47 protein-coding genes (2 of these 47 running past the window's edge) are annotated in these 57671 nt (G+C 34.4%); 6 read left to right on the plus strand and 41 right to left on the minus strand.

Annotated features, from left to right (window positions below; genetic code table 11):
• From AEQSU_RS11310 to AEQSU_RS11365, 12 genes are all read right to left on the minus strand, one after another.
• Positions 1 to 1087, minus strand: partial view of a DUF349 domain-containing protein gene (locus tag AEQSU_RS11310; protein ID WP_014783000.1) — the 5' portion only. The gene continues 1046 nt to the left of window position 1, outside the view; the window shows 1087 of its 2133 coding nt (coding positions 1-1087); the start codon lies at positions 1085 to 1087; the stop codon falls past the left edge of the window.
• 102 nt (positions 1088 to 1189) lie between these two features.
• Positions 1190 to 1921: a shikimate dehydrogenase family protein gene (locus AEQSU_RS11315; RefSeq protein WP_014783001.1), complete on the minus strand. Its 732-nt coding sequence runs from the start codon at positions 1919 to 1921 to the stop codon at positions 1190 to 1192.
• Complete coding sequence (locus AEQSU_RS11320) at positions 1914 to 2936, minus strand: DUF368 domain-containing protein (RefSeq protein ID WP_014783002.1); 1023 nt, start codon at positions 2934 to 2936, stop codon at positions 1914 to 1916. The genes AEQSU_RS11315 and AEQSU_RS11320 overlap by 8 nt, the downstream gene beginning before the upstream one ends.
• A gap of 71 nt (positions 2937 to 3007) precedes the next feature.
• Entirely contained in the window at positions 3008 to 4000 is a 993-nt protein-coding gene (locus AEQSU_RS11325; protein ID WP_014783003.1) for a DUF368 domain-containing protein, read from the minus strand.
• A gap of 35 nt (positions 4001 to 4035) precedes the next feature.
• A complete protein-coding gene (locus AEQSU_RS11330; protein WP_014783004.1) occupies positions 4036 to 5436 on the minus strand; it encodes a tetratricopeptide repeat protein in 1401 nt (466 codons plus the stop codon).
• Positions 5437 to 5577: 141 nt separating this feature from the next.
• Positions 5578 to 6762: an aspartate aminotransferase family protein gene (locus AEQSU_RS11335; protein ID WP_014783005.1), complete on the minus strand. Its 1185-nt coding sequence runs from the start codon at positions 6760 to 6762 to the stop codon at positions 5578 to 5580.
• Positions 6762 to 8513: an OstA-like protein gene (locus AEQSU_RS11340; RefSeq protein WP_014783006.1), complete on the minus strand. Its 1752-nt coding sequence runs from the start codon at positions 8511 to 8513 to the stop codon at positions 6762 to 6764. Before AEQSU_RS11340 ends, AEQSU_RS11335 begins: the two co-directional genes overlap by 1 nt.
• 118 nt (positions 8514 to 8631) lie before the next feature.
• Positions 8632 to 9906 (minus strand): adenylosuccinate synthase, encoded by a 1275-nt coding sequence (locus AEQSU_RS11345; RefSeq protein ID WP_014783007.1) that lies wholly within the window; start codon positions 9904 to 9906, stop codon positions 8632 to 8634.
• Positions 9907 to 9912: 6 nt separating this feature from the next.
• Entirely contained in the window at positions 9913 to 10383 is a 471-nt protein-coding gene (locus AEQSU_RS11350; RefSeq protein WP_014783008.1) for a Fur family transcriptional regulator, read from the minus strand.
• Between the two features lie 137 nt (positions 10384 to 10520).
• Positions 10521 to 12725, minus strand: coding sequence for a RelA/SpoT family protein (locus tag AEQSU_RS11355; RefSeq protein WP_014783009.1), 2205 nt, complete (start codon positions 12723 to 12725; stop codon positions 10521 to 10523).
• A 362-nt stretch (positions 12726 to 13087) separates the two neighbouring features.
• Entirely contained in the window at positions 13088 to 14038 is a 951-nt protein-coding gene (locus tag AEQSU_RS16210; RefSeq protein WP_014783010.1) for a T9SS type A sorting domain-containing protein, read from the minus strand.
• Between the two features lie 498 nt (positions 14039 to 14536).
• A complete protein-coding gene (locus tag AEQSU_RS11365; protein ID WP_014783011.1) occupies positions 14537 to 16363 on the minus strand; it encodes a WG repeat-containing protein in 1827 nt (608 codons plus the stop codon).
• Between the two features lie 418 nt (positions 16364 to 16781).
• Between AEQSU_RS11365 and AEQSU_RS11370 the strand changes: the two genes are divergently transcribed.
• Complete coding sequence (locus AEQSU_RS11370) at positions 16782 to 17753, plus strand: IS110 family RNA-guided transposase (RefSeq protein WP_014783012.1); 972 nt, start codon at positions 16782 to 16784, stop codon at positions 17751 to 17753.
• An 83-nt stretch (positions 17754 to 17836) separates the two neighbouring features.
• Here AEQSU_RS11370 and AEQSU_RS11375 read toward each other — a convergent pair whose 3' ends face one another.
• The 4 genes from AEQSU_RS11375 to AEQSU_RS16215 form a co-directional block, all read right to left on the minus strand.
• On the minus strand, positions 17837 to 18367 hold the full coding sequence (locus AEQSU_RS11375; RefSeq protein WP_014783013.1) for a hypothetical protein: 531 nt from the start codon (positions 18365 to 18367) through the stop codon (positions 17837 to 17839).
• Positions 18368 to 19036: 669 nt separating this feature from the next.
• Complete coding sequence (locus AEQSU_RS11385) at positions 19037 to 19654, minus strand: porin family protein (protein ID WP_014782280.1); 618 nt, start codon at positions 19652 to 19654, stop codon at positions 19037 to 19039.
• A gap of 166 nt (positions 19655 to 19820) precedes the next feature.
• The gene (locus AEQSU_RS11390) at positions 19821 to 20444 is read right to left on the minus strand and encodes a hypothetical protein (RefSeq protein WP_014783014.1); all 624 of its coding nucleotides are present in this window, start codon (positions 20442 to 20444) and stop codon (positions 19821 to 19823) included.
• Between the two features lie 310 nt (positions 20445 to 20754).
• A complete protein-coding gene (locus tag AEQSU_RS16215; protein WP_014783015.1) occupies positions 20755 to 21639 on the minus strand; it encodes a peroxiredoxin family protein in 885 nt (294 codons plus the stop codon).
• 103 nt (positions 21640 to 21742) lie between these two features.
• Between AEQSU_RS16215 and AEQSU_RS11400 the strand changes: the two genes are divergently transcribed.
• Complete coding sequence (locus AEQSU_RS11400; protein ID WP_042491946.1) at positions 21743 to 22210, plus strand: hypothetical protein; 468 nt, start codon at positions 21743 to 21745, stop codon at positions 22208 to 22210.
• Positions 22211 to 22588: 378 nt separating this feature from the next.
• Here the strand turns inward: AEQSU_RS11400 and AEQSU_RS11405 are convergent, their stop codons facing one another.
• The 14 genes from AEQSU_RS11405 to AEQSU_RS11485 all read right to left on the minus strand — a co-directional run bounded on the left by AEQSU_RS11405 (position 22589) and on the right by AEQSU_RS11485 (position 41072).
• Positions 22589 to 23839, minus strand: coding sequence for a TlpA family protein disulfide reductase (locus AEQSU_RS11405; protein ID WP_014783016.1), 1251 nt, complete (start codon positions 23837 to 23839; stop codon positions 22589 to 22591).
• A gap of 230 nt (positions 23840 to 24069) precedes the next feature.
• Positions 24070 to 25194, minus strand: coding sequence for a hypothetical protein (locus tag AEQSU_RS11410; RefSeq protein WP_014783017.1), 1125 nt, complete (start codon positions 25192 to 25194; stop codon positions 24070 to 24072).
• A gap of 170 nt (positions 25195 to 25364) precedes the next feature.
• Positions 25365 to 26117 carry a hypothetical protein gene (locus AEQSU_RS11415; RefSeq protein ID WP_014783018.1) on the minus strand — a complete coding sequence of 251 codons (753 nt, stop codon included), beginning with the start codon at positions 26115 to 26117 and terminating at the stop codon, positions 25365 to 25367.
• Positions 26117 to 27097: a DNA cytosine methyltransferase gene (locus AEQSU_RS11420; RefSeq protein WP_014783019.1), complete on the minus strand. Its 981-nt coding sequence runs from the start codon at positions 27095 to 27097 to the stop codon at positions 26117 to 26119. Before AEQSU_RS11420 ends, AEQSU_RS11415 begins: the two co-directional genes overlap by 1 nt.
• Before the next feature lie 823 nt (positions 27098 to 27920).
• Complete coding sequence (locus tag AEQSU_RS11430; protein ID WP_014783020.1) at positions 27921 to 29018, minus strand: restriction endonuclease subunit S; 1098 nt, start codon at positions 29016 to 29018, stop codon at positions 27921 to 27923.
• Positions 29019 to 29038: 20 nt separating this feature from the next.
• On the minus strand, positions 29039 to 31066 hold the full coding sequence (locus tag AEQSU_RS11435) for an HsdM family class I SAM-dependent methyltransferase (protein WP_014783021.1): 2028 nt from the start codon (positions 31064 to 31066) through the stop codon (positions 29039 to 29041).
• Positions 31066 to 31260, minus strand: a complete 195-nt coding sequence (locus tag AEQSU_RS11440) for a helix-turn-helix domain-containing protein (protein ID WP_014783022.1) — start codon at positions 31258 to 31260, stop codon at positions 31066 to 31068. The genes AEQSU_RS11435 and AEQSU_RS11440 overlap by 1 nt, the downstream gene beginning before the upstream one ends.
• A 328-nt stretch (positions 31261 to 31588) precedes the next feature.
• Complete coding sequence (locus AEQSU_RS11450) at positions 31589 to 32212, minus strand: hypothetical protein (RefSeq protein ID WP_014783014.1); 624 nt, start codon at positions 32210 to 32212, stop codon at positions 31589 to 31591.
• A gap of 220 nt (positions 32213 to 32432) precedes the next feature.
• Positions 32433 to 33281 (minus strand): carboxypeptidase-like regulatory domain-containing protein, encoded by an 849-nt coding sequence (locus tag AEQSU_RS11460; RefSeq protein ID WP_014783023.1) that lies wholly within the window; start codon positions 33279 to 33281, stop codon positions 32433 to 32435.
• Positions 33282 to 33560: 279 nt separating this feature from the next.
• Positions 33561 to 34670, minus strand: coding sequence for a hypothetical protein (locus AEQSU_RS11465; protein ID WP_014783024.1), 1110 nt, complete (start codon positions 34668 to 34670; stop codon positions 33561 to 33563).
• A 146-nt stretch (positions 34671 to 34816) separates the two neighbouring features.
• On the minus strand, positions 34817 to 36526 hold the full coding sequence (locus AEQSU_RS11470; protein ID WP_014783025.1) for an AIPR family protein: 1710 nt from the start codon (positions 36524 to 36526) through the stop codon (positions 34817 to 34819).
• Between the two features lie 179 nt (positions 36527 to 36705).
• Positions 36706 to 37329: a hypothetical protein gene (locus tag AEQSU_RS11475; RefSeq protein ID WP_014783014.1), complete on the minus strand. Its 624-nt coding sequence runs from the start codon at positions 37327 to 37329 to the stop codon at positions 36706 to 36708.
• Between the two features lie 1178 nt (positions 37330 to 38507).
• Positions 38508 to 39473, minus strand: coding sequence for a T9SS type A sorting domain-containing protein (locus AEQSU_RS11480; RefSeq protein ID WP_014783026.1), 966 nt, complete (start codon positions 39471 to 39473; stop codon positions 38508 to 38510).
• Between the two features lie 474 nt (positions 39474 to 39947).
• Positions 39948 to 41072 carry a hypothetical protein gene (locus AEQSU_RS11485; protein ID WP_014783017.1) on the minus strand — a complete coding sequence of 375 codons (1125 nt, stop codon included), beginning with the start codon at positions 41070 to 41072 and terminating at the stop codon, positions 39948 to 39950.
• A 218-nt stretch (positions 41073 to 41290) separates the two neighbouring features.
• Between AEQSU_RS11485 and AEQSU_RS11490 the strand changes: the two genes are divergently transcribed.
• Positions 41291 to 42049 carry a tyrosine-type recombinase/integrase gene (locus AEQSU_RS11490; protein ID WP_425358410.1) on the plus strand — a complete coding sequence of 253 codons (759 nt, stop codon included), beginning with the start codon at positions 41291 to 41293 and terminating at the stop codon, positions 42047 to 42049.
• Between the two features lie 3 nt (positions 42050 to 42052).
• On the opposite strand, the gene AEQSU_RS11495 is transcribed toward AEQSU_RS11490, so the two are convergent.
• From AEQSU_RS11495 to recG, 11 genes are all read right to left on the minus strand, one after another.
• Positions 42053 to 42418 carry a hypothetical protein gene (locus AEQSU_RS11495; RefSeq protein ID WP_014783028.1) on the minus strand — a complete coding sequence of 122 codons (366 nt, stop codon included), beginning with the start codon at positions 42416 to 42418 and terminating at the stop codon, positions 42053 to 42055.
• Positions 42419 to 42715: 297 nt separating this feature from the next.
• Complete coding sequence (locus tag AEQSU_RS11500; RefSeq protein ID WP_014783029.1) at positions 42716 to 43204, minus strand: hypothetical protein; 489 nt, start codon at positions 43202 to 43204, stop codon at positions 42716 to 42718.
• A 188-nt stretch (positions 43205 to 43392) separates the two neighbouring features.
• On the minus strand, positions 43393 to 43851 hold the full coding sequence (locus AEQSU_RS11505) for a tRNA (cytidine(34)-2'-O)-methyltransferase (RefSeq protein WP_014783030.1): 459 nt from the start codon (positions 43849 to 43851) through the stop codon (positions 43393 to 43395).
• Positions 43852 to 43871: 20 nt separating this feature from the next.
• The gene (locus AEQSU_RS11510) at positions 43872 to 44240 is read right to left on the minus strand and encodes a hypothetical protein (RefSeq protein WP_014783031.1); all 369 of its coding nucleotides are present in this window, start codon (positions 44238 to 44240) and stop codon (positions 43872 to 43874) included.
• A gap of 321 nt (positions 44241 to 44561) precedes the next feature.
• The gene (locus AEQSU_RS16490; protein ID WP_014783032.1) at positions 44562 to 45368 is read right to left on the minus strand and encodes a peptidylprolyl isomerase; all 807 of its coding nucleotides are present in this window, start codon (positions 45366 to 45368) and stop codon (positions 44562 to 44564) included.
• A gap of 360 nt (positions 45369 to 45728) precedes the next feature.
• Positions 45729 to 45836, minus strand: coding sequence for a T9SS type A sorting domain-containing protein (locus tag AEQSU_RS17085; RefSeq protein ID WP_157429277.1), 108 nt, complete (start codon positions 45834 to 45836; stop codon positions 45729 to 45731).
• Positions 45837 to 45858: 22 nt separating this feature from the next.
• Positions 45859 to 48384, minus strand: a complete 2526-nt coding sequence (locus AEQSU_RS11525) for a M4 family metallopeptidase (RefSeq protein ID WP_014783033.1) — start codon at positions 48382 to 48384, stop codon at positions 45859 to 45861.
• Between the two features lie 23 nt (positions 48385 to 48407).
• On the minus strand, positions 48408 to 49382 hold the full coding sequence (locus AEQSU_RS11530) for a T9SS type A sorting domain-containing protein (RefSeq protein ID WP_014783034.1): 975 nt from the start codon (positions 49380 to 49382) through the stop codon (positions 48408 to 48410).
• 170 nt (positions 49383 to 49552) lie between these two features.
• Positions 49553 to 51136 (minus strand): M28 family peptidase, encoded by a 1584-nt coding sequence (locus tag AEQSU_RS11535; protein WP_169313461.1) that lies wholly within the window; start codon positions 51134 to 51136, stop codon positions 49553 to 49555.
• 541 nt (positions 51137 to 51677) lie between these two features.
• Positions 51678 to 53816 (minus strand): helix-turn-helix domain-containing protein, encoded by a 2139-nt coding sequence (locus tag AEQSU_RS11540; RefSeq protein WP_014783036.1) that lies wholly within the window; start codon positions 53814 to 53816, stop codon positions 51678 to 51680.
• Positions 53817 to 54029: 213 nt separating this feature from the next.
• Positions 54030 to 56135: an ATP-dependent DNA helicase RecG gene (gene recG, locus AEQSU_RS11545; RefSeq protein WP_042491961.1), complete on the minus strand. Its 2106-nt coding sequence runs from the start codon at positions 56133 to 56135 to the stop codon at positions 54030 to 54032.
• A gap of 64 nt (positions 56136 to 56199) precedes the next feature.
• Between recG and AEQSU_RS11550 the strand changes: the two genes are divergently transcribed.
• The 3 genes in view from AEQSU_RS11550 to AEQSU_RS11560 are tightly spaced (each overlapping or abutting the next) and all read left to right on the plus strand, a layout consistent with a single transcriptional unit that may run on beyond the window.
• Complete coding sequence (locus AEQSU_RS11550) at positions 56200 to 56382, plus strand: hypothetical protein (RefSeq protein WP_014783038.1); 183 nt, start codon at positions 56200 to 56202, stop codon at positions 56380 to 56382.
• The gene (locus tag AEQSU_RS11555; RefSeq protein WP_014783039.1) at positions 56379 to 56858 is read left to right on the plus strand and encodes a nucleotidyl transferase AbiEii/AbiGii toxin family protein; all 480 of its coding nucleotides are present in this window, start codon (positions 56379 to 56381) and stop codon (positions 56856 to 56858) included. The genes AEQSU_RS11550 and AEQSU_RS11555 overlap by 4 nt, the downstream gene beginning before the upstream one ends.
• On the plus strand, positions 56858 to 57671 hold the start of the coding sequence (locus tag AEQSU_RS11560; protein ID WP_014783040.1) for a M1 family metallopeptidase. It continues 1247 nt past the right edge of the window; the window shows 814 of its 2061 coding nt (coding positions 1-814); it begins with the start codon at positions 56858 to 56860; its stop codon lies beyond the right edge, outside the window. Before AEQSU_RS11555 ends, AEQSU_RS11560 begins: the two co-directional genes overlap by 1 nt.

Consider the following 57671-nt stretch of genomic DNA (forward strand, 5'->3'; position numbering starts at 1 on the left):
CGCGATATTCCTGCGCCACGGGTCCAATTTCTTCTTTCCACATTTTGTGGAGCATTTGAAGTTCACGGAAAGCCTTATTAACATTTTCTTCTTGTCCAAGCTCTTCAGCGCGCGTAATAAGTTTCAGTTTTGCGTCTAGGTTGTGTTTAAAATCTAAGTCGCGGAACTCACGGTTTAGATGAAGAAAATCGTAGAAATTCTCAACATGATGATGATAGGTATTCCAAACGGTGTTGTATTTGTCCCTTGGAATTGCCCCAGCAACATGCCATTTTTCCTGAATATCTTTAAAATGTTTGTAGGTTGTATTTATATTTTCTTCGGCGCTCAAAAGACTTTTTAATTCTTCTATAAGTTCCCAGCGCTTGTCCATATTGGCCTGAAGATCTTTTTTAAGATTTTTATAATGGCCGTTACGCTTTTCTTTATAGTCGAAATAAAGCGTATTAAATTCTTTTCTTAAGGGTGTAGTGTAGTGGAAGTCAATTATATTTCCGCCCTCGGCAAGAAATTCTTCTTTTTTCTGCTCTAATTCTTCATTGAATTGATTGTTGAATTCTGAACGAATTTCCTCAACATCGTGCTTTAATTCCTGAATTTTTTTGGTTTTCAGTAATTTATCAAGCTCGGCAATCAATTCTTTTTTGGAAAGTGTGCTGTAATCTTTTTGCTCTGTTTCTTCATTTTCTTCCTCTTCGTCATCTTCAGATGAAGCCACTTCTTCTTCCTCGTCTTCATCCTCAGAATCTTGGTCTTCAGCCGATGCTTCTTCTTTGTGAGTCGTAGTCGAGGCTTCATTTGCAGACTCTTCAGTATTAGAATCTTCAGGGTTTGCTTCAGAAATAATTTCGCTTAATTGAGTGGCTTCAACTTCTTCTTTAACAGTAGTTTCGGCTTCAGAAGTTTCTTCGGTTTTGTTTTCTTCAGAATTGTTTTCTGGAATATTTGCTACCGTTTCCGTTCCTTCAACTTTGTTTTCAGCATCAACTTTCGTTTCTACTAAGGTTTCGGTAGTTGGAATTTCTTTTGAATTTTCTTCCGTGTTTGGAGTTTGAAGTTCTTCTTTCGGCAATTTTTCGTCAGACATTTGTTTCAATGTTAAGGTTCGTTTTTCTTGGAGGGTCAAGATACTAACAACTGCGCAACTGGCAAAGCACAGGGCGTTTTTTTGAGGTTTTTTTTGTAAATTTTATGAATTCCAAATTTCCCAAGCTTTCTCAGCTTGCAATTCTAGCATTTTCAGTCCGTTGCTTGTTTTTGCACCTTGAAGCTTTCCGCGTTTTAAAAATTCAGTTTCCGCTGGATTATAAATCAAATCGAAAAGTAAATGGTTTTTTGTTAGAAATTGATAGGGAATGGGCGGACAATCTGTAATATTTGGAAAAGTTCCCAAAGGCGTGCAGTTAATTATTAATAAATGATTGTCGAGAATTGATTTGTTTAAATCTTCATAATTCAAAGTGTTCATTACTTTGCTTCTACTTACAAATTTGAAACTAAATCCAAGCTTTTCAAGCGCGTAAGCCACAGCTTTTGAAGCTCCACCAGTTCCTAAAATTAAAGCTGTTTTCTGTTGAAGCGGTAAAAGAGCTTCCAACGATTTTTGAAAACCAAAATGATCTGTGTTGTAACCTTTTAACTTGTTGTCTTTTAAAATTTTAATAGTGTTTACAGCGCCAATTTTTTCGGCTTCTTTGTCTAAACTATGCAAATATGAAATCACTTCCTGCTTATAAGGAATAGTGACGTTCAGTCCTTTTAAATCAGGCGTTTCTGAAATAATCTTTGGAAAAAATTCTATGGAAGAAATATCAAAATTTTCGTATGAATGTGGAAGATCTTCGCTTTCAAATTTTTCAGAAAAGAACGTTTTCGAAAATGAATAGCTTATGTTTTTTCCTGCTAATCCAAATTTAGACATGTTGTTTCTTTTTGTAGTTGTCGTACCAATCTAGGCTTAAAACAATTAGCGCTCCAATAATCATAAAAATGATTGCTAGAAGAACTTCTTGATTAAATTCAGAAGGAAAATATCTGGTATAACCGCTAATTATTTCTCTGCCGTTAGCATCAAGTTTGATATTGTCCAAACTGTCTAAAACATAAATTTCATCCTTCCAAGGCCAAACTACGCCCAGTGAACCTGCAATAAATCCAATAATAACAGCGTAAGTGGCTTTTTTGTATCTTTTTAAAACGTAACCCAAAAGGTGTGAAAGTGAAACAAGACCGACCAAAGAACCTAATGAAAATACGACCAGAACTTTTAGAAGTTGAATTCTTTCTGGATCATAAATCCAACCGAAATCCAGCTGAATAATATTCGCAAACGTATCGAAAAGGGCGTTTACGGCATCTACCAAGAGCAACACATAATTCCCCAATAATATTAAGATGAAAGAGCCAGAAAGTCCGGGCAGCGTCATTCCTGAAACACTTATAATTCCGCAGAAAAACACGAAGAATAGGTTGCTGTTTTCCTTGGCAGGTTCCAGAAAACTTATCGCCACACCACCAATAACGCCACATAAAAGATATGCCGCATATTTTCGATTCCAATCTCCAAAATCTTTTGCTATAAAGTAAATGGAACCGATAATCATTCCGAAGAAAGCACTCCAAACATAAAGTTCGTAATGAACTATTAAATAGTCAAGAAGCTTGGAAATGCTGAAATAGCTGATAACCATTCCCAAAATAAGCAAGCTCAGAAATTGACCGTTTGTATAGCGGTATAAACTTTTAAAACGTCCGCCAATTAAAAGTTTAAATGCTTTTTTATTAATTTTTTGAAGCGAATAAATAAACTCCTCATAAAAACCTGCTACGAAAGCCACAACACCACCTGAAATGCCCGGAACTTTATTTGCTGCGCCCATCCCTAGTCCTTTTAAGACCAACCAAGTTTTATCGGAGAAGGAGCGGTTTTCGTACATTTTAATTATTCAGTATTCAGTGTTCAGTATTCTGTGTTCAGTATTGTTTGTTCAGTAGGATAAAATCAGTATTAAGATTGCTTAATGTCACTGCTTACTGCGACTTTCTTCACAGCAACCATTTCCAAGAGGAAAATAGTTAAAAAGCCAATTATTGCGAATAGAACCGCGTATAAAATTTGTGGACTACCATCATAATTTTGAGGAAGTATGCTTCTTTCAATGAAAGGAATATTTTCTCCCGCATGATTCATTCTGTATTGTAAAACTTCTTTCCATGGCCATATTTTGTTGAGAGCGCCAATCATAAAACCTGTGAGCACGGCAAGGATTAAATTTTTGTGATGTTTGAACATCCAATTCAATACTCTTGAAAACATTTTCAGCCCTAAAATTGCCCCGACTCCAAATATTAAAAGTTTACCGAACGCGCTAAAAAAGAGTGAGCTGTTTAGGGTCGTGATTCCTTCACTTAATTGGGTTACAATCCCAATAACCGCTGTGTAAGCGCCCAAGAGCAAAAGGATAAATGCGCCAGAGATTCCTGGAAGTATCATCGCGATTATAGCTATAAAACCAGCTAAAAACAGAAACCAAGTGCTTTCAGGAGAACCTATTGGGGCTGCAATTGTTATTAAGTAAGATAGGATGGAAGCTATAATAAGTGCTCCGATTACGGCAAATCTCCAATTGGTTATTTGTTTGCCAACGTAAACAATACTGGCAATTACCAACCCAAAGAAAAAGGACCAAACCATAATTGGGTAAGCCTCCAAAAGCCAAGTAATCAGTTTTGCGAGTGAAATAATACTTATGAAAACTCCTGAAAAAAGTGCCAGTAAAAAAGATAGGTTATAATGTTTCCAAGCCTTTAAAAAACCTTCCTTTTTCCAAATTTTGAAAAATTCAAGATCCACATTGTGAATGGTTTCTATAAGTTCCTCATAGATGCCTGAAATAAAAGCGATTGTTCCTCCGGAAACACCTGGAACTACGTCTGCAGCGCCCATTGCGAGCCCCTTTGCGGTTACTGTTAAATATTGGAGAAAAGTTCTTTGAGGCATAGATTTATTTTGCTAGAACCTCAAAAATACACAAATTATAGAGAAGGATTTTTGTGTTGTTTAATTATTTCAACAACCTTTTTCATTTGATAAACAATCGGAAATAATTCCTCTATAATCATCAAAAATTCAGGTTCAGATTTCAGCGCGTTCTTTAGGTGGAATGCACCATTGTCGTTTTCTTTCAGCGAATAATAGAGTCCCGAGAGACGATATTCCACTTCGGCGTTTTCTGGATAAAATTCCAACGCTTGATTAAAGTTGTTTACAGCTGCTTCATATTCGCCCAAATTGATTAAAATATCTCCGCGAGTTAACCACGATTCTATTTCGTAATTACCTAATTCCAAGGCTTTTCTATAACCAACTTCGGCTTCCTCAAAAAGGTTTAATTTATTATTGATTTTAGCGTATCGCTTCCAGTAAGACACATTTTCAGCATCAATATTTATAGCTTTTTCTATATAATAAAGTGCTTTTTGGTGTTGTTTACTTTTAATGTAAAAATCGGTAATTGCAATCCAACCTTTGTCTAGCAAGGAATCTTCTTCCACACATTTGGTGTAAAATTGAAGCGCCATTTCTGCATTGCCAAGTTTTTCATAGCATTTCCCCATTCGCAGTAAGGCGTATGAAGTTGGATCGTCCAGCCCTAAAGTAAGTGAGTAGCTTTCAATGGCTTCTGTGGGTTGATTTAATTTCTCTAAAACTCTTCCTTTTTCAAGATATGCACCAATAAAACGGTCGTCGCTAATTATGGCAAAATCAAAAGCTGCTAGTGCTTTTTTGTAATCTTTTAGCTCGTAATACTGCTTGCCAACTTGATGCCAAGCGACTTCGCAATACGGGTTTTTGTTGAGAAAATCATTTAGATAATCTATCGCTGCTTCATATTCATCAAGATATTCGAAGCAGTAAATAATATTATACAACGCGGAATAATCTTCTTCATCTTCTTCCAAACACTTCATAAAACAGTCTTTGGCATTTATATAATCTTCCAAGAAAAGATATTCCATTCCTAGCAATGATAGTACATCAGCTTCATCATCAGTAATTTCTAAAGCTTGTTCTAGTAGAAGGATTGCTTCCTTGTGCTTATCGCGTCGTGAAAAAATATTTGCTTTTTGAATGTAGATTTCTTCGTTGCTCTGTTCTAAAAGATACAGTTCGTCCAAAAGTTCGTCGGCGACGTCCAGTTGGTTTTCAAAAATGTACATTTCTATTTGGAAAAGCTTCAGGTTCGTAGATGTAGGATGTTGTTCCAAACCTAATTTGGTAGCTTTCTTGGCTAGTGCAATTTTACCATTTTCTAGGTAATGATGCACTATTTCTTCAAATTCGTCTGAATCGAAAAAGAGAACGTTGTTGGTTTTCAACATAGATTCGAATCTTTCCAGCGAGAAGTTATTTTGCTCGTTTGAACTTAATTGCATACGCACGGTTTAACGGTTTCTTCTATTTTAAAGATACTAATGTAAAAACAAGTTCAATAGTTATGCCGCCTTTCTTGTTAACGGACTTATCAACATAAAGGTAGGCTGTAAAGAGTTAAAAACAAAGGTTTTGAAGTGATTTTATTGCTTTTGAATGCTATTTAAAACATCTGTCAGTATTTTGCAACCTTCTTCAATTTCGTCATTACTAATGGTTAATGGCGGTGTAATACGAATAGCGCGACCTTCAAAAAGAAGCCAAAAAAGTATCAATCCTCGGTCTTTACAGGCGAGAATTACTTCGGAAGTAATCTCTGGATTTTCCATCATTGCAGCCAGCATCAAGCCTCTGCCGCGAACTTCTTTTATTAATGGATGCCTTAGAAGTCTTCTGAAAAGTTTTTCCTTTTGAAGTGTTTGTGCAATAATGTCAGTCTCTGTTAATTCCTGAAGCGTTGCCAAAGCCGCTGCTGCAATCACTGGATTTCCACCGAAAGTAGTGATATGTCCCAGTTTTGGATTATCCTGAAGCAAGGCCATAACTTCGTGTGAAGCTGTGAAAGCACCAATTGGCAGACCGCCGCCCATTCCTTTGCCCACTACTAAAATATCTGGAAGGATTCCGAAATGTTCAAAGGCGAAAAGTTTTCCAGTACGCCCAAAACCTGGCTGAATTTCATCTAAAATTAAAAGCGTTCCAGTTTCATCGCAGCGCTGACGCACTTTTTTTAAATAATCATTTTCAGGCTGAATAAAGCCTGCGCCACCTTGAATGGTTTCCAAAATAATCGCAGCCGTTTCTGAAGTTATTTTTTGAAGATCTTCTTCACTATTAAAGTTTAAAGGGAAACAATCAGGAACCAAAGGCTTGAAGGCATTTTTTCTTTCTTCGTTACCCATAACGCTCATGGAACCCATTGTGTTTCCGTGGTAAGCGTGGTTTGCGTAGAGAATTCTGCTGCGTCCCGTTGCGCGACGAGCCAATTTTAAAGCGCCTTCAATGGCTTCTGTACCACTGTTTACGAGATAAGTTGTGTTTAAGTTCTTCGGAAGATTTTCAGCAATTAATTTTGCAAGTGCTACAGGTTGATCCTGAATATATTCGCCATAAACCATGACGTGTAAATACTTTTCCGCTTGATTTTTTATAGCTGAAACCACTCGCGGATGGCAATGCCCAAGTGTGCAAGCAGAAACTCCTGCAACAAAATCGAGATGTTTTTTTCCTGAAGTGTCGTAAATATAGCTTCCGCTGGCGTGTGAAATTTCTAAAGCCAATGGGTGCGGCGTTGTTTGTGCTTGATATTTGAAGAAATCCTCAGTCATTAGTTTCCAGTTTGAATGGAATCATTCATTTTCTGCTGAATGGAATCCTGCTTCGCCTCACTCTCCAAAGTTTCCGGTTTTGGGTCGTCCGGTCGGTTTTGTAAATCTTTCGGACTTAGTTTGGATTCCTTCGGTAGCTGAACTTTATCTTCAGGAATATCTTCAAAAAATTCGCCTTCGTCTTTTGGCAGAGGAATTCCTGTTATTTTTGGAAGTACTGGCGCGGGTTTTCCTTTAAATAAATCTTCAACTGAATACAATCGTTCCTCACCACGCCATTGAAATCCTGGAAGAATCCGTGCGTTTTCAGGTAACATTGAAGGAGGATATACTTTTCCATCAGCCTTTTTTATAAAACGAATTCCTGTGATTTGCTGTTCTTCCAAATACATTTGGATGGAACTGGAAACTGTATTGTTTATGCCGACCAACTCATCCTTATCATTTCGAGAATAATAAATTACTTGGGCGTTTTTATTGATGTTTACGGTGTCCAATTCATTATTGGTGAAAAGTCCAATGAGCCGTTCGCCCTTTACTTGGTTGAAACCTATACTATCTTTTTGGACCAAAAAAGCGTTGTTGAAAACCTTTAAAGTATCGAGTTTGTCTGTGATTGTGTCTGAAAGAAGATGAATGGTATCGCCAATCATTTGGCTTTCACCGCTCCAAAGTACAGGATTTCGTATGAGTTTTGTGATGCCTCGTTTTTGATTTATATATATTGAGTCACATTTTCCGCTTGTTGGTTCATCACCCACTTTTCCTGGTTTGAAGAGTCTTGCTCGATAAAATCCTTTTACAATTCTGTTTTCCGGTTTTCCGGTTACTCTGAGCGTATCGGCGTGAACGTAAATAGAATCGCCATCGCGAACGGTAATGGCAACGGCTCGTTTCGTAATAAAAACAGAATCTTTTGCACGGTAAACTTCAGCATAATGACCACGAATTACACTTTTATTAATAGTGTCCAAAACCCGAATATTGTTGGTGGCAGAGGCGAAGCTTTTGTTTCTATCAAAATAAATACTGTCGCCGTAAAGCGTTCGATTTTCGTAATCTACTTTTGAATTTTTCACGAAATAACCAGTATCGCCACGCGTATCGTAATAGCCTCGTTCGCAGTAAACCGTGCTGGTTTCGCTTACAATAGTTGAAGGGCCATAAAGATATGCCGCGCCAGTATCTGAATAAAAATCTAGTTGGTTGCTGTTGACAGTATATTTTGGATTGACGATTTTTACGTCTGAAAGAAACTGATATTTTTTACTTTCGACGAAATATCTGCCCGAACGACTGGTCAAAACACTCGCCGTGTCGCGAACGGTGCCGCCAGTTCTGTAATAAGCTTGCTGTTTTATTCTGTCGAAGTAGAGGGTGTCTGTTTGAAGCGTGGTTTTTGGTTCAGTTAAAACTACGTCGCCACTGGCAAAGGCGAATTGAGTGTTACCATTATATTCAGCGTATTTGCTGTTCATAGTCATGGTATCGCCTTGAGAAATCTTCACCATACCGTAAGCCTTGACAAAGTTACTTTTCAAGTAAACAAAAGCTTGGTCGCACCACATTTCCACACCTTCGTGAACAATGTAAACCTGCCCTGTATCGTCTTTAGTATAAATTGCTGCATCGGGAAATTCGGGACGCAATTCAAGATAACCAGATTGAATATCAACCTTTTGTTTTTCCTGTGCGGAAAGATTTATTCCGAAGAAAAGAAAAAGTAGAATATATGCTGATATTGCTTTCAAATGCTAAATTAACTTTTATTAATCTTCAAGATGTTTTCAAATAGCTACGAGTTCTTTTCCATTGGAGAACCAGCGAAAATCTGGCATGACCCTAATCCAAATTCCTATTGTCTAATCCCTATTTTCTGTGAATAGTCTGCTTTCTATCTGGTCCTACAGAAACAATTTTGATTGGCACATCAAGTTCTTTTTCAAGATACTCAATGTAATCATTCAGTGCTTGTGGCAGTTGAGAAGCTTCGCTCATTTTGGTTAAATCTGCTTTCCAGCCTTTCATTTCGGTGTAGATTGGTGTTACGTTTTCAGCTTCAATGTTGTAAGGAAAATGTTGAATTGTATCACCCTTGTAATTGTAAGCGGTGCAAATTTTTAGCTTTTCAAAACCGCTCAAAACATCGGCTTTCATCATAATAAGTTGTGTAACTCCGTTTACTTGAACGGCATAGCGCAAAGCTACTAAATCCAACCAACCGCAACGTCTTGGACGACCTGTAACGGCGCCAAATTCGTTACCTATTCTCGCCATGTTTTCGCCTACTTCATCAAAAAGTTCGGTAGGGAAGGGGCCACTTCCAACTCGGGTTGTGTATGCTTTGAAAATTCCGAAGACATCTTTAACCTTGTTTGGCGGAACACCTAAACCTGTGCAAGCTCCTGCTGCTGTTGTGTTTGACGATGTTACAAAAGGATAAGTTCCAAAATCAATATCTAGTAAGGAACCTTGTGCGCCTTCAGCTAAAATGGTTTTTCCTTCCTTTTGAGCTTGGTGCAAATATTCTTCGCTATCAATAAAAGTTAGGGTTTTCAATGTTTCAACTGCTGCGAAAAATTCAGCTTCAAGATCTGCTAAATCATATTGAACATCTACATTATAAAAAGATATCATCGCTTCGTGCTTGTCTGCCAAAGCCCGATATTTATCTTGCCAATTTTCCAGTTCTAAATCGCCGATACGAATTCCGTTACGACCAGTCTTGTCCATATACGTTGGTCCAATCCCTTTTAGAGTAGAACCAATTTTCGCTTTTCCTTTAGAAGCTTCTGAGGCTGCATCCAGCAAACGGTGCGTTGGTAAAATAACGTGTGCTTTTCTGGAAACGATTAGATTTTTCTTGAAATCAATATTGAATTTTTCCAAGGCTTCCAATTCTTTTACGAAGACAACTGGGTCAATAACAACGCCGTTTCCGATGACATTCACAGAATTTTTGTGAAAAATCCCAGATGGTATGGTACGCAAAACGTGTTTTATTCCGTCAAATTCCAAAGTGTGACCAGCGTTTGGCCCGCCTTGAAAACGTGCAATTATATCATAGTTTTTTGTAAGGACGTCAACGATTTTTCCTTTGCCTTCGTCGCCCCATTGTAGTCCAAGTAGTAAGTCTACTGCCATAATTTGTTAGGAATTGTCCGCATCAGATTTTGCGGAGGTTTTTTTATTTCCGTAGAAATAAAGTGAATGATTGGTTATTTCAATATCGAAAACTTCTTCGATTGTTTTTTTTATGCTTTGAATTCGCGGATCGCAAAACTCAATCACTTCACCGTCTGCAAGGATTACGTGATCGTGGTTGCGGTCAAAATATGACTTTTCGTAATGCGCTTGGTTTTGGCCAAATTGATGTTTGCGCACTAAGCCACATTCCAAGAGTAGTTCAATAGTATTGTAGAGCGTTGCACGGCTAACGCGATAGTTTTTATTCTTCATATTTATGTACAACGATTCAATATCAAAATGATCGTCGTGGTCATAAATTTCTTGAAGAATAGCAAAGCGTTCCGGCGTTTTACGGTGTCCTTTTTCCTCAAGAAAACCGGTAAAAACGTTCTTTACAATTGCCTGATTATTTAAATCTGTTTTTGAACTCATAATAAGTTTGCAAAGTTACTCAAATTTTGGAGGTGGCATTGGGGAAAGTCTACAAAATGAACCTTTCCAGATTAGCATTGAAACAAAAGGTCTTAAACTTTGGCGCTTACATCATCTGTCCTCAGTCATCCGTCTATTTAAACCCGTGTTACCTTATCAATTCCATTAATTTTCTTAATATTCTCCATCAAATTGGTTAAGATGGCTTTGTTTTTAACTACCACAACTATTTTTCCAGTGAAAACCCCGTCATTACTATCAAAGTGAACGCTTTTCATATCTATATGAAGGTTGCTGGAGATTACTTTGGTCACTTCATTTACCAAGCCGATGGTGTCTATTCCGCTAATGGTTAAATCTGCCTTAAACTCTCGTTGTGTACTGTCAATCCATTTTGCGGGCATAATCCGATAGCTGTAATTTGCTTGAAGTTGTACGGCATTCGGGCAGTTTGATTTATGAACTTTTATACCTTCAGTTACGGTTACAAAGCCGAAAACATCGTCGCCCGGAATAGGATTGCAGCAGTTCGCCATTTTGTAATCCAGCTTGTCTTCGTTTTTACCGAAAACGAGTTGGTCAAATTTTTCAGTTATTTCTTCTTTGTGAACATCTTCCGGTTTATCTGGTTTTCTAATTCTGTTTTTGAAGAAGCTAATAAAGGCATTGCTTCGCGAAGAGGCGAATTCCTTGAGTTTTTGGTTATCTATAATTCCTGCGCCAACGCGATAATACAAATCTAAACTCGTTTTTACTTTGAAGAAAACAACCAATTGATTGATGGTGTTTTCGTCTAAGTTTAATTTTAATGATTTTAATTTTCGCTGCAGAATTTCTTTTCCTTCTTCCGCAAGTTGTTTCTTTTCGTCTTTTAATGACGATTTAATTTTGGAGCGAGCGCGTCCTGTTGTTGCGTAATTAAGCCAGTTTGCTGTAGGTTTAGCGTTTTCTGAAGTAATTATTTCTACTTGATCTCCACTTTTTATCTCGTGGCTCAATGGAACAAGTTTTCCGTTTACTTTAGTTCCACGAGTGTGCATCCCGATTTCGGTATGAACGTGAAAGGCGAAATCTAAAGCCGTTGCGCCTTTTGGGAGTGAATATAAATCTCCTTTTGGAGTGAAAACGAAGATTTCCTTGGCGTAAAGATTCAGTTTGAATTCTTCCACAAAATCTACAGCACTTATTTCTGAATTTTCCAGCGTGTCTTGTAGTTTGTCCAACCAATTTTCGAGTCCGCCGTCGTCTTTTTCTTTGTTTTTGTATTTGTAATGAGCAGCGAAACCTTTTTCAGCAATTTCGTTCATCCGTTCGCTACGGATTTGTACTTCCACCCAGCGTCCTTTCGGTCCCATAACTGTAATGTGCAAGGCTTCGTAACCTGTGGATTTTGGTGAAGAAATCCAGTCGCGTAACCTGATTGGGTTTGGACGAAAATGATCTGTTACAATGGAATAAATTTTCCAAGCGAAGAATTTTTCGTTTTCTGGTGGGCTTTTATAAATAATCCGAACGGCGAATTTGTCATAAACTTCCTCAAAGCCTACGTTTTGCGCCAACATTTTTCTTCGGATGGAAAAAATAGATTTTGGTCGACCTTTTATTTCGTATTGCAATTCTTCAGAGTCTAAGGAATCTTTTATAACTTTTGTGAAAGCGTCTATATAAGCATCTTGTTCTTCTTTACTTTCTTTAATTCGGCTTAAAATATCTGCGTAAACTTCTGGTTCGGTAAATTTTAAACCTAAATCCTCAAGTTCAGATTTTATGTTGTAAAGCCCAATGCGGTGGGCGAGGGGAGCGTAAATATAAAGCGTTTCCGAAGCTATTTTCCGCTGTTTGTCTGGCGGCATGCTGTCCATGGTTTGCATGTTGTGAAGACGATCTGCAATTTTTATGATGATAACGCGAATGTCTTCATTTAGCGTAAGCAGCATTTTCCGAAAGTTTTCGGCTTGCATAGAAACATCTTCAGACATGGAAATGTGTGCAATCTTTGTAAGGCCGTCCACAATGCGCATTACGGCGGTGCCGAACATGCGTTCAATATCATCTAAAGAATAGGTTGTGTCTTCCACAACATCGTGCAAAAGTGCGGCGGCGATGCTGGTGGCGTCTAAACCGATTTCGGCAGCGACAATTTTTGCAACCGCAATTGGGTGAAAAATATAGGCCTCGCCACTTTTGCGGCGCTGGTCTTTATGAGCATCCACGGCAAGGTCAAAAGCGCTGCGAATCAGTTTTTTATCTTCTTTAGAAAGAGTTCTGTAACTAATCTTTAGCAACTGTTTGTACTGCTTAGCGAGCTCCTTTTTTTCTTCTTCTATCGCGGCTTCTGTCATAAACCTAAAAGTACTTATAAGTAATTTAATTGGCAAGAAAAATAAGTGTGGAGGCTTAGGTTCGGATTGGTGTATTTTGTAAAAAACAAATTGGCTTAGTAGATTTATTCGCCAAGAAAGCTATGGGTTATGTTTTCTAAAGAAGTTGCTTGATTTTTAAAATCATTCTTAATCTTGAATCGAGTTTTTCTAATGGATTAAATTGTTCAATTACCATTCTCTTTAATTATTTCAATTTATCGATTTTCATCTTTATCAATAGAGATTTCATTCTCGCTTTATTCTTCAAATCGTATGTCTCCGCATTATTGGTAGTTTCAAACTTGTAAAACTAAATATTATAAAGTATTGGTCAGTATTTATTACTTTTTAATGATTTTGTAAGTCTTAGTGTTATCTAAAACAAGGATATAAATTCCAGAAGCCAAATTAGAAATATTTAGCGTAGTATCTCCTAAGGTATTTATATCATATTCCATTAATGTTTTTCCCGCTACAGAAACAATTTTAATTAATTGAGGTCTCCATGCTTCGTTCCATTTAATAGTAATGTTACCATTGGTTGGATTAGGATATAGAGTGGTATTTGAGTAATTATTATTTTCAACCCCTACTACATCTTCAAACTGCCAAATATTTAAAGTTAAATCGTATCCTGTAGGGTCATATACATCTAGCTCGTCGCGGATAAATGGAAAAAAATCATTCTCACCTAGAAAAGCCTCCGTTATTTCAGCAAAGTATTCTTTTTCATTTGTGGCGGCATAGGCTTCTCTATAATAGTAAACTCCATTGCCAGCGTTATAGAGAACAGAATTATACAAACCATTTTGCTTTGCACTTTGGAATGCTTGAATAATGGGCGCATACGAAAAGCCTAAAACCCTATCGTGATAAGCATGTGCAAATTCGTGCATTACCATAAAAGGTTGGTTTAATGCACTCCAATTTATGAAATTATTGATGTTGGAAATTTCAATAGACTTCCATTTTTCAATATTATATCCATTGTCAATTAGCCATTGTAAATAAGGATGATAGGCAGATGCGCCGTTTGTGGTGTTCCAATCCACGAATATTTTTACTAATTTTAATTCATCTACAATGTCTTTTTTTAATTCAAGGTTAATAATCTCAGTTAATTTTGAGGTTAACAGCACAATAGCTTCATTTGTTTTTTGCGGATGGTTATTTAATGCGTCCTGCTCTATATAAACCTCAAAACCTTCAATACTCCGATACTCATACCCGTTAATTTGTGCAAAAATTAAACTAGGAATGATCAGTTGTAAAAAAAATAATATTTTTTTCATTTTATATTTTTTATGATACCACGATTTTCACGAATTTGTAAAAGATCGTGGTTTTATATTAAAAGTGATTTTTTACGTAACGGTTAGTATTAGAAACGTAGCGCGTTAAAAGACGTTACTTTTCGGTTAAATACTGAGCCAAATTTTTATATTTTTCTAATTATTTTTTCTTTTCCCGATTAGCCCACCGAAGGAATACAACCACCAAAATATAAAATAAAAACGCAGTGGTAAATTTAAAAATTTGGCGACCTTGAAAAAATGCCCGAACCTTCGTGTTAGCAACAACTCGCACTATGTTTTATATACATGAAAAGTAGCGCTGAAAATAAGCGATAACTTTTCGGATGAAACACAAGCCGAATTTCTAAATTTTACTAATTATTTTATTTTTGGGAATTTATCAAATTTAAAAATTTGGCGACTTCCCAAAAATGCCCGAACCTTTGTGTTAGCAATGACTTGCGCTATTTTTTATATATTTTTGGCAAATGTTATTTACAATTCTTTTCCGTATTTGGCTCCATATTCCTTAAGATCTTCTTTTATTAGTTCAAATTTACTAATAGCTGAGCTCATAAACTGCCCAGTATATTCATTATTGTTTAATAAACATTCGATAAAATCAAGTATTGTCTCTTTTTTTCCTTTAATAATATCATAGTCATTCCAATGATATTCAGTTCCTTCATAATATATCATTGCATCGATTAAATCCCAATATCTATTTGCTAATAAAACTTTAAGAATGTCTCTATTTGGCTGTACTCCATCACAATATGAGGTTTTTGGTTCTATACGACCTCTTAAAACTTCACGATTTTCTTTAAAAAATTTGAGAAGGATTTCAGAAGTCGTTTCTCTATCAGAATCTTTATCTTCGCCATAGTAATTCAGAATATTTTCAATTAAATATTTACTTGAAAACTCTGAATAACCTATCCATTTTTTAAATAATGAAGGTAATTCTTCTTCGTTTGTGGTTTTATATCCAGCATCTTTTTCTAAAGAAATTGGGTTTATGTTTTTATCAATGAAATATCTTTTACCTTTAAATTGGACTACTGAATATTTATCAGACCTAAAAGAATATGCTTTTTCAAAAAATATAGGACTTAGATATTCACCAGATCTATTAATATAAGATTCTTTACCACCAACTTCAACGACTGCATTAAAATCATTCGAATTAAATTTTTGCGCTTCGTCGAATTTTAAATCTGTTATAATATTTCCTTTTTTATCAACATAACCAAATTTAGTTTTTTTATAATCTTCACGTTTTGCAATGACCCCTAATTCATCATCTTCTATATAGTTCGCTACAATTTTATAGTCATTTATAAACCACTCATAATTCCCTTTTAAATCTATAAGACCATAATTTTTGCCACTACTATGATGTTCCCTTTTAATTGAAGCTATTCCATCTTTTGTGAATTCCCCTATAGTAATATCTTTTAAGCCTAATTTTTGAAAATTTAAAATTTCGTTTCCATTTTTATCTAAAACTCCTTTTACTTTTAAATAGGCATAAACTTGCTCTACCACATTCTTGTCAAATATAAGGTCTCCGTAGGCTGTATATCCATTATGATAACCCTTTATCATTTTACCTCCTTTGTAATCATAAACAACTTCTCCCTTTGTATTGATTGCAATTGGAAAAGAAGCTTTTGTTGTTGCTCCAGGTAAGGAATATAGTTTGTAAAAAACCACAATATCGTTATCAAATTTTCTTGGAGAACTTTTGGCTAAATCATATTCAGATTGATAAATTATTTTACCATCAGTATTAATGATAATAAATTCAAAATGGTCTGTTCCTATAAAAGCAAATCCATTATTAAATTCCGGTAAGATTACATGCTTAGATGTTGTTTTATATATAACAGAATTTTGACTGTTTAAATATGCGGTCAAACCATCTTGATATTTTATTCGTCTTATAGTTTCAGAATTACTCAATAACTCTACTTTTTCACCATTTAACTGTAAATGGACGGGATCTTTAATTATTATTGGTTTTCTAGCTTCTATTATTGATTCGAAATATGAATTAACTTTGTTTTTTGATGATTGATTTGCATTGGAGTTCAAAAATTCTATTTTCAAAGATTCAGCATCTTTTGTTTTTCCAAGACAATTTAAAATTTTCATTTTCAAAAAAGCGTCATCAGAATTGAGATTGGAACTTAGGTTTAATACATCCAATGCTTTTTCAAATTCGAAGCCTCTATAGAGATTATAGGCTTTAGTTGATTGAGCATTTAAGTTCAAACCAAATAAAATTAAAATTATATTTAATAGTACAGTTTTTTTCATGAGTTATGTTTAATGTTCGTTAAGGCACATAGTTTACAAAGTTAAAGGGACATGCTTTACACTAGATTCTGACTTAGTCTAATTGATACTTGTTTATCTCTGATTTTATTTTCATTAAAGTAGCCTAAAAATACATCTCTGGAAAATTTCCAAGAATTTTCCAGATGAGCACAGACCCAGCAATGGTTTATACACGGCTTAAGTTTGATGTTTATTAAAAACACTAAATTAAGGCATATTAATCAGAAAGAACAAAAGAGCGGAATAAGGTTATTATATACGCAGAAGCATAGACTTCGTCAACATTGAAAATCCCCGCTCTTTTCTACACAGATTTCGTACAGTTCTATGAGGCTTCAGACCTCGATTTTAAGTCGTTGAAACTCGCGTAGGGTGTCCTTTCAAAAAACATTTTCTTATGAATAAAGATATAAAATATTTTGGGATCGACATCAGCCACTTGGTTTTCGATGTTACGGACTCCGAGGGCAATTACAATCAATTTAAAAACAATCCATCTGGCTTTAAGAAGTTTGCCAAACTCTTAGACCAAGAGAGCCATTGTGTGATGGAAGCTACGGGCTATTATCATTATCAGCTGGCATATTTTTTACTTGAATCCGGTATTAAAGTATCGGTAGAAAATCCATTGGCGGTAAAACGTTTTATACAGATGAAGCTGACCAAGAACAAGACCGACAAGAGCGACTCTAAACTTATATGTGACTATGCAGAGCAGGTAGCATTAAAACTCTGGCAAGGCAACTCCAAGCATCAAATTGAATGTCTGCAAATGACCAGACTCCTTGCTGTATATACAAAACAGAGCACGATGCTAAAAAATAAATTGCACGGGGAGAGTGTTTTAGGCAACCCTAGCAAAGCTGTTGTGAGTTCTTTAAAACGAAGTTTAAAACACGTTAAAAAAGAGCTGGAAGCCATAGAGACAAAATTATTGCTATTGGTAAAACAAGTGCATCAAGATGTTTTAACTCGTATAAAAAGCATCCCTGGGATCGGTGACAAAACAGCTATAATGTTAGTGGTTTTAACTGATGGATTTGATCGTTTTACAAGTGGAAGTGAATTATGCAGTTATGCAGGTCTGACCCCAATAATTCGGCAAAGCGGTAGCAGTTTAAAAGGACGTCCCCGCATCAGTAAGATTGGCAATCAAAAGCTCCGTAACCTATTATTTATGTGCAGTTTTAATGCCTGTAAATACAACAAGGCCTGTAGGGAGATTTATGAGCGCATAGTGGCCAAGGGAAAGAGTAAAAAATTAGCACTGATCGCAGTCTGTAATAAGCTGCTAAAACAAGCTTTTGCAATCGCAAAATCCGGATTAATATATGATGATACTTACAGAAGTACTTTAGTGAAAAATTAATGCATTTTTACTTGTTTTTTACCACAGTACTTTGTTGTGCAACGTTTTTATTCTATAATCAATTTTTTTTTAATCGAACACCATTAAAGGTCTTTTCCTCTTTTTCCACCTCTTTTTTCTATACTATCTGCTAAAGCTTCAAGCTCAATAATATCATAATCTTCAGCTAAATTCTCGTCATTAATTATTAAATATATAAAATCTAAAAGGGTTTCTTTTTTGCTATTAATAATTTCATATTTATTAAAGTCAACTGAATATTCTTTATCTATTGCTAATTGTTGTAAATATCCATATAGTCCACTTGATACAGAACGTTTAAGTAATTGTTCTCTTTCACGCAAACCTTCAATTCCGTCATCTACACAGATTAGTATATTACTATGTTTATTTAAATAATCTGACACTATTTTCTTTCTATTTGGGTCGTTTAAATCGGTTCCAATTTTTTTTAAAATTCCTCTATCAAACTCATCAGTTGGCGCAGTATTGCCCCAAGTTCTGTAACCAAGCATACAAATTTGTGAAGCTAATTCTTCATTGTCAGAGTTTTGAGCATTAATTGTATTAATTCCAATAAAAAACAGGATGACTATAAGGTTTATTATTTTCATATTGTTATTTTTAAATGTTTGCCAACGTTAAGCGGATATGATCCGTACCGTCTCAAGACCTTTTATAAAGATACTATAATTCGGAAAATTGGAATAGCTTTAAATGATATGCCGAAAAAAGGTATGGGTTATATCCGCCTGTTGTGTTTAGGTTTTTTGGGCCCACCCATGGATCTTTTGGCAACAACAAAACCGGAGTTTTGGCGACCCGGCATACAGCTGCTGCGCAAGAGTGCCTGGGCGATTTTTTGATATGCGGTTTATCCTTTGGATAAACAGCCGTCTCAAAAAGTAATTTTAAGCCCGCAATGCGCTAAAAATCAGGGCACAAAAGGCAGCGAACCCTTGACATCGTGATTTTTTTTCGCTACCTTGACCAAGTCTTCTTACGTTGACAACGTTTGGAAATGCCAATTTCCACGATGCAATCGACAAGACTTGGACGCACAAGTGCGTTTTCTGTCCAGATTTTCCCCGCTAAAAAACCAATTTAAAATTCGGCCAGAACAATAGGTCGGTAAAATTAAATGCAACGTTTGGTATAACCGCAGTTACGGCTAAATATACGAGGTTTTTCGGTTAAGCACGGAAGTTAGCAATTACGCGTGGATTCGGACGCAGTCGAATCCGCCGTAATTGCGGTTATACAGTGTTGCAAACAGTTTTTCCTCACAGTTTATAACTAAGGCCGAATTGTAAAACAGAACTTTTATTATTATCACGTTCAGTAATTCCATAATTATATCGAAGTCCAATTCGATAATTTTCTGCGAAGGTAAATCCTGCTCCAACATTCAGCGCAACTTCAAATTTATCATAATCATCATTTCCAAAATTGAAATCATCATTATTATCAGTTACATCTTGATTGATTACATATCCGAATTGTGGTCCCAATTCTAAATCGAAACTATCACTGAAATAATAATCAGCCATAATTGGAAGTAAAATCAAATTCTGCTTAATATCTGCTTTAAATCTATTGCCGAAAACAGGGTCATTAGGGTCACCCATATTTATGTTTTCTGAAAATTCAATTTCTGCATTTTGTGTTGAAAACAGCAATTCAGGTTTTATTCTAAAATTGTCAGTTAATTTAAAACTTAAAAATCCTCCAAGATGAAATCCAATTTTGGCATTTGTTTCTGCAGGAATGTTGTCATCAATAATTAGGTTGGAATAATTTAGACCTGCTTTTAATCCAAATTCGATTGGTTCATTTTGAGCTAAAACACTAAAGTTTATTAGCAGAGTAGTTATTCCGATTATCAATGTAGTCTTTTTCATTTCTGATTTTGTTTTAAATTGTTTGCAACGGTTTTGTATATGAGCTGTGGCGTGTTTTGGCACGAACCTCTCCAAATATAAACTAACTTTGGGAAATCCGCAGGATTTTCCAAGTGAGGACAGACCAAGCCATAGCTTATATACGGTGTTGTAAAACGTTTTTTCCTCACTCAATTTCCATATAGATTAAAAAGAATTGTGGTATTTTATATTTCTCATACCAATTTTCAATGTCTATTCCACCTTGCGAAACTTCACAATAACCTAAATTTCCTTTACTTGGGTCTCTATTTGGTGGCGTTATCAATGCGATTTGAAAAGGTTTATGCAGTTCAAATTCAAGACCGTCTGTTGTAATATTAATTTTTCTTAAACTAAAGTCGCCATCTTTAAACTCGCTTTTTGTGTCGAAGATTTTTTTGTTCAGAAATCTTGGGAAAAAGAAACCTATTTTTTCATAATTCAGAATATTTTGCGTGATTAAACTAAATTGAAAGGTTGTGTCTATTTTAGGTAATCTTTCTTTTTCTGTGTTTAAAACTACCAACTCATTAAATAATTTTCCGTTTTGGTATTCTTTAATGATTAATTTATAGTTTTTTCCGTTCAGGGATTTTTTGTCATTCTCGTTTAGTGAGAATTTTAATTTTTCAATCCCTTGAAAATAATTCATTTGTAGGTCATTATTTTCTTTTGGAAAATCATAATCGGCTTTCAGTTCAAATTTTTCTTGAGCTTGTGATATTAATGAGCCGAAAATCAAGGTCAATACTAAAATCAGTCTTTTCATTTTATTGTTATTTTGTTAATATTTTAAAGACGAAAAAAATTTTGTTGTGGTGCTAAATTTTTTTCTAAATGTTTTACAACGTTTAGTATAAAAGAAGTAGGGCTGAAAGTAAGTAATTACTTTTCGGATTATCACCAAGCCAAATCTTTTGCATTTTGTTATATATTATTTTTCTAAAAGCCAAATCAAAAGATTTGGCGACCTTGCAAATATGCCTGAAACATTGGGTTTAGCACAGACTTGCCCTATTTTTTTTATACATTGTTGCCCACAGTTATTTTTACCACACTTGATTTCCAATGATTTTTTTCTACATTAAATCAACTAATTTTTCTTTAATAGAATTTATATTTTTTAAACCACTTCCTTTCCATTTGCCTATTATCACACCATCTTTATCAATCAAAACTCTATGTGGAATGCCCCAAACAAAATATTCATTTTCAATGTCACTTTTATTTTCGACTGTTGAAATATTAATCCAATCCATATTATCTTTCAAAATTGCTTTTTTCCAGGAATCTAAATTTTCATCTCTGGAAATACCTATTATCTGCAATCCTTTATTTTTAAAATTTCTATTTATTTCGTCAAGATACGGACTATCTTCTCTGCAAGGCCCGCACCAGCTTGCCCAAAAATCTAGTAATACATATTTATTATTTTGAAAATCAGAAAGTTTTATTATATCACCATTTATATCTTTTAGAGAAAAAAGGGGTGCTTTACTATCAACTTTACTGTTTTTAAACTTTTCTAATGCAAGTTTCAGCTTTTTTCCTTTTTCAGAGTTCTGAATTTCCTTAGGAAAAAGTTTATATGTTTTTAAAAATTCATCATATAAATTCATTGCAGCTTGTGAACTAACCCACATAGCTATCAAATTTAAAGAATATTGGTGTTCTGAATTTTGTTGGGCAAACTTTAAATTATTCTGGAGTATTTTAACTAAATTATTGTCATACATTTCCCATAATTCTGTAATCTCATTTTGTTTCTCTTTAAGAATAAGACTGTCTGTAATTGTGATGATGAATTTATTTAAGTTTTCAATTTCAGATCTTAAAACAGTGTTTTGTTTGTTTAAATTTTCATTAATGCCTTTGATTTCAGTTGTAAGTTTTTCCTCTATAGAATTTTGTGCATTGCTAAAAGTTGTTGTAAAAATGAATAAAATCAATAGAATGTTTTTCATTGTGATTTAGGTTTTTTTTAATTGTGGGCAACGTTTAGTATAACCGCAGTTACGGATAAATATACGAGGTTTTTCGGATAAGCACCGACGGTAGCAATTACGCGTGGATTCGGACGCAGTCGAATCCGCCGTAATTGCGGTTATACATTGTTGCCCACAGGCTTTCCAGCGTTTTGTTTTTCCGATTATCGGACCGTATGGATGTTTTTTCTCGGTAGTAGCTCTAATTCTCTTGTCAGTTGCTCTAATTGTTAATTCACTCGCTATATTTGTTAATGCGGTCGCTCTAATTGTTAATGCACTTGCTGTATTTATTAATGCGGTCGCTCTAATTGTTAATGGAGTCGCTCTAATTGTTAATGCACTCGCTATATTTGTTAATGCGGTCGCTCTATTTGTTAATGCAGTCGCTCTAATTGTTAAAGAAGTCGCTTTATTTGTTAATGCAGTTCCGATATTTCTTTTTGCAGTTGCTCTATTTCTTAATGCAGTTCTGATATTTCTTTTTACAGTTGCTCTATTTCTTGAAGCAGTTCCGACATTTCTTAAAGCAGTTCCAATATTTCTTTAAACAGTAACTATAATCCTTTATGCAGTTCCGATATTACTAAAGACTGTTTTGTTATTTCTTTTAGCAGTCATTATAATTTTTTATTCAGTTCCAATATTTCAAAATTCTGTTCGATGTTTTAATAAATAGCTGAAATTTTTTCTAGCTTGTGGGCAACGGTTTTGTATAAGAATAGTAGGGCGGAAAAAAGGCGACTACCATTCGGTTAAACACAAGCCGAATTTTTAAATTTTTCTTATTATCTTTTTTGTTCAATAAGCCAAATTTAAAAATTTGGCGACCTTGCAAAAGTGCCTGAAACATTGAATTAAGCGACAATTGCCCTATTATTTTTATACGTTGTTGGCAACTGGCTTTCTGCGTTCAGATTGGTTTTTATTATAACTTTTCGTAAATATTAAACTCAATATCTTTTTTAGTTTTCTCTACAGATATTCCGTAAGAAAGCAAGTCTTTTTGCGCTTGTTCAAAATCGTTTTTATCAATGAGAAACTCATATTTACCGTCTAAATTAGTTTCGTCAACTAAAATTATATTATAGAATTGAGCTATGTTCTTCATCAATAAATTAATATCAACATTGGAAAAAGTTAAATATTTATCGTTATCGCCGGTATGTGACATAACTTCGCCACTTCCATTTTCTAATTTTGATTTGTCCCGAACTTTAAGAATATAAACAACCGCATTTTGAGTTTCAATTTTTTCTTGCAGGTCTAAAGCGGTCAAGATTTTCTCTTTGATTATTGTTAACTGTTCCATAAAAATTTCCATATCAAAATGTTCTTTTTTAAGGTTTGTGTTTAAGTAAAGAAGGTTAAAGTTTTTTTCTTCCAAATCGGTTGGAATTATTATCTCTGAAACTGGCTTTCTCGTAACCTTTGAAAGTATATTTTTTAGACCAGTATTTAAATCGATGTATTTTCCCGATGGCAATGAAAAGCTACTTGATTTTGGGTCGGATTTATCGGCAAAAGTTAGATTAAAAGAATAAATATTAGATTTCAATTCACTAAATTCTGTCAAAGTTTTTGATATGCTCGTTTTTATATATTTTTCGGATAATTTTTCATCTGTCTTTAAAGGTTTGGGTTTATTTTCTGGTTGCCAATTTGGGTCGCTAATTATTTTGTTTATGGTTTCTTTGTCTAATTCTTCTGGAATACCTATCCACCTAACCAAGTTGTTTTTATCAATTATTACGGTAGTAGGCAAAGAACTTATTTTATAATTTTTTTGAGTTTCTTTGCTTTGGTCACTTGCAACTATAGTCTCAAAATTAATTTTATTCATAATTCGTTTTGCTATTTTGGGTGTTTCATCTGTTAATGAAACGAAAGCAATATTTGAATTATCTTTAAATTCATTTTGTAATTGATTAAAATGTGGTACAGATTTTAAACAAGGTGCACACCAAGTTGCCCAAAAGTCAATAACTAAAAATTTATCTTTAAGCTCTTTATATTTTGGAATATTACTAATAAAATCCGTAATTTTTATATCCTCGACTTTTTCGCCAAGTACCAAATAATTTTCATTCAGTTTTGGTTCGGTTTTCTCTTTCTTTTTTTCTTTTTCTTGACAAGAAATCAACGTGAAAATTATCAGAAAGATTGTTAAATACTTCATATTTTGTTTTTTTTAGCTTGTTGCCAACGGTTAGTATAAAAGAAGTAGGGCTGTAAATAAGCAATAAATTTTCGGATTAACCACAAGCCAAATCTTTTGCATTTTGTTTTATATTATTGTTCTAAAAGCCAAATCAAAAGATTTGGCGACCTCATAAATATGCCTTAACCATTGGGTTTAGCACTTACTTGCCCTATTTTTTTTATACATTGTTGGCAACAGTGCTTCTTTTATTCACTATCCTTATTCTTTCTTTTCAGATGACTTGGAAAAATTACATATTTTAAATTTAAATCCATTTTATTATATGGCATTTGAAGTGTTTCAGAAGTACCAGTTTTATGAGCGCAATATTTGTTTACAATGCAAGCTCCACACTTTTCGCTATTAGCAATGAATTGAAAATTTTGTATTTTATTAATAACCAAATCTCTAACATTTGTATGTATGTTTTTTAAAGCCACTAAATTTTCGTCCGATTTAATTACTTTTACTGATACATTATGAATATATGGTTTCTCAAATTCATAATCATAAAACCAATATATTAAAATCCCATAATCAATTTTATAATCTAATATGTATTTTATGTACGATGAAAGTTGTATTAAATGATTAGAATAGAATGAATTTAGAGAAAAATTTTGTTCATTAAGTTTTCGTTCATAATATGGTGATTCTTTATCTAAATCTTTTTTTAAAAATTTAAATTTTTCTTCGACAACAAAATATTTATCATTTGGGTCTTTAAAAATATAATCAGGTTGACCAATGTAATTTTCTTGAGTATTAATAAAGTATTTGTTTTCTTTATCGTGACCAGAAAAGATTAATTTACAACTCTTAATTTTTCTTATAGTATTATTATTTAAAACACTATCTTCAAAATAGTCTGAAAATGATTCTTTTTCTAAATTTAACTTATTAATTAATCTTAATTTTTCGTGGAAATATTTCCCGACATTTCTTTTCTGTTTACCTGTTGGAAATTCTATTTCAAATGATTTGGATATCGAAAAACTTGCTGGGCAATAATCATAATTAGCTAAATCAGTTGCTGTTATAAAATCCTTTTCATTAAATGATTTTAATTTTATCTGTGATAAATCCTTTTTTATTTCAACTTCTTTCAATAATTCTTCTATAACTCCAGAATTGCTATATTTCCAAATCCATTTATCTACTGTAAAACCGTTTGGATAAGTGTCGACTCTTAATTCTTGATAATATCTTCCATAAATATCCTCAAGTTTATTTTTATAGCCGTTTATAAAATCTTGATTTGAAAAGCCAATTTTTTCAAATAAATAATCTAAAAAAATTCGCTGTTTTTCGCTAAATGGCTTCCAAATCATATTAGCTAAATTTAATTATTTTTTTGCATTGTTGCCAACGTTGATGTATATGAGATGTGGCGTGATTTAGCACGAACCTCTCCAAATATAAACTAACTTTGGGAAATCCAAAGATTTTCCAAAGTAGCACTTACCAAGCCATAGCTTATATACGGTGTTGGCAACTGGCTTTATTTCCGTTCTATTGTAACCCAAGATTTATCAAATCCGATTGCATCGAGTATTTTTTCCTTGTCCAATCTTTCGGGTTGTTTTATTGTTAAAATCAAGGTGTGTTCAGGAATTTCCTCGTGAATTGTAAATTGTGAACCGTGTGGTTGCCAAGTAAATCGTTTAGTTGTAGTTCCTTTTATAAAACCCTCCAAATTTCCTCGTGGATTCCAGATAAAATTGAAAAGTTCTGGGTCATATCGTATTGTGTCAAATTCAAATACTGCGACTTGTGAAAGGTCGTTTGATTTTACAAGTACAACAGTCCTTAAATTCTTGAATTTTTCCCGAACCGATGAAACTCGTTCATTCCAAATTTCCAGAACCTGTTCGCCAACTTCATTTGGGTCGGCAGTTATGTCAATTGTTCCGCCATAAGAGTAAACAGGCGAATTACGTCCAGAAATTAAGCGGACTTGTTTTAGATTTTTAAAATCTTTTACATTTGACTTTACGGTTTTTGCTCCGCAAGCTGTGTTTCCCATTACAACATCGTCAAGTCCGACATTTGAAGGTTTCCAATCCGCTCCGATGCAGATTGCAAAGATTTGTTCCCATTCCGAACCTTCAAGGTCGCCACGACCTTTGCTTGCTAAAAGATAAACGATTTCTTGTCCGAGCAAGTAGGGGAAATCTGAATTGAATTGGTTTAGTGGAAAAGCAGCAACCGATTTATTGACTGTTCTTAATTTTGGTGAGTTGCGTTTTGCCATTAACTTGGATTGTATTTTAAATCATATTCTCTCAAAACGCTTGCTGGTTCGAGCGTGCTTGCAACATAAGGAAGTAATTTTTGAACAACTGCCTTAATCATATTTACAGGTACTGCATTTCCTGCTTGTTTTTTTGCCTGCGCATCGCTAACAATGATTTTATACCAATCTGGAAAGCCTTGCAGTCTGAACATTTCTCTTGGCGTTAAACGTCTTTCTCCATTTACTAAAAGGTAATTATGCGAAGCTCCTGAACGAAGTGCGCAAGAATAAGGGTATGAACAAATATTACCCGATTTATTTTCGTGCCAAATTGATGGGTAATATGATGATTTATGCTTTTCTTTTCTTTTTTCTTGAATAAAATCGGACGCAAAATATTTTTCTTCCACTTTGGTTTCTAAAATTTCATTTAAAGATTTGTATGGTTTTTCGGGATTTGGAAACGTGAACATTATCGGTTCTCGGTGACCAACTATTACAACTCTTTCACGCTTTTGTGGTAATCCATAGTCTAAAGCGTTCAGGACGCTATATTGAACGTGATAACCTAAATCTTTTAGGGATTGAACAATAACTTTTAGAGTTTTTCCTTGGTCGTGTCCAACAAGTTGTTTTACATTTTCGAGAATAAATGCTTTTGGCCTTTTAGCTTCTATTATTCTTGCTATATCAAAAAAAAGTGTTCCTCTTGTGTCATTCAAACCTTTCATTTGTCCAATGATACTGAAAGGCTGGCAGGGAAATCCGCCAAAAAGAATGTCGTGGTCAGGAATATCTTTTTCATTGATTTTGGTAATATCTCCAAAAGGTTTTTCTCCAAAATTTGCTTCGTAACTTTCTTGAGCATATTTGTCAATGTCTGAAGAAAACACACAATCGGGCTGAATGTCGTTTTCTTCGCAAGCCTCCTCAAAGGCTACTCTAAAACCTCCAATTCCACAAAAGAGGTCAATAAATTTTAGTTTTTCTCTATACATATTGTAAAGATAATTATCTATTTAATTGATTTAGCTTAATTCCGAAATTTTAATTAACAGCCGAGCTTTTCTTTAGCTTGTTGCCAACGTTAAGCGGATATGATCCGTACCGTCTCAAGACCTTTTATAAAGATACTATAATTCGGAAAATTGGAATAGCTTTAAATGATATGCCGAAAAAAGGTATGGGTTATATCCGCCTGTTGTGTTTAGGTTTTTTGGGCCCACCCATGGATCTTTTGGCAACAACAAAACCGGAGTTTTGGCGACCCGGCATACAGCTGCTGCGCAAGAGTGCCTGGGCGATTTTTTGATATGCGGTTTATCCTTTGGATAAACAGCCGTCTCAAAAAGTAATTTTAAGCCCGCAATGCGCTAAAAATCAGGGCACAAAAGGCAGCGAACCCTTGACATTGTGATTTTTTTTCGCTACCTTGACCAAGTCTTCTTACGTTGACAACGTTTGGAAATGCCAATTTCCACGATGCAATCGACAAGACTTGGACGCACAAGTGCGTTTTCTGTCCAGATTTTCCCCGCTAAAAAACCAATTTAAAATTCGGCCAGAACAATAGGTCGGTAAAATTAGATGCAACGGTTAGTATATGAAAAGTAGGCGATTTCGAAGCACGAAACTTTCGGTTAAGCACAAAGTTTGATACGAGCCAAAAGCCTTGATTCTACTACTATTTCGCCTATTTTTTATATACATTGTTACCTGCTGGCTTTATTTTTTCGTCCGTCTGTTAGCGTTGGCAAGACATACTCTTTTGCAATTTTGGGCTTTAGCGTTGGCTGGTGCGAATTGCAAATGTGTATGGCTTTAAGCGTTGGCATTTTTAGTCATTTTATTTAATTCTTTCTTTTTTCTTTCTACATACAAAACAACGTCTTTAATTACCAATTTATGAATGGCAGAAATAACAGTTTCCATTTTTTCATAGTCTGGCTTATTGTCTTTTACTGGAAGTGAAATATTTAAAACATCAGCATCTTTTGCATAAAAATTTCTTCCATAATTAAATTGTCCGTTGTAAGATGATTTGTGAATTGCAGAAGTAACAAAGATTGATGCAAGCTTGGTCAAATTGTCAGTATGAACAACCGCAATATGGTCGTCTCCGCCATATTTGAAATTCCTGTATTTAGCTGAACCAAACATATCAATTGTTGTGGTGTTTTCTGAAAATAACTTTACGTTATTTCCAATAAATGCAGAAACGCCTTCGTCTGTTTCGCCTGCGGTTATAAAAGGTAAAGTGCCTTTTATTCTGTCTGCACTTTTAAGACGTTTTCCACGTGTAGATTTTCCAAAAAGATTTTCAAGATTAAAAACATCCCAATTTAATTTATCTAAATTACGTAGAGTATTTTTTTCGTTTTCAGATAAATGGTAATTACTTAATCCATTTTCTCTTAAAAATATATCTAGTTTATCAATACGGTCAATTTCTATTCTCGCTAAAGTGTTTTGAATAAAATCGAAATCTATACTTCCATTTTTTATAGGTAGTTGAATTTTTGTTTTATTCATAGCTACACGGTTAAATTTATTCCCGTAATCATACTTTTTAGAAGTTGAAATTATACTTGCAGAAATTATGGCACTTGCTATTGATTTATTGAATGGTTTAAATTTTGGAACTAAATGTTGAATATGAGAATACCCAATAAAATCTTTTTCTTGGTAAAACATAGTTTCTGCACCTAAAGTAGTGTCAGAACACGTAATAGAATTACCTATATTATTTGCTTCTAAATTAGAAAAACCCATTACACCATTGTCAATTGATGAGTTAGATACTAATGGAACTTTGCCATTTTCATTGATTATTTCTTCATTCTGTAATCGATAATATTTTGTTGGATTAATTTCAAATAAGTCACCTAATTTAAATTCACCCCACTCAACATTTTTCAGTTTTTCGTTAAGTGGGGATTCTACTTTCCCAAGCTATCACCTTTTTGTTTTAAAATAGTTCCTACTTCCCAAGTTAAATAATCACTTACTGTTTTTTTGAAATCTTTTATAGTAGGTTTGGTGTATATTGATGCGGATTGATTCCAATCCGCCCCATTATTTGGGTCTATTGTACCTTCGTAATATTCTTTTTCTGTAAAAATTATAAGTTTGCTTTTGCCAAAACGAACTAGGTTTACTACTTCTTCATAACGTTCTTTTGCTTTGTCTGTATCTTTTAAATTGTTACTTGCCTTTCTACGGTTGCTTCTTGTGTATCCATCATTTGAAAAATCAATAAATTTCACCATTTCATCTTTGTGGTGTTTTTCATTTACTTTAAAAACATAGATATTGGTGTTAACACTTGATTTACCAATAAAAATATCCACTGGCATTTTGATACTTGCTAAAAGCGTGTGTTTTGCCAAAATTCGTTTATTGTAGTCAATGGCTTTACCTGAACCTGACGAGTTTTGAATAATGATTGCACCATAACCTTTGTTCATCATTCCTAAAGCTTTTTCCACGAAGTTCATTCCGTTCCCCAAAGCGGAATAAGGCGGATTTAAGATAAAAGCATCAGCAGGGAATTTACTGTCTATTTTACCAAAACCATATTTTCCGTCAAAATCTTTTATTGAGTCAATGTTCAAGATATTAGAACTACCATCACCCATAAGTATCATATTCAAAATCGCTAACATATATATATCAGGAAGCAATTCTAAACCAAGTAATTGTTCTGCTTTAATTTTTATTTCTTTATGTGTGAGTTCTTCAGGCGATTTTACATTGTTTTTTGCATCATTAAGCATTTCATTCATTGCAGCAACCAATAAACCTGCTGAACCTGTCGCAAAATCCCATACATAAGAATCTTTGTTTACTCTTGTTAGTTTTACCAAAAGTGAGGCAACATAATTGGGTGTAAGCACAACATCATTTAGCTTATCTTGGGAAAATCCAAGCCAACCGTACATTTCATTAAAAAGCTTTCCTGTAAAGTCTGTCGTTAAGCCTATTTTGTAATAAATACCTAAATCATCTACAATTTTGGTAAACACTCTTTTAAGTTGACTTTCTCCATTTTCAACTTTGTTAATATTCTCCGTTGTTAATGTATTGTCTAAAGCTCTTGTAACAAATTGTTTCTTCTCGTTAGGTATATCTTTAATGTCTAAAAATGCTTTTATTTTTCGTAAAATAATATCACCATCTCTATTACCCTTTTCAACAGAAGATTTTAAATCAGATTTATCTAATGCAGTAACTTTATTAGGCACTCCGATTGTAGCCATAATTGATGCAGCAACTAAATAAACACGGTCTTTTTCACTGATTCCTTTTTCGTTGTCAAAAATATGTTGATTAAGTTTAGTAAGAGTTTGGTCAATTTCTCTTTCGCGTTGCTCTTTTAGTTTTTCAAGTTCTTCTCGTGAGAGTTGTAGCGTTTTTACTTTTCCAATAAATGCATCAAAGTTTTTTGGTGCTAAAAATGAAAAGTCCGAATATTCGTCAACTTTCTGTCCTGCACCCAAATTGCTTTTTGAAACATAATAAACGCCAATTTCTTGATGAATTTTCCCTGCTTCACTTTTGTAGCCTGTCATTCCGATAGCGATAATATCGGTATAACTAGTATGATGAAGCAAAGCGTTTGCATAATGAACCGCACCATTTACAGCAAACGAGTTGATGTTTTTAAAATTAGGTTCGTTTTTAGCTGTTCTATTTTCAACTTGTCCGTCTTTGTCAAGTTTTACGAGTTTGTCTTTATATCCCTTGTATTCAATAAGAATTGGGAAGAAGTCTAAATTTTTATCTTGCAGTAATATTTTAGCATCTGGTCGATTTGCACCTGCACCACCATTTTTCGTGAAATAGTCTGATAATGCTTTGTCAATTTCGGCATTTACAGATTCTTGCTCTAATTTATAAGGTAGCTTATATGATTTTAGCCATCCGTTTGCTAAATCCGCAATATTTGGTTCTATTGATTGTGCCATTATTTTTTTCTTTCAATTAGTAATTCTTTGACTTCCACATTTAAGATTTCCGCAATTATGTATAAATCTTCCAAACTCGGTTGTCTAACGTTACGAGCATATTCGTTAATCGTATTGTAACTTTTTCCTGTTTGTTTAGAAAGCCAAGTCTGTGAAATTCCTTTGTCTTTTAAGACTTCTTTAATTCGGTTCATTTGAAACCTAATTTTGTTTATTCGGGGTAAATATAGTAAAAGTTCCCTATTATACAGTGTAGATATTCATTGTATTGTCGTGGGTTGGAAAAGGGCAAGCTCTTTTAGTTTTTCAGCGTTGGCTTTTAGCGTTGGCAAAAAATAAATGTGCTTGACCGTGCGGTGGGCTTTTTTTTCAGCTTGCAGGTAACGGTTTTGTATATGAGCTGTGGCGTGTTTTGGCACGAACCTCTCCAAATATAAACTAACTTTGGGAAATCCGCAGGATTTTCCAAGTGAGGACAGACCAAGCCATAGCTTATATACGGTGTTGTAAAACGTTTTTTCCTCACTCAATTTCCATATAGATTAAAAAGAATTGTGGTATTTTATATTTCTCATACCAATTTTCAATGTCTATTCCACCTTGCGAAACTTCACAATAACCTAAATTTCCTTTACTTGGGTCTCTATTTGGTGGCGTTATCAATGCGATTTGAAAAGGTTTATGCAGTTCAAATTCAAGACCGTCTGTTGTAATATTAATTTTTCTTAAACTAAAGTCGCCATCTTTAAACTCGCTTTTTGTGTCGAAGATTTTTTTGTTCAGAAATCTTGGGAAAAAGAAACCTATTTTTTCATAATTCAGAATATTTTGCGTGATTAAACTAAATTGAAAGGTTGTGTCTATTTTAGGTAATCTTTCTTTTTCTGTGTTTAAAACTACCAACTCATTAAATAATTTTCCGTTTTGGTATTCTTTAATGATTAATTTATAGTTTTTTCCGTTCAGGGATTTTTTGTCATTCTCGTTTAGTGAGAATTTTAATTTTTCAATCCCTTGAAAATAATTCATTTGTAGGTCATTATTTTCTTTTGGAAAATCATAATCGGCTTTCAGTTCAAATTTTTCTTGAGCTTGTGATATTAATGAGCCGAAAATCAAGGTCAATACTAAAATCAGTCTTTTCATTTTATTGTTATTTTGTTAATATTTTAAAGACGAAAAAAATTTTGTTGTGGTGCTAAATTTTTTTCTAAATGTTTTACAACGTGTTTGTATATGAGCTGTGGCGTGTTTTGGCACGAACCTCTCCAAATATAAACTAACTTTGGGAAATCCAAAGATTTTCCAAATGGGCACAGACCAAGCCATAGCTTATATACGGTGTTGGCAACTGGCGCTCTCGCACTCATTGCTCATAGGTTAATTCCATTGAAGACGAAATTCCGCCATATTTTTCCCACGAATTTTGACTTCCAAATTTATAATAATGTGTCGAACCGAAAGAAGGAATTATGATGGGTAAATTCAATTTGTTTCCGTTCGCAGAATGTTCAATCCATTCTACTGCTACAATTATATCTTCCTTGACAATAATATTGAAAGGTGTTAAATCAACCTCAATCCAACCAGTATAACTTTTAGATGCAGACGTGAAAATATTCGGGATATTCAATTTATTTTCTGGTCGATTATCATTATTTAAAGTGTAAATATTGATTCTAAATTTGACTGAGTCAAAATTGTTGTCTTTTATAAAAAACTTGAATTTCGTTAATTGACTTGGGTCATCATCGCCTAATTTAAATTTTCGGCCGATTTCTGTACCCAAATTAATATTTGGTAAATCTGGATTAGCGAAAATTGTTTGTTGTTTAGTGTTTGTTCTTGACTTACCGTCTGTGTAAGTTTTCATTTTCTTTGAGGTTAGAAATACCTCATTTAATGGCTCAGCAAAAGTTTTTAGTTTAATGTTTAGTGTGTTTTCTGTATCTAATTTTGATATAATAAATTCCTCACTTTTAAAACCAAGGCTTGAGAATTTTAGTGTATCGCTTTTCCTTTCACAGTTTAAAATCAGTTTAAATTCCCCATTTGAGTTTGAAACTGTTCCCAAAGATTTATTTAAAACTCCAATACTTGCATATTCAATCGGATTATTAATGCTGTCCGTAATTATACCGCTAATTTCAAATTCTTGACCAAGACTTGAAAAAATGCTGAATTGTAAAAGCAATATTGAGATAAGATATTTCATAAATTTATTAGTGTTTTAATTATAGCAGTATTTTTTTTTCGCTTGTTGCCAACGGATTTGTATAAGAATAGTAGGGCGGAAAAAGGCGACTACCATTCGGTTGAACACAAGCCGAATTTTTAAATTTTTCTTATAATTTTTTTTCTTCAATAAGCCAAATTTAAAAATTTGGCGACCTTGCAAAAGATCACTTACCATTGGGTTAAGCACTCATTGCCCTATTATTTTTATACGTTGTTGGCAATAGTTATTCTTCACGAAACCATTTTTATCTAAAATTTAGATTTCTGAAATACCAAAATCAATAGAAATTCCATTATCAGCATCTTGGTTTATTTCAATAAAAAGAAAATCATTAGAATTATTGTTATCAACGTAATATATACTGTAATTTTTATTTTCTGTAATAAAATAATAAGGCGTTCCTCCGTCTTCGTATGGAAGTTGATAAACTTTAGTGAAATCAATTATTATATCCTTATAATTTTTGTTTTTAATAGTTAATCGACCTCCCTTATCTTTGTCTGAAGCTATTGATATGTAATGAGGATTATTTATATTCGGTTCTATCATTTTTTCTTTTTCTTCGATTCCGTTTTTCTTATTTCTAATTGAAACTGTATAAGAACGCATATTTTTGTTAAAGGCAATTATGGGATAACCCATCAAATCAAAAATGTTTTTATCCTCTTTTTCGCTTATTTGCGTGTTGCTTTTAGAATCTACATTTTCATTATCATTTGGAAAAACAGTATTGTATTTTTCGGATATTCTTTCTTTGGAATAGCTGTCATCGGTACAAATCTCGCATATTTTATAATTGCTTTTTTTTGCTGACCTTATATCAGTTTTAGAAATTTCTGACTTACAATTTGCAAGACCCGAGCATTTTAAGTTCGTATGAAAAGCATACGAATTATCGCTTTTGCAAACAAAAACAGTTGTTAAGTCAGAGTTTTCATCAATAAAATTATTTAATTCAGATGGGAATTCAAGCGAAATACGCATTTCACTAAAATTAAATCTTATTTTATTTCCGACGTAAGTTTCATAGTTATAAACTATGCTTTCATTCTTGTCAGTACAGAATTGGAACCTAAATTCTGCATTGTTTTGAATATCGTGAACTATGGATAAATATTCGCTGTCAGTTTTGAAATCGAAAATTACCGTAACTCCAGTTGACTTATAAAACTTTATATTTTTACTATCTTCTTTACCCTGAAAATATGGTAAATCTGCATTTCCACTCGAAATATAATCTCCACTATTTAGCAAATATCTTTTTAAATTCTCTGCTGTTGAACTGAAATGGTTAAATGTAATTTTTTGTCCGAATACTATACTCGAAATTAGAAATGCTAAAATTAATGTAAAATTTTTCTTCATAATTATTGCCAACGTTTGGGTATATGAAAAGTAGCGGCTTAAAATGTAATAACTTTCGGCTAAAAACTAAATTTCGTAAACAGCGAAAATCTTCGATTTAGCAATGAACCCGCTATTTTTTATATACTGTGTTGGCGGTAGTGCTTTCACTTCTTTGCGTAATCTATTAAAATCTTTGTTTTTTGTAAAACTTTTAAATTTTGTCTATCTGATTTGTCAAAACCTGAATTTTCTATAATATCAGTACATTTCTTGAAGGCTTTCAATGCTTTGGTTTCATCATTTAATATAAGCAATAATTCCGAGCAAAACTTTTCCATTTTTTTGTGATTGTTTAATGGTGGTTGATTTTCTTTTTCGCTTATTATTCTAAAAAGCATTAAAATGTGAAATCTCACTTTTTTAAACGAACTGTCTATGCTACCCTTTCTAAAAAATGATTCTAATTTATAGAAAGCAAAAGCACTTGTATAATAAGGGGCATATGAATGGTCATTATTGAAAATTTGTGCTTTACCTTCATTAAGTCTTTTAACAATTGTTCCAAAGAAACTTGTTACATTATGAGGTTCATCTAAAAACATCGCTGCAAAAGACTTTATTTGATATGGTACAGTAATGACTTTTGATTTTAGAACATTATTGTCAGAATTGTATTGCTTTGCTCTCCTTTCATAATATATTTTTGCATCGCCTGTGTATGAATTATAATATTGTTCTAAACTTCTTTGAAATTGTGTTAAAGCGGCTAATTGCTCTTTTTTAATCGGTGTTTGATTATTAGTTGCAAGTGTAATTCTGGTTTTGATTTCATCATCATTAGTTGCAATTAATTTAATTGGTATTCCAACTTTACCAATGTTACCACTTTTTCTATTATTATATAAAACGTTACTTGTTTGACAGCCATTTACAATTTGATAATCTGAAATTGTAAATTGGTCTCCAGTTGGTGAAATTGAGCTTGCAACAATTGTCACTCCATTATTTAGTACACTAAATATTTCCGAATCCTCGTTGTTTAAAGTAAGAGCAATTCCGCCGTTTACATCGTTGTTATCTCCTTGGAAATCTCTAACGTTATCTTCAAATACATTTAGAATATTATCTTCACTATCTGACACAATTTTTAAAAATTCAGAGAATGGCAAAAGTCCTATATATGCTTGAGATACTCCATTTATTTTTGGTAATGTAATTCTATTATTAAAATTTATTGTTGTACTTATTGTTTCCTTTGTTTTTCTGTAAGCTGTTGCCAATTCTCTTGCACCAAATGGATGAAAAGTAACTTTTTCGAAAAGGTTAGTTTGTTCAAGATTTACAGTACCATTTTCTATTACCCCTTTTAAATTAGCATCATCCATCCATTTTCCCGTAGTAATGTAAAATAATTTGATTGAAGGATTTTCTCTAAATCTCGGTGCTTTATTAATTATATAATTGGAAACTTCCGCAAATTTTTTGATATCTTCATTCCGAACTAATTTGGGATTAGTTGCGAAAAAGTCAAGAACACCAAATAAAAATGTACCTATGTCAGCACCCTCGAAACTTGGTGAAGTTTTGGATTGCACAAACAAGTATTCAATTTCCAATGAATTATTTTTCTCTAATAAATCATCCACTTCATCAGTGCTTTCTACAAGTTGTCCATTAACAATAATGGCTATACCATCAATTCCTGTATCATTGCCATCTCCAACGGTCAAAGTCTCAATATCAAATGTCTTATTGTATTCGTTTGAGACAACTGTGTAGTTTGCCAACTTTTCAAAATCTTTTGATTCGTCTTCAGAGTTTATTTCTAAATTTGATAATAATTCTGTAATTAAACTTTCTGTTATTCTATCCATATTTTCAATTTATTACGAGTGTTTTTTTGCATTACTGCCAACGGTTTTGTATATGAGCTGTGGCGTGTTTTGGCACGAACCTCTCCAAATATAAACTAACTTTGGGAAATCCGCAGGATTTTCCAAGTGAGGACAGACCAAGCCATAGCTTATATACGGTGTTGTAAAACGTTTTTTCCTCACTCAATTTCCATATAGATTAAAAAGAATTGTGGTATTTTATATTTCTCATACCAATTTTCAATGTCTATTCCACCTTGCGAAACTTCACAATAACCTAAATTTCCTTTACTTGGGTCTCTATTTGGTGGCGTTATCAATGCGATTTGAAAAGGTTTATGCAGTTCAAATTCAAGACCGTCTGTTGTAATATTAATTTTTCTTAAACTAAAGTCGCCATCTTTAAACTCGCTTTTTGTGTCGAAGATTTTTTTGTTCAGAAATCTTGGGAAAAAGAAACCTATTTTTTCATAATTCAGAATATTTTGCGTGATTAAACTAAATTGAAAGGTTGTGTCTATTTTAGGTAATCTTTCTTTTTCTGTGTTTAAAACTACCAACTCATTAAATAATTTTCCGTTTTGGTATTCTTTAATGATTAATTTATAGTTTTTTCCGTTCAGGGATTTTTTGTCATTCTCGTTTAGTGAGAATTTTAATTTTTCAATCCCTTGAAAATAATTCATTTGTAGGTCATTATTTTCTTTTGGAAAATCATAATCGGCTTTCAGTTCAAATTTTTCTTGAGCTTGTGATATTAATGAGCCGAAAATCAAGGTCAATACTAAAATCAGTCTTTTCATTTTATTGTTATTTTGTTAATATTTTAAAGACGAAAAAAATTTTGTTGTGGTGCTAAATTTTTTTCTAAATGTTTTACAACGTTAAGCGGATATGATCCGTACCGTCTCAAGACCTTTTATAAAGATACTATAATTCGGAAAATTGGAATAGCTTTAAATGATATGCCGAAAAAAGGTATGGGTTATATCCGCCTGTTGTGTTTAGGTTTTTTGGGCCCACCCATGGATCTTTTGGCAACAACAAAACCGGAGTTTTGGCGACCCGGCATACAGCTGCTGCGCAAGAGTGCCTGGGCGATTTTTTGATATGCGGTTTATTCTTTGGATAAACAGCCGTCTCAAAAAGTAATTTTAAGCCCGCAATGCGCTAAAAATCAGGGCACAAAAGGCAGCGAACCCTTGACATTGTGATTTTTTTTCGCTACCTTGACCAAGTCTTCTTACGTTGACAACGTTTGGAAATGCCAATTTCCACGATGCAATCGACAAGACTTGGACGCACAAGTGCGTTTTCTGTCCAGATTTTCCCCGCTAAAAAACCAATTTAAAATTCGGCCAGAACAATAGGTCGGTAAAATTAAATGCAACGGTTAGTATATGAAAAGTAGGCGATTTCGAAGCACGAATCTTTCGGTTAAGGACAAACTTTGATACGAGCCACAAGCTTTGAATTTAGCATTATTTCGCCTATTTTTTATATACATTGTTACCTGCTGGCTTTTTGCGTATTGTTTATTTCAGATTTCAATTCAAATTCGACTTTATTTTAGTCGTCAGTCGCAACCATAAAACAATACCCTTTCACAATTTTCCAAGAACGATATTATAAATCTTACCATTTACTTCAATTTCCGATTCCGTCAAATCTGTGAATTTCATATAGGTTTATTAGAACTATAAGAAAATTTCACTTCTATGGATTTCAATAGTTTTATTCCAGTCAAAATTAGAAATATTTTAAATGGATTTCGTTTTCCATTTCTAATTAATTGAAATGTACTATTTGTCAAAGATTGCTTTTATTTTGAGTGTTTTTAATTTTTTCTCCATATAAATAAATTACGATTCCAATAAATTACATAAATAAATGAATTTTTCTATTATTTATGTGTTGTATATAGCAACGAAAAAGCCCTAAATAAATTCAAGGCTTTAAAATTTGATTACTGAAATAAAGATTATTGCTTTAAAATTTTTTGAGTGAGTGTACCTGCAGAAGTATTTAAAGTTAAAATATAAAAACCGCTAGATAGAGATGATGTATCTATCGAACCATTAACCAATCTAAGACCCGTATTTGCGCCTAAAATATTTATTAAATTTGCATTGTTTACATTTACGCTAGCAGGCACTTTTACGTTTAAGATGTCTGTTGTTGGATTTGGGAATACTACAACTAAGTTTTCAATGTTCTCACCAACACCTAATAACGGTTCACCTTCAACAGTGAAACCCATACTGATCACTGGTAAAGAATAGACTGAAAATGGAGTCCAATTTGTTGCACCTATATTTAAGAGATTCGCTGGATCAATAAAATGTGCTTGGTTTATACCAGCACTTCCGTAAGTAGTAAACACCTTCCAAGACGCAAAATCCCCTACGTCAAAAATATCAAGTCTAGGAGCCGCAACGACCCAATAGTTGCCAGCAGGCAAAATAAGCTCTTCACCTCCATTGGCAAGTGTAATATCTAACTCGAATGCATAAAAATTTCCGTCAGTATTTATAATGTTAAGTGCATCACCTAAAGGATCATAATTTACTATTTCCAAAAGACCAGAACCTGGAATTACTGGATTTCCGTTAGGGCTATTATCAACCGAATTGCCATAAATATATAAATCAAGACCCTCTAAAATATCAAGAAAGTTGTCACCATTCTCATATCCAAAAACAGTAATTTTATCAATTCGGGATGATTGCGTAAGTTCGAAATCATCAGCACTAACAATCATATTCCCTGATTGATTAGTTATTGAAGAATAACTTCCCCAAGGAGCAAAAGATGTTTGATCCCATAACAGAGATTGTGAACTGTGTGTGTAATTTGGAAATGATCCTATTGAGTTAACAGGAAACGACTGTGAGTTAGCCGCAAAAGAGAAAATAACCGCAGCGATTAATAACGTAGTTTTTTTCATAGTAATAAGTTTTATTTTTCAAATAACATAAATTTAAATTTTTTCCCTCAAGAATTGAAAAAAAATATGTTAAATTTATTTTATTCCCAATACTGAATGCAATTCGCTTTTATAACTTTTGCCAATACGAAAATATTTTCCGCGGACTTCAAATCCGAAATCATTGTATAAATCGAGAAAATTCCGATTGCAAGCGCTAAAATTGATAATTGAGAATTTCTTATCATCAATGTTTATTGGTCAGCACGATTTTTTTCCAGCTTGCAGGTAACGGTTAGTATAAAAGAAGTAGGGCTGTAAATAAGCAATAAATTTTCGGATTAACCACAAGCCAAATCTTTTGCATTTTGTTTTATATTATTGTTCTAAAAGCCAAATCAAAAGATTTGGCGACCTCATAAATATGCCTTAACCATTGGGTTTAGCACTTACTTGCCCTATTTTTTTTATACATTGTTGGCAACAGTGCTTCTTTTATTCACTATCCTTATTCTTTCTTTTCAGATGACTTGGAAAAATTACATATTTTAAATTTAAATCCATTTTATTATATGGCATTTGAAGTGTTTCAGAAGTACCAGTTTTATGAGCGCAATATTTGTTTACAATGCAAGCTCCACACTTTTCGCTATTAGCAATGAATTGAAAATTTTGTATTTTATTAATAACCAAATCTCTAACATTTGTATGTATGTTTTTTAAAGCCACTAAATTTTCGTCCGATTTAATTACTTTTACTGATACATTATGAATATATGGTTTCTCAAATTCATAATCATAAAACCAATATATTAAAATCCCATAATCAATTTTATAATCTAATATGTATTTTATGTACGATGAAAGTTGTATTAAATGATTAGAATAGAATGAATTTAGAGAAAAATTTTGTTCATTAAGTTTTCGTTCATAATATGGTGATTCTTTATCTAAATCTTTTTTTAAAAATTTAAATTTTTCTTCGACAACAAAATATTTATCATTTGGGTCTTTAAAAATATAATCAGGTTGACCAATGTAATTTTCTTGAGTATTAATAAAGTATTTGTTTTCTTTATCGTGACCAGAAAAGATTAATTTACAACTCTTAATTTTTCTTATAGTATTATTATTTAAAACACTATCTTCAAAATAGTCTGAAAATGATTCTTTTTCTAAATTTAACTTATTAATTAATCTTAATTTTTCGTGGAAATATTTCCCGACATTTCTTTTCTGTTTACCTGTTGGAAATTCTATTTCAAATGATTTGGATATCGAAAAACTTGCTGGGCAATAATCATAATTAGCTAAATCAGTTGCTGTTATAAAATCCTTTTCATTAAATGATTTTAATTTTATCTGTGATAAATCCTTTTTTATTTCAACTTCTTTCAATAATTCTTCTATAACTCCAGAATTGCTATATTTCCAAATCCATTTATCTACTGTAAAACCGTTTGGATAAGTGTCGACTCTTAATTCTTGATAATATCTTCCATAAATATCCTCAAGTTTATTTTTATAGCCGTTTATAAAATCTTGATTTGAAAAGCCAATTTTTTCAAATAAATAATCTAAAAAAATTCGCTGTTTTTCGCTAAATGGCTTCCAAATCATATTAGCTAAATTTAATTATTTTTTTTGCATTGTTGCCAACTATTAGATATACGCAATTTAACAAAAAAGTGCTTATATACAACCTAATTAGTACGGTTATAAGTAACTTTTGTTGTATTTTCACATACACAACCCTTTAGTTGTATATACGCATGTTTACCGAGTTTGAAATATTACTCAAAATTAAAAGATATAGCCCCAACACTATCAGTACATATGTGGGGCTTCTCCAGTCTTTTAGTGACTATATAGGCGAATTTCAGGAAATTTATCGATTGGATGCTAAACACCTGCTTCAAAAAATAAGGGAGATTATTATAGATAAGAGTTACGCATATACAACCCAAAAGCAATTGTTGAGTGCCTTGCAATTGTATTTAAAAGAAATGCACGGTCGCGAAACAGATTTTAGCACTTTGCGTCCCAGAAGTCCCCAAAAAGTACTTCCCGATATTTTAGCTTTAACGGAAGTAAAATTGATTTTGGACAGAACCGAAAATATAAAACACAAAGCCATGCTCACTACTATTTATGCCTTAGGCTTGCGCAGTGGCGAGCTCATAGATCTGGAAATTGTGCATCTGGATGGTAGTCGCAATACGGTGTTTATTAAACAAGCAAAGGGCAAAAAGGACCGTATGCTTCCTTTTCCTGAAAAACTAAAGGAGCTGCTTAGAGCATATTATAAAACCCACAAACCCAAACGGTTTCTTTTTGAGGGGCAAGATGGCGGGCCTTATACTGCGGGCAGCTTAAGAGCTGTTTTTAAGCAAGCTACAAAACGTGCTTCTATTAAAAAGAACGTTACTTTGCACAGTCTTCGGCATGCTTTTGCCACACATCTGTTGGAATCCGGGACAGATCTTAGAGTGATTCAGGAACTATTGGGGCACAATACTATAAAGACCACGATGCTCTATACGCACGTGACCTATGCACATCTATTAAAGGTGAAAAGTCCGCTGGAATTACTATAACCTTCAGCCTTTCCGCAGTACCGCCATCAAGGTTTCCAACTTAGCATTCAGCAGTTTGTTCTGCTCCTCCAGCTCGGCAAGGCGTTCTTGGAGGGGCAAGGTAGGGTCTGGGGCTTTGGTGGTAAAGTCTTGTGGCAGCTGGGCGGCGAGATCTGCAAAAAAGTTGTGGTTTAGCCCAAGGGAAAGCTCCCAAAGGATACTGCATGAAAAATTGTTCTGCCTTTGGTAGCGCATCACGCTATTGCTGCTCTTGCCCATTACTTTTGCCAAAGAGCCTTTCCGTGTTCGGTTTTGTTTAAAGTATGCTTTTAGCATGGCCCCAAGAGGGGGCATAGGCACTTCTTGGATGGTATTTTTTTTATAAGTCATAAATACTTGGAATTTAGTTAGATAAAGTATGGTATTTATTAGATAAAGTATGGAATATGATAGATAAAGTGTGATGTTAGTTAGATAAAGTATGAGTTTTGATAAATAAAATATGGTATTAGTTATATAAAGTATGAAGTCTATTAGATAAGCTATGATTTTTGATAGATAAAGTATGGATTGTGACAAATAATGTATGGAATATGGTAGTTAATCTATCAAAAACCATCATATTTATACTAGCGCCAAGTGCAAAAAAAATACGGACAATGCCCGTATTTTTTAGGTTCGCGCCTTTTAGGGTGTAGTTTCATCAACTGGTCTGCCGTTGCCCTGCCCTTCAAAGCGTACTTTCAGCTTTTCAAAGCTCTGCTTGGCTCCAGAAATGCCAGCTTGGTTGGCAGCGTCATAGTTTTTGAAAACGCTCAACGCCATGGTGTAGGCCTCGTGGCCCGCTATACGTTTTAAATCTGCTACCTTTTGGGCTGCGTTCTGTAAGCGACTTTCAATGTTATCCAACTGTTCAAAAAGCTGAATGTCATTTTGCAAGAACGTGGCGTTCAGGTAGGGTGGCAAGATGGAAAGACCGCTTCCGTTCATTTCTGCTAGTACGTCTTCTGCAAACACTTTGTTGTTTACGTTTATGGCGCTGTAAACACCTCGTTGGTTATCGTCTAGGCTGCCTGTGGGCAACGCTGCTTCCAAAGTGTTGATGGATTCTGTGATGTTTGCAATGGTGGCACCGTCTAGCACCTCATTCAAATTGTTGTCTGTTAAATTGCTCATAATTAAAAAATTTAAAAATTAATAATGGCGCTAATATTTAAAATTTAGTAATACCAGTCAAGAGGGAAACCCCTGTATTTAATGGGGGATTTCCCCCATTTTTTAGGTGAAGAAATTAGAGGGTAATAGCTTTGGACAGAAAGACTAGCATTTTGTTATGAATTGGTACTGCTTTTTGGTTTGGCTTGCTACGCGTTTTTCAAACTCCGAATCCCTTCATAAACCACAATACTAACGGCATTGGCAAGATTCAAACTTCGAATATGAGGGCTGAAAATAGGGATGTTGTAAACCGTATCTGGATTTTCTGCTATTATGTTTTTGGGCAAACCAACAGATTCTTTCCCAAAAATAAAAAACATATTGTCTTTGTAATCAATAGCGCAGTAATCTTGGGTTCCGTGACTTGAAAAATACACAAAATTTCCACCCTTGTTTTTTGCGTAAAAATCTTCAATACTTTCATAAATAAAGAGAGAAATATGCTGCCAGTAATCTAAGCCTGCTCGTTTTAAACGGGTATCGGTTATTTCGAAACCAAAGGGTTTTACGAGGTGTAAATGGGCTCCAGACGCTAAACTTAGCCGACCTATATTCCCGGTATTGGTGTGTATTTCTGGTTGAAAGAGTACAATATTGAAGGGCATTAGTTATACTTTAGAATTGATTATTCCTTCACATCTTCCACTTCTTCGCTATCCAAAGTATCAGATTTAGCTAAAAGTTTATTGGAGACTTTATAGGTCGCAGCATAAGAAAGTCCAGGGTTACGAGTTTTGAAAGTTAAAAATGCTTTGTTATACCATTTTGGGTCCGTGGCTTTCTTTTTTAAATCTTCATGCGTGGCAACGGCGGAGACTTCACCATTTAGCGAAGTCTCAATTTGATATACTCCAATTCCAAAATGTTCAACGCGTTGAAGAAGGGTTTCAAAATCCGACTCTGAAAAGACGTGAACAGTCTCTTTGTCAGGTCCATCATTCAAGTTTTTTAAATCAGTAAATATATTTTTTTCTAAAAATTCAGTTTGTTCCATATTGTTGTAAAGGTTAGCTATATTTTTTAAATTTCGGTTTGTTTGGTTGGTATTTTATTTGCGATTATAGTCAAATAATAGGCTGAAAGTTAATGCATAATTTTTTTTAACTCGGTTGTTCGTTAACTAAAGTAGTGTTTTTTGTTAAAAGTTTATTGGAAAATTTATAGGTTTCGGAAGCTGAATGTCCAGGTTGCAGTATTTAAGTTTGCTAAAAAAAATTTCAGTTTTTCTTTCTTCTACTTACCTATAGCTATAAGTATAAAAAAGCCTTCGACCGCAGTTATGCAGAAGAAGACTTTTAAGTTGTTAATGATACGTTTATTGTTTCACTAAATTTTTTACAACAGAACCTTCATTACCAGTAATCCGAACTATATAAACTCCTGAAGCTAAGGATGAAATATCAACTGTTTTTTCACGTGACATTTCTGACAAATCTACATTGCTTAGCATTCTTCCACGCATATCATATATGGTCAATTTTTCCAATGACGCATCAGAATATAAAGTGAATTGGTTTTTTGCAGGGTTTGGATAAATCGTGTATGAAGATTCGTTTGCATCCAAATCGTTGATGGATAGCGGTTGCGTAACTCTTACCCTATTCATAACTACGGGAGTTAAAGGTCTGTCGTTTCCGTTAACAGGAACATTTTCAATCAATTCAACAATGTCCCACCCAGAAATTACAATTCCAAAAACGGGGTGTGCAGATGAAAGGGGTGGTTTATCATAATCTAAAAAGATATTGTCTTTAAGGTTGATAAAAAACTGACTTCCTCCTGAATTAGGTTGCCCTGTGTTTGCCATAGAAAGTGTTTTCTTTACGTTGGAAAGACCAGGAACAAATTCGTCAGGAATGGTATATCCAGGGCCACCACTTCCAGTTCCCGTGGGATCTCCACCTTGAATGACAAAGTTTTTAATTACGCGATGAAAAATAATACCATCGTAAAATTCTTGATCTACTAAGCTTAAAAAATTGCCAACAGTGATAGGCATTTGCGCATCGTAAAGCTCCACTTCAAAATCGCCCAATGTAGTGTAAAAGGTAACGACGGTTTGGGAGTTTGCAGTTCCATAAGAACCAATAAGTAATAGAAAATAGAGTAGTGTTTTTTTCATGATGTTTAAGTTTGTTTAGAAATTAAATATATGTGAATTATTTGGGACTCGTTCAATAACTAAGAAAAATTATTCCAAATATTCCGGTATTTCGCAAGCTGTGCATACTTTTATCTTCTTGAGAAGAATGGTTAGAATTCGCTTTTAATAACTGCGTAGCACAGATTCAGGCAATCTTTAAAAATTCAGAATCCTTAATCTATCAGTAATTCTAAGATTATAAAGGATATGGTAAAAGTAGCTATGATTGCTAAAAAAGAGTTCCAGTCTTTCGATCTTCTAATTACCTATAGCAATAACTAAAAAAGTCTTTGACTACAGTTATGTAGAAGAAGACTTTTAAGTTTTTTAAAGATACGTTTACTGTTTCACTAAATTTTTTGCAATGTAACCTTTATCACCAGCAATTCGGACTATATACACTCCCAATACTAAGGATGAAATATCAATTGTTTTTTCGTTTGACATTTCAGACAAATGATAAGCTTAACTATTCCTTAAGTACTTTAATAATATTTGATCTGCCATCAATAGCCGTAACTTTTAAAATATATATTCCGGAACTAAACCCAGTTAAATCAATATAATCCTGACTTGTGTTTGATGCTGCCAATTGGCCATATATATTATAGACTTCCAAGGTTTTTATTGGGGTTGTGGTCTTTATATTTACAACTCCGCCAGTTGGATTAGGGTATGCCTTAATGGTGTTTTCAAAACTATTATCTGCAATAGAAAGCGATTCACAATTATAGACCATAATTTCATCCAAGGCCCAACCCAATACACCAGCACATTTATCTGTTCCTACTTCAAACCTGAATTGAATGGTTGAGTTTGCCGTTACTCCAAGGGTAGATAGATCTATAACACTAGTTCCCCATGTTAGATAAGCAGCTGCACCATCTGAAGAAGTAAAGCCTGGCTCGCCAGATAACGGATTTTCAGTGGTATATAATGCATTATAATTATAGGGGTTCTCAGTGAATGAAGATGATTCAACTAAGTTCCAATTCCCTCCATCTACACTATACTTAATGTTTGCTCCGTCATATCCTTTTTGTAAAGAGATTGTGTGATTAAAAGCCATTTCAAATATAGGGTTAGGATCATTTGGCATGGTAATAATTGGACTCGTTAGCCGAACAATACCTTCTTGACCATTTGTTGAGCAAGTGGCATAATTATCTGCGGGTCCATAAGCAATATTTCCTGCTCTATTAGATAACGGGCCAGTATAAATCATCCAATCTCTAGGTACCCATAAAGCTGGATGCACAGGTAGTTCCTCATGGGTCCAATCGCCAAATCCATTTTCCCAATCTTCAAAAAATATTGGATTAGCAGTTGCGGCTTCACATAAATCAATTGTTAAAGGTTGCAAAATGGTTGTAAAACATTCGGGGCGTGGATCGTTTCTTAATTCTACGGCAAGTATGGTATTGCTAACTTGCGTAAGGTCATTTGCCGTAATTATTTCGCCGGAAGGTCCTGCTGGTGTTGTGGTTGACAATCCTTCCAGATTGATGCCCATTAAATCTGTAGTGGCAGCCTCCAAAGCATCTGCGAAGGTAATGAACCCACTAGTCTCGGTTAGATATTGGCTCTGTGCCCTCCAAAAAATATGGGCAGCTTTTGTAAAACCAATACCAGAGATGGTCTGTCCATTATAACTACCGCCATCTACCAATAGTGCATAAAGATGGTTGGGAACCCCAGAATTTCTATGTACTCCAGCTTGATCGGTTCCCAAACACCAAAATTGGGGATCACTTACTTTTCCTGGGTCTCCTTTGCAAGTAGGATCCCACATATCTCTTATTGCTCCTCCATAACCACTTGCGTCTTCACCCTCCATCCAGCGATCAGAGCTATTACATCCAGTTCTAAGTGAAAGATCTTCCCCATCATCTTCATACCCATTCAATAAATCGACAGTTTCTCCCCAAATATCCGAATAGGATTCACTAAGAGCACCAGATTGCCAACTATAGATTAATCCACTGTTATATTCAGTATAGGCGTGTCCCCATTCGTGAGCAATAATATCATCTGTAGCTGTTCCATCACAAAAATTTGCAGTGGTGCCGTTCCAGTTGGCATTTGGGCAAACGATTCTTGGGTCGTTATTAATTACTTTCATTGGTATATCTGCTCCATTATACGATACATATCCAAAAGCATTTTTAAAAAAATTATAGGTATGTTCAGACACCACTACTTCATTCTGTTGCCATTGGTTAAGCGTCCCGGGAAATGGATCGCCTTCTTTCCAAACAATGTTTGAAGTATCTACTTCATAAATAGTGCGGTCTATGGCATGGGCTATTCCGGTATATTGTTCTACTAGTTTGCCTGTGTGAGCGTCTATAAATAGAAATTCCCTTACATCCACTTGGTTGCCCACTTCAACTTTATAAACAAGATGTTGTGCACCGCGATAGCCCTGTGTCATACCTTTTTGAAATATGTACAAGGTGCTTTCCTTTACTTGTAAAGGGACTCCTGAAAAATTGATGTTTTGGTTGTGTATTGTCTCCAGCGCAATGGATGAAGCTTGCGACTGGGAGATACTGGGAATAGGATTTATATAAATGTTGGAAATATAGTTTCCATTAATGGCAGTCAGCTTTTTTTCAGTATTAAAATGAAAATATAATTTGCCGTCAAAAATGGGAACCCCATTATAAACTTGCGTTAATACAACCCGTTTTAACCCATATTGGTCTGTTTCGGTTGCTTTATGAATAAAAGATTCGTTTACGTCTTCTACATTGTAAATGCCTTTGTTTTTTTCTAGAAAAGACATTGTTTTCTTATAAACTGTGTTGCCTTTTAGCTTTAAAGGTTTCGAATATGGAAATCGAACAAATTGTACAATTCCACAGTTTTTGTTTACGGTGATTACCGCATTTGTCTGTTTTGTTAAAGCATCAATTGATGTTTGAACATTTTGCGCGAATGTCAATGTACTAACTAGTAGTAAACATATGACGATTGAAATAATTTTTTTCATGACTTTTGATTTTATTGATTAGTTTATTGTTTCAGTAATTTTTTTACAACTGAATTTTTATCATCGGTAATCCGAACGAAATATACTCCCGAGGTTAAGGATGAAATATCAATTGTTTTTTCCTGCGGCATTTCCGACAGATCTATATTGCTCATCATTCTTCCACGAATATCATATATTGTCAATTTTTTTAATGACACATTAGATTGTAAAATGAATTGATTTTTTGCTGGGTTTGGATACAAGGTAACAGCTGTTTCCAGAGAATTGGAGTTTATGCTAAGAGCCTCGTTAAAGGATATATCCATTATCAAATCTAGTCCTTCGGAGGTTAATCCGCAATTTGTATATGGAGACCAAACAATACAGCCACCACCAAATCCATCTAGGGGGTTCTGCCAAGCATAAATCTCTCCGTTTCCGTCTGTTGCAGTATCCCAATACCATTGTCCTGCTTTAATAACATTTAATACTGCCTGAACACTCAACCAATATTTTGTGCCACCCGTTAATGCCGGCCCTCCAGTTAGTTCTAAAATGAAATCCCCATCATAGTTATCATCAACAGTTCCAGAAAAATTTTCAGTGTATATCAGAGTTCCCGGCAATCCGCCATCATTTTCAAACAACCTAAGTACTATCTCACTGTCGGGATCTCCACTAAAACCAATCTTGTCGAAAAATCCCATTATTGAAACTTCACAAATTGTGGATTCGCCAGTACCGCGAGCCTCAAAATCATCTGCCGCCATATTGTCATAGGCATCATAGGTTTCTTCAAAATCTTGGGATGTTACCCCTCGTAAATTATTAGGTATAGCGTTGGTATAATTTGAAAGAACTCCGTCACAAGTAACTAAACTGGAAGGTGTAATAGTAGGATTGGGTGAAAGCATGCCAGAAGAAATTACTGGAGTGCTTTTTTTGGCGGCTTGTTGTCCTGACATCGAGAGGGTCAAGAGTGCGCAAAATACGAATGGAAAAGTATATGTTTTCATAATTTGAAAAATTTAAGATTAGTAATAGAATATATAAATCATTGCTTTCCGGTTACATTAACGCAGGATTCCTGTATAGGGATAACAAGGTGGTAATAGACTAAGGTTATAATTGGGGAGAATTAAAATAAAATATTAAGCCATTTTAGCTTTTAAATTCGAATTGTAATTTAATCCGCAATAATAAAACTCAGGGATTTTGTGACATTCCCAGATTTAAACCTAAGGATGTAAGAGCCGTTAGCTAAATTTTGTAAATCAATTTCGGAATTGCTGGTGCCTGCTGAAAATTCTAGAACGTCCTGATAAACACGTTTTCCAACTAAGTCGTAAATTTCAACACGCGATGTAAATCCAGTTTTAGCATTCTCAACCCGTAATGACAAGAGGCCATTTGAAGGATTTGGAAATATAAATATGTCTGCTACAAACGGTTGATCGTGTTCGCCAATGCTCAGCCAGGTAGATAAATCGGCTTCGTCAAAACCTGCGCTAATGGGTACGGCCAGTTCGGCGGCGGTGGCTAAAACTGCTTTTACTACATTCTTCATAAATTCGAAATCGAGGGTGCCAATGTTATCACCTGGAGTGTGATAATTGGGGTTTCTAAAATTAGCAGTATCAGTAAGCATTAGCGCTTGTAAACCTGCATCCCAAAACATTGCGTGATCACTTCTGCGAAGATCCGGTGCAATTTGGCCCGTACCGGAAACAGAGACCGTAATTAATCTTAATTCGGGAACATAGTTTTCAGAAGCATCGATAAAAGCTGTTAATAGCGGATTTGAATTAGTGTTGCCAACGCCAAATAGAAAATTTCCGCGGAAATCGTCATCTGCCATCTCTTGTACAGCTTCTGGAAAGAGTGTCCCGAAACCCGCAGGCACCGTTTGCGAATTTATTTCATAAGAATAAAAACCGATCATCTCCATATTTAAAGTTCCTTGTAAATCCTCAAATGGTTTAATGCCGTTATAAATGTACCTGTTGCTTCCGTTAGGCCATATACTTTCCTCAGCATCAAAGCCAATAAAGCGAATGGAATGCTCAAAAGAATATTGTGATAAGATACGAAGTGCTTCCAACGTTCCTGCAACCGCCGAGCCGTTGTCGTCTGCCGCTGGACTGCCAGCAACCCCATCAAAATGACCATCTATAATATAGGTGGTGGCTTCATCTTTTACACCGGGTTGACGACCTATAATATTCTGCATCATAGTATGGTAATGAAGGAAAGAATGGCGTTCGGTCTGAAGATTTGCATCCCAAAAAGCATCTTCAATAAATGTACGTACTTCTTCCAGATGAACAGGGGTCGTTAAATAATGTCGCTCACCTTCAATAAATTGTAAGTTGCTCAGTAATTTCGTTTCATCTACCTGACTGACCATTTCGGCTATATCAACCGCTTGGTTATCTGAGGCAAATAGTTTAATGTCCACACTTCTAATTCCTACGGTCAAGTCTGAGTAATCCCAAGTTAAAGAAAGTGTTGGGTTAGGATTTATACCTGTACCGATATCTCCGGTAATGTTAGCTTGTGGAATCGTTTCAAAATAAATTCCATCGTCTAATGACATTTTAAGCCATACTTCACATATATTACTTTCAGCATCGTTTAAAGAGTAATTAACGGTAAGGGTTTTTGCAGTTTCATCTGCTGTTACATCGGTAATCTGAATTTGTGGGGCAGTGTTTTGAGCAAAGCCCACTAAAGTGAAAAGAGCTACAATTAATGTTAGAAAATAATTCATTCTACTGCGCCGACACCCATTTTTGCGAGTACTAGATCTATTGTGGTCTCTTAATTGGAGTGGTTCGGCAGGAATGCCAAGGTAATTCTCTGTTCTTCCTGTTTCGGAGTGGATAAAGTTTAAATGTCCCATAGTGGTATATTTAAAGAGGTTAATATTCTTTTTTTACAATCAATTGTGGGAGTTGGTATTTTTATAAGTAATTAGGAAATCGTTTAAAGAGTTGTATAGAACTTATGCTAAAGCATCAATCGATGTTCGAACATTTTATGCAGTTAACATAAACATCTGGTTGAGAGAGGTTGACACGATGTCAACTTTTATTAGTATCAAAGTACATCAATATCTAAGTTTAGGTGTTGTAGAAAACAGGCAATCCCTAGTTTATTTCGTGCATTTTGTTGAAATTTTCACGCAAGGCAATGCTCGGCACGTCTATGTAAAGTTGTAGAGATGGTAAAAATGAATAAGTTTTATTGTGTTGGAAGACCCAAAAAGGGTTTTGGGGATTACAAGATGTGCGACTATATTTCTTGGGTTTTTACTTTTCAGGAATTGGAATGTAAAACTCTTTTAAAAGTGCCTTATAACGAGGATCATTTTTGTAAGGCTCGAATTCTGGAGTGCCGTTTGTTATTGTAAAGGGATTATAGTAACTATATCTTACTTTATTTAAGTAATAATACATAGAGTCCCGTTCTTTCAATATAGCATGCACATAAGCTCTGTAAAAATATTTGTGTTCTCCTTGTACAAAATATAATTTATTGATGCTATCTAGTTTTGTTCTATCTCCCAATTGTGCATAGGTTTTTGAGAGTTCACTGTATTTAAATACTTCTGGATATTTTTCTATTTCGTTTTGAGCTTGTTCATAGTTCCCCGTGTAGTATTGGTATTCCCAGGTATAATATCTTTTACCTTCTTCAGGAAGATTTTTAAAAACATCAGACTTCAGGAATTCGGCTGCCTTATCGTGAAATCCATTTATCATTAAATTATAAATATAGAAATATAAAAAATCATCATTTAAATCATAAGCCTTTTTAGCGCACTCCATCGACTTTAATTTGTCTATGTATATTTGATTGTACCCTTGCGCTAAATAATGGTAGTACATTGGCGCATTTTCGGGATCACTCTTAATTAGGGTATATGCCCAATCAAAGAGGGGATGCCAATCTTTATTTTTCCGACTTCCTAAATGTAAGCTAATTAGAAACCGCTCATCCGTAGGGATAACAAATCCGTAAGCTGTAAGATATGCTTCAGCTTCATCAAATTTATTATTTAAAACCATTAACCATGCATATCTGGCAGCAATTTCAGGAGAAAATGGACTTAATCTAGAGGCTATAGTTGCTTGCTTGAGGGCTTGTTTTAAATCTGAATTTTCAGACTTCAAAAAATAATCTGCATACCAATAACGTGTTTCGCTGTCATTTGGATTTAGGGCAATGGCTTTTTTAAAATACTTTTCACTCTCACTCCAATCATTACCCAATAAAAGTCTCGCTTTTACTGCATTGGCTCTGGCAGAATTTGGGTCTAAGGCCAAAGCATCATTAACGTATTCTCGGGCTTCTTTTACGTATTTAGTATTACCGCTTAATTCGTAGTTAATGGCAACCACGAGATTTGTAGATGCTACTTGGGCATAGGCTTCTACAAAATTGGAATCTAACGCAATGGCTTTTTTATTGTTCTTAATGTTTTTTTCTAAATCCTCAAAATTTCTACTATCATTGATCAAACGCCCTTCTAAATGTAATGCATAGGCCTTCATATTTTTTGTAGGGTAGGCATTTAAGGTTTGCTCGTCTAATGGAGTTAGGGTTGTTTTAAACTGACTTACCACCTCTTGGGCTACATTGTTCTGAATATCTATAATATTTTCGAAATCATCAGAATATTCCTTGGACCAAATATGATTGTCGTTACAATCAATCAACTGAACAATGATTTTTGTTTTGTTATCATGCAGTACCACACTGCCTTCCAGAATATAGGAGACTCCCAACTCCTTAGCTATTTCTGGAATACGCTTTTCTGAATTTCTATAGGTAGATGATGAAGTGAAAGAAGTGACCGTTACATCTTTTATCTGCGCCAGGGAATGTAAAATATTTTCTGAAACGCCATCGCAAAACCATTGATTGTCCTGTTGGCTCAAATCTTTAAAAGGTAAAACCGCGATAGAATTGGGTAAGGAATGATTTTTTGCCGTTATGCCATTTATAATAAAATATCCTGCTAGTAACGCCAGGAGTAAAATACCAATATAAAGAGTTGCTTTGCTGGTGATAATACTACGTAAGCTGTGCGTGGGCTTGATAGCATCCAATTCCTCCGAACTGATTTTTCGTACTTTAAACTCACTGGGGGTAATTCCATAATAGTTACTAAATGTTTTACTGAAATAGGATGCACTGTTAAAACCTACTTTATATGAGATTTCAGCAAGAGAGAGCTCGGTTTCCTGGATTAATCGGGCGGCTTCCTTTAATCGCAGATCCCTAATATATTTATTTACCGATTTTCCTGTGGCGGCCTTTATTTTCCTGAGTGTTTGTGAGGTACTCAATCCCAAGAGTAATGCAAGACTGTTTGCCCCGAAATTTTCATCGGAAAGGTTGCTCATCACAACACAATGCGCTTTTTCTATAAACTTTTCACTCATCTAGTTTAAGATTGGTTGTTTTGAATCTTATCTTTTTAATATTCAACAAGATACGATAAATACATAAGGAAAGGTAGGGGGAAATCCCCCTAAAAAATGAAGTTTTTACTTACAAGATAGAGTGTTACACCCTTTATTACAATTCTTCTATATCGTTTCTCTCCTTTGAGATTTCTATCTCTCTAAAAAGAAAAATAAATTTCTGTGGTAGAATTAAGAAATATAATTCCAAATATTCCGATACTTCACAAGTTGCTCGAATGTATTTTTTATAGGAATATTTTCTTCGGAAGCAAAGTTGGGGTCTGCCTTTAGGGTTTGCATTGCGTAGCTTCGGGCAATCTTTAATATTTCAGAATCCTTTATTATATCTGCAATACGTAGGTTTAGCACACCGCTTTGTTGTGTGCCCATCATATCGCCAGGACCGCGGAGTTTTAGGTCAACTTCTGCAATTTCAAATCCGTCACTGGTTCGGACCATGGTTTGCAATCTGGTTTTAGCATCTGCAGAAAGTTTGTGGCTCGTCATTAAAATACAATAGCTCTGTTCGGCACCACGACCAACACGACCACGCAATTGATGTAGTTGCGAAAGACCGAAACGTTCTGCACTTTCAATAATCATTACACTGGCGTTTGGAACGTTTACGCCAACTTCAATAACCGTAGTGGCGACCATAATTTGAGTTTCGCCTTTAATGAAGCGATTCATTTCATATTCCTTATCTGCAGATTTCATTTGTCCGTGAACGATAGAAACTTGGTATTCAGGTAGGGGAAATTCACGTGTAATACTCTCGTATCCGTCCATCAAATCCTTGTAATCCATGGTCTCACTTTCCTGTATTAAAGGGTACACAATATAGACCTGTCTGCCCTTGGAAATTTCGTCTTTTATAAACCGAAAAACCTTGAGTCTATTTGCATCAAAACGATGCACGGTTTTAATGTCTTTTCTACCCGGCGGAAGCTCGTCAATTACACTAATGTCTAGATCGCCATAAACACTCATGGCAAGAGTGCGGGGGATGGGGGTGGCGGTCATTACAAGTACGTGTGGCGGGTACTCATTTTTGTGCCAAAGTTTGCTGCGTTGTTCCACGCCAAAACGGTGCTGCTCATCCACAATTGCGAGCCCTAAATTTTTGAATTTCACCTTTTCTTCTAGTAGTGCGTGGGTGCCAATTAACATGTCTAATTCACCATTTTCCAACTTTTCGTGAATTTCTCTTCGCTTTGAAGTTTTAGTTGAGCCAGTTAGCAATTCAATACTGGTGTTCAGGTTTTTACACATTTCAACTAAACCGTTATAGTGCTGGACTGACAAAATTTCAGTCGGTGCCATTAAGCAGGCTTGAAAACCGTTGTCAAGTGCTATTAACATTGCCATTATTGCTACTATCGTCTTGCCCGAACCTACATCGCCTTGCAAGAGTCGATTCATCTGGGCATTGCTTCCTAAATCATTGCGGATTTCTTTGATAACTCGCTTCTGTGCTTCGGTCAATTCAAAGGGTAAATGTTCCGAAAAAAAGGTGTTGAAATGGTCTCCAATTTTATCAAAAGGATAGCCCTTAATTTTCGATTTATGAAGCAGATTTTTCCTGATTAATTGCAGTTGAATGTAGAACAATTCTTCAAACTTTAATCGGTATTGTGCACGTGCTAAATGGGCCTGACTTTTTGGAAAATGTATGTTGAAAAGTGCTTCCCTTTTGGAGGCTAATTTTAGCTCATCCAAAAGTGGTTTTGAAAGGGTCTCCGCGAAGTTGTTTTTGCTCTCCAAAAATAGTTGCTGCATCAGTCCATTTATCACCCGATTTGTGATGCCGCTATTCCCTAATTTTTCGGTGGAAGGATACACAGGTTGCATTGCCGAACGGATACTTTTTTCGTGTGCATCTAGCAATTCCATTTCAGGATGTGGCATAGAGAAACTTCCGTTGAAATAATTCGTTTTTCCGAAGATTACATAGGGAACGTTCAATTTTAGATTCTCCCGAATCCACTTTTGACCGCGAAACCATACAAGTTCTATACTGCCAGTTTCGTCAATAAACGTTGCAACGAGCCTTTTTCCACGTTTTTGTTCTACGGTTTTTATATGTGTAATCTTTCCAATAATTTGAACTTCGGAATTGGTTTGCTGTAATTGTGCAATTTTGTAATACTGAGTTCTATCTAAATACCGATTCGGAAAAAGATTCAGCAAATCCTGAAAAGTGTGGATACCAAGCTCTTTTTTGAGCAAATCTGCCCTGTTTGGACCGACGCCTTTTAAGTAATCTATTGGAGTTTGGAGAAAATTGGCATTCATAAAACGAAAATACTTAATTCCTGCGAAGGCAGGAATCCCAACCAAGAATTATTATCTTTAACGTATGGAAATTAATTTCAGAACAAAGGAAGAAAGTAAAAAGCTACAAGAAGCAGAATTCTTGGCTCTTTCTGGTGCTGAGCGAGTTTTTGCTTTTTTTAGGTTATGTTATGAAATGAGGGATTTTCCCACTCAAGAAACTTCGGATAAAAAAGATAATTTCATAATTCATTTTAAAAATAGATGATTGAAGCTTGGGATAATAATATTCGCGATTTTATTAAGGGTTGCAAAGAGCACGAAGTAAAAATGATTATGGTTGGTGGTGGTGCAGTAAATTTTCACGGCTACCAAAGACATTCAGCCGACGTTGATTTTTGGTTAGAACCGGTTGCTGAAAACTTTAAAAAATTAATTCTTGTTTTTCAAGAAATGGGCTTTGAAATTGACGATTTTCCTGAAGAAGTAAAAGAGCAGCAGCAAAATATTTCGATTAAATTCACTCCGAGTATTCTTAACTTAGAGATTATCACGAATTTCTCGGTAAATAAGTCTTTTTCTAAAGCTTTTGAGGAAGCAGTAATTGTTAAAAGAAGGGACTTGGAATGGCGTGTTTTGTCTTTTGATGATTTAATTACGAGCAAGATTAAAGCGGGACGTACAAAGGATTTATTGGACATTCAAGAATTGCAACGAACAAAAAATAATTTAGATAAAGAATAATGACAAAATATTTTTTAGCGTTTTCCTGCTTTTTATTTTCCCTTCAAATATTTTCCCAGCAGACTGAGGTTGCGGACTTTTTGAAGATTGAGGCATTAATAGGTACTGATATAATTGAAAAGAAAATTGGAGGACATTTTTTAGTCACATTTAGAGTTTTAAAAGAGACGGATTCCATATTTATGGATGCTGTGAGCATTCAGATTAATAAGGTAGAAACTAAAGATTTCAAAATAACTTCCGACGAAAAAAAGCTTTGGTTTACAGGTAATTTTGAAGAGGGCAAAGACTATAAGGCAGAATTATGGTACAACATGAAACCCAAGCAAACCCTATATTTCTTCGGAAATGAAATCTGGACGCAAGGTCAAGGAAAATACACTTCGCATTGGTTACCAAGCATCGACGATATAAATGATAAAATTGAGTTTGACCTTCAAGTAATGGCTCCAGAAGATAAAAATGTAATAGCCAATGGAGCGCTATTGAAAGTTGAAAGTAATTCAGATGAAAAATACTGGCATTTCGATATGAAAGAACCAATGTCTAGCTATCTGGTAGCCTTCGCCATTGGAAATTTCAACAAAAAAGAACTCGTTTCAAATTCAGGAATTCCCATTGAATTATACTATCAACCTTCAGATTCACTAAAAGTTGAGCCAACCTACCGTTACAGCAAACAGATTTTTGATTTTCTGGAAACTGAAATCGGTTTTCCTTATCCGTGGCAAAATTACAAACAAGTTCCCGTTCGCGATTTTCTGTATGCCGGAATGGAAAACACAACCGCCACCTTCTTTTCCGAAGCTTTTA

This window comes from Aequorivita sublithincola DSM 14238 (assembly GCF_000265385.1).
Taxonomy (GTDB): domain Bacteria; phylum Bacteroidota; class Bacteroidia; order Flavobacteriales; family Flavobacteriaceae; genus Aequorivita; species Aequorivita sublithincola.

What these genes read in the sequence shown, in the direction of transcription:
- AEQSU_RS11315 (WP_014783001.1), bottom strand. Translation starts at nt 1,921, where the DNA reads ATGTCTAAATTTGGATTAGCAGGAAAAAACATAAGCTATTCATTTTCG.
- AEQSU_RS11320 (WP_014783002.1), bottom strand. Translation starts at nt 2,936, where the DNA reads ATGTACGAAAACCGCTCCTTCTCCGATAAAACTTGGTTGGTCTTAAAA.
- AEQSU_RS11325 (WP_014783003.1), bottom strand. Translation starts at nt 4,000, where the DNA reads ATGCCTCAAAGAACTTTTCTCCAATATTTAACAGTAACCGCAAAGGGG.
- AEQSU_RS11330 (WP_014783004.1), bottom strand. Translation starts at nt 5,436, where the DNA reads ATGCAATTAAGTTCAAACGAGCAAAATAACTTCTCGCTGGAAAGATTC.
- AEQSU_RS11335 (WP_014783005.1), bottom strand. Translation starts at nt 6,762, where the DNA reads ATGACTGAGGATTTCTTCAAATATCAAGCACAAACAACGCCGCACCCA.
- AEQSU_RS11345 (WP_014783007.1), bottom strand. Translation starts at nt 9,906, where the DNA reads ATGGCAGTAGACTTACTACTTGGACTACAATGGGGCGACGAAGGCAAA.
- AEQSU_RS11350 (WP_014783008.1), bottom strand. Translation starts at nt 10,383, where the DNA reads ATGAGTTCAAAAACAGATTTAAATAATCAGGCAATTGTAAAGAACGTT.
- AEQSU_RS11355 (WP_014783009.1), bottom strand. Translation starts at nt 12,725, where the DNA reads ATGACAGAAGCCGCGATAGAAGAAGAAAAAAAGGAGCTCGCTAAGCAG.
- AEQSU_RS16210 (WP_014783010.1), bottom strand. Translation starts at nt 14,038, where the DNA reads ATGAAAAAAATATTATTTTTTTTACAACTGATCATTCCTAGTTTAATT.
- AEQSU_RS11365 (WP_014783011.1), bottom strand. Translation starts at nt 16,363, where the DNA reads ATGAAAAAAACTGTACTATTAAATATAATTTTAATTTTATTTGGTTTG.
- AEQSU_RS11370 (WP_014783012.1), top strand. Translation starts at nt 16,782, where the DNA reads ATGAATAAAGATATAAAATATTTTGGGATCGACATCAGCCACTTGGTT.
- AEQSU_RS11375 (WP_014783013.1), bottom strand. Translation starts at nt 18,367, where the DNA reads ATGAAAATAATAAACCTTATAGTCATCCTGTTTTTTATTGGAATTAAT.
- AEQSU_RS11385 (WP_014782280.1), bottom strand. Translation starts at nt 19,654, where the DNA reads ATGAAAAAGACTACATTGATAATCGGAATAACTACTCTGCTAATAAAC.
- AEQSU_RS11390 (WP_014783014.1), bottom strand. Translation starts at nt 20,444, where the DNA reads ATGAAAAGACTGATTTTAGTATTGACCTTGATTTTCGGCTCATTAATA.
- AEQSU_RS16215 (WP_014783015.1), bottom strand. Translation starts at nt 21,639, where the DNA reads ATGAAAAACATTCTATTGATTTTATTCATTTTTACAACAACTTTTAGC.
- AEQSU_RS11405 (WP_014783016.1), bottom strand. Translation starts at nt 23,839, where the DNA reads ATGAAGTATTTAACAATCTTTCTGATAATTTTCACGTTGATTTCTTGT.
- AEQSU_RS11410 (WP_014783017.1), bottom strand. Translation starts at nt 25,194, where the DNA reads ATGATTTGGAAGCCATTTAGCGAAAAACAGCGAATTTTTTTAGATTAT.
- AEQSU_RS11415 (WP_014783018.1), bottom strand. Translation starts at nt 26,117, where the DNA reads ATGGCAAAACGCAACTCACCAAAATTAAGAACAGTCAATAAATCGGTT.
- AEQSU_RS11420 (WP_014783019.1), bottom strand. Translation starts at nt 27,097, where the DNA reads ATGTATAGAGAAAAACTAAAATTTATTGACCTCTTTTGTGGAATTGGA.
- AEQSU_RS11435 (WP_014783021.1), bottom strand. Translation starts at nt 31,066, where the DNA reads ATGGCACAATCAATAGAACCAAATATTGCGGATTTAGCAAACGGATGG.
- AEQSU_RS11440 (WP_014783022.1), bottom strand. Translation starts at nt 31,260, where the DNA reads ATGAACCGAATTAAAGAAGTCTTAAAAGACAAAGGAATTTCACAGACT.
- AEQSU_RS11450 (WP_014783014.1), bottom strand. Translation starts at nt 32,212, where the DNA reads ATGAAAAGACTGATTTTAGTATTGACCTTGATTTTCGGCTCATTAATA.
- AEQSU_RS11460 (WP_014783023.1), bottom strand. Translation starts at nt 33,281, where the DNA reads ATGAAATATCTTATCTCAATATTGCTTTTACAATTCAGCATTTTTTCA.
- AEQSU_RS11465 (WP_014783024.1), bottom strand. Translation starts at nt 34,670, where the DNA reads ATGAAGAAAAATTTTACATTAATTTTAGCATTTCTAATTTCGAGTATA.
- AEQSU_RS11470 (WP_014783025.1), bottom strand. Translation starts at nt 36,526, where the DNA reads ATGGATAGAATAACAGAAAGTTTAATTACAGAATTATTATCAAATTTA.
- AEQSU_RS11475 (WP_014783014.1), bottom strand. Translation starts at nt 37,329, where the DNA reads ATGAAAAGACTGATTTTAGTATTGACCTTGATTTTCGGCTCATTAATA.
- AEQSU_RS11480 (WP_014783026.1), bottom strand. Translation starts at nt 39,473, where the DNA reads ATGAAAAAAACTACGTTATTAATCGCTGCGGTTATTTTCTCTTTTGCG.
- AEQSU_RS11485 (WP_014783017.1), bottom strand. Translation starts at nt 41,072, where the DNA reads ATGATTTGGAAGCCATTTAGCGAAAAACAGCGAATTTTTTTAGATTAT.
- AEQSU_RS11495 (WP_014783028.1), bottom strand. Translation starts at nt 42,418, where the DNA reads ATGACTTATAAAAAAAATACCATCCAAGAAGTGCCTATGCCCCCTCTT.
- AEQSU_RS11500 (WP_014783029.1), bottom strand. Translation starts at nt 43,204, where the DNA reads ATGAGCAATTTAACAGACAACAATTTGAATGAGGTGCTAGACGGTGCC.
- AEQSU_RS11505 (WP_014783030.1), bottom strand. Translation starts at nt 43,851, where the DNA reads ATGCCCTTCAATATTGTACTCTTTCAACCAGAAATACACACCAATACC.
- AEQSU_RS11510 (WP_014783031.1), bottom strand. Translation starts at nt 44,240, where the DNA reads ATGGAACAAACTGAATTTTTAGAAAAAAATATATTTACTGATTTAAAA.
- AEQSU_RS16490 (WP_014783032.1), bottom strand. Translation starts at nt 45,368, where the DNA reads ATGAAAAAAACACTACTCTATTTTCTATTACTTATTGGTTCTTATGGA.
- AEQSU_RS17085 (WP_157429277.1), bottom strand. Translation starts at nt 45,836, where the DNA reads ATGTCAAACGAAAAAACAATTGATATTTCATCCTTAGTATTGGGAGTG.
- AEQSU_RS11525 (WP_014783033.1), bottom strand. Translation starts at nt 48,384, where the DNA reads ATGAAAAAAATTATTTCAATCGTCATATGTTTACTACTAGTTAGTACA.
- AEQSU_RS11530 (WP_014783034.1), bottom strand. Translation starts at nt 49,382, where the DNA reads ATGAAAACATATACTTTTCCATTCGTATTTTGCGCACTCTTGACCCTC.
- AEQSU_RS11535 (WP_169313461.1), bottom strand. Translation starts at nt 51,136, where the DNA reads ATGAATTATTTTCTAACATTAATTGTAGCTCTTTTCACTTTAGTGGGC.
- AEQSU_RS11540 (WP_014783036.1), bottom strand. Translation starts at nt 53,816, where the DNA reads ATGAGTGAAAAGTTTATAGAAAAAGCGCATTGTGTTGTGATGAGCAAC.
- recG (WP_042491961.1), bottom strand. Translation starts at nt 56,135, where the DNA reads ATGAATGCCAATTTTCTCCAAACTCCAATAGATTACTTAAAAGGCGTC.
- AEQSU_RS11550 (WP_014783038.1), top strand. Translation starts at nt 56,200, where the DNA reads ATGGAAATTAATTTCAGAACAAAGGAAGAAAGTAAAAAGCTACAAGAA.
- AEQSU_RS11555 (WP_014783039.1), top strand. Translation starts at nt 56,379, where the DNA reads ATGATTGAAGCTTGGGATAATAATATTCGCGATTTTATTAAGGGTTGC.